The organism is Methanobrevibacter sp. (genome assembly GCF_017409525.1).
In the GTDB taxonomy this organism is placed as follows: Archaea; Methanobacteriota; Methanobacteria; order Methanobacteriales; family Methanobacteriaceae; genus Methanocatella.
Map to the genome: position 1 here is coordinate 57,672 of NZ_JAFQSO010000007.1, position 57,671 is coordinate 115,342.

Genomic DNA, 57,671 nt, shown 5'->3' on the forward strand with positions numbered 1-57,671 from the left:
AAAAAGAGCATATCAACAGGATGTTGGATTTTGGAGTTACAAGAGTAGAACTGGGCGTGCAGACTTTATCTGATGAGTTATACAAGAAAATAAAAAGAGGCCATACGATAGCTGACGTTATTGAATCCAATCAGCTTCTAAGAGATTCCGCAATAAAAGTGGCAATGCATATGATGCCTGGACTTTTTGTAGATGAAAAGCAGGACCTTAAAATGTTTAAAAGGCTATTCAGTGATGATAACTTTAAACCGGACATGCTTAAGATTTATCCATGTCTTGTTACGAAAGGCAGTGAACTGTATGATTTGTGGGCCGAAGGCAAATACAGTCCTTACACTGATGAACAGGCCGTCGATTTGATTGTAAAAATCAAAGAGATTCTTCCGAAATGGGTAAGAACCATGAGAATACAAAGGGACATTCCTTCAACCCTCATTGAAGCGGGCGTCAAGAAATCCAATTTAGGAGAACTCGTTTACAACAAACTCGATGAAAAGCATATCAGCTGCCAATGCATAAGATGCCGTGAAATAGGGCACAAGAAAACTTCAAGAGAATATGAATTGGATGAATTTGAGATGTTTAAGGAAACCTACACGGCATGTGAAGGTGAGGAAAACTTCTTATCCATTGAAGATGTAAATGAAGAGAGCATTGCAGGATTTTTAAGACTGCGTTTTCCATCTGAAAATCATTTCAGAGCGGAAATTTCAGACAAAACCTCACTTATCAGAGAACTGCATGTATACGGCAACATGATAAAAATTGGAGATAAAAATCCAAAAATTGGCCAGCACACCGGATTTGGCGAAAAACTCCTAAAAGAAGCTGAAAGTCTATCTATTGATAAAGGATATGAGGAAGTGGCCATCATCAGTGGAATCGGGTCCCGAAATTATTATCGTAAATTCGGATATGAAAAGGTTGGCCCTTACATGAAGAAAAGACTGATATGAAAATATTTAAATATATGTTCGTATAAATACTAACTAATCAAGAGAGTGGTACTATGGTAATATATAATATTAAAAACTCAAAAGAATTAGCAAGTTACATCAACTACACTAATTTAAACAACTTAATCACCGAAGCGGAAATGAGAGAATTTCTTGAAAAAGCAAAAGAGCTAAATTTTAATTCAGTGATCATATCACCGACATACGTTCCGTTAGCCAAAGAAATTTTAGCTGACACCGACATCAAAGTGGGAAGCGTTGTCGGATTTCCTTTAGGTTTTGAAAGCACTGAAAGTAAGGTGGCCGAAGCAAAATCCTTAGTCGAAAATGGAGCCGATGAAATCGAAGTAGTGGCCAATCTAAGCTATATAAAAGATGAAAAATATGACTTGCTTGAAGCTGAAATAAGCCAAATAAAGGCAGCCATAGGAGACAAGACCCTCAAAATCATTATTGAAACCAAAGCATTGGAAGACTATCAAAAGGCAAATATCGCAAAAGCCGCAGAAAAATCCGGAGCTGATTTCGTCAAAACCGCAACAGGATTTGTGAGTCCGAACCACATATTCGAAAATGTCAATGACATCAATATCTTCCAGAAGCATGCTCCAAAAATAAAAATTGAAATAAACGGAGGCATTAACGATTATAAAACTGCCAATCAAATATTAACTGGCGGTGCAGATAAAATTGGAAGTGATTTCGGTTATGAGATTGTTCAAAGATACAAGGATTTAAGAGAAAACACCCAAGTAACACCAAAACCTATCACTCTAACCAAAAAGGATTAATGTGGCAATTCCACTTAATCCAATTATTTTTTAAATAGCTAGAAAATCATCACAAAAAAATAAATTCTAGTAAAAATAGTAAAAAAGAATGCCATGTGCCGGACTTGAACCAGCGACATCTAGATCTTCAGTCTAGCGTTCTCCCATCTGAACTAACATGGCATATGGACCGAACGAGATTCGAACTCGTGATCTCCTCCACGTCAAAGAGGAATCATACCCCTAGACCACCGGTCCTTATACAACATAATATAGTTTAGAACAAGTGATATATAAAGTTTTCTTAAGAGTATGAAAATAATTAAAAATAGTTAAAAATAAAAAAAATTGACCAAAGAAATGGCCAATAGATTTTATTATAGAAAGCTTTTTTTTGAAAATAACCAATTAGTAAATCTATTTGATTGCTAATTTGATATCTTCAGCTTTTACAGTTTTTCTACCAGCGTGGCGTGCGAAATTAACAGCTTTTTGTGCGATTTCGTCACCTTTTTCTTCTAATGCTTCAGCTAATGCAATTTTTGCATCGTCACTAATTCTTTGTGCGCCAGCATTTTTTAAGATACGACCGACTGGTGCGATTGGTAATTCACTCATTATGACACCTCCAATTAAATGATAGTACACAATAGTATATAAAGGTATCGGTAAAAATGAATAAAAATCGCCTATATTATAACACATCAATTATTTCTATATGCTTTTGAAAACCAAATAAAAATAGATAAATTATATAAAATTAAAGGATAAAAATTAGGTGAAAATATGAAAATAAGTTATTACATTAACTTAAAAATTATTCTTTCAATAATTCGCTTTTAAGGTATGTGGCTGTTGCATCAGTTATTTTTACCTTAACGAATGAACCTAATTTAACATCATCAACAATTACAGGAATATACGAATCAGTTTTTGCAATAAATCCGCCTTTAGAACCTTTTTCTACAACCAATACCTTTTGAGTGGTTCCAACCAGTTCCCGGTTTTCATTTTCGGTTATTTTTGATTTAATTTCTGATAAAAATTTTGATCTTTTCTTCATCACATCAAAAGGAACCTCACGAAGTGAAGATGACAGGGCACCCTTTCTGTGCTGATACTTTGACAAATGTATCAAACTTGGCTTAACATTTTCAAGAAATTTCACAGTTTGGTCAAAATCGTCATCATTTTCTGTCGGATAACCTACAATAATATCAACTGCCAATGTCAAATCAGGAATTTCATTTCTAAATTTGGATACGATATCCAAATATTGGATTATGGTGTGACCCCTCCTCATGTCTGATAAAACCTTGTCACTACCTGATTGTACCGGCAAGTGAATGAAATCATATACCTTCGGATGTTTTATTGCATCGATTATTTCATCAGCATTGCCCAAAACATTTTTAGGATGCATCATTCCAACACGTACTCTGAAATCTCCTTTTAAATTAGCCACTTCTTTGATTAAATCAGATAGGTTTTCACCGCTGTCACGACCGAATGCAGCAGTGTCCTGAGCAGTGAGTTGAATCTCGCAGGCCCCATTTTCAATGGCCATCCTGGCCTCTTCAACAATGTCTGCAATAGGATAGCTATTCAATGGCCCGCGTGCAAAACGAGTGCAACAGAATGTGCATGCACCTAAGCATCCTTCACAGATTTGAATAATATGAATCAAACTATCGTCCGTTAATTTGGGAACGCCCACTTTAGTGTCTTTTGAAAATCCGCATTCGCGAATTACTTCCCCACAATAAGTGTCCATAACCACATCAGCAGACTTGTTTAATTGATGAGGCCCAATCCATGAACAATTTGGCCCTATCTTATCCAATTTTTCAGGATCTATTTCAACCATGCATCCGCTGACAACAATCTTCTTTTCAGGATATTTTTCCTGAAGCCGCTGGATTTTGTGTATCATCTTATTTTCGGTGGGCAATTTAACATAGCAGGTATTCACAATAATCACATCAGCCGATTCAATATCATCAACAATGACTATGTCATTTTCAACCAAAACACCAGCAATAATCTGTGCATCCGCCTTGTTGAATGTGCATCCGTAAGATTCAATATACGCTTTCATAAAAATCCACGCTTAAGAAGTTTTCTTAACAATATCCTTAGTCAAATCATAATCATAGTTGCTGAATTTAACAGGTTTTGAATAAACTCTTGTAATTACTGCGGCCTTTGCAAAACCGGAAGTCAATTTTCTCTCCTGGGTCTTTACAACATGCACCTTTACAACATGTTTATCTATCTTGACAATGTCTCCAGGGGCAATTTCGAAATCCCTTTCCAAATCCAATTTATAAGAGTCGACTTCACCATGCAAATCTACAGAAAAACCAATACGGGCCGGAATTTCAATAGAATTGGCCCAAATAGTATTTATATCTTCAAGTTTAGCTTTTTTTACTCTTTTATCTCCAACTTCAATGCTTGTGACTTCAACCTGACCCATATCTGAAAGCAATACATCACCGCTTTTCAATTCATCACTTGGAGATAATTCTATTGTTGTTTTATGAGATTTATCTTGCTCTGAAATAATTAATCTATAAGGCCTAGGCTTTTTTAAAGAGATGACATCTTTAAAAACATGACCGCAATCTTCACATTTCAATAAGTATTCTTCTGTTAGCTTTTTCTTTGATGATTTCTGTTTCGAGTTTAAAATTTCAACATCATCACTACCACAAATCGGACAATCCATTTTTAATACCTCTTAAATTATAAAAATTATTCTTTATCATTCAGATAATGGTTAACTAAACCACCATCTTCCAAAATATTTAACATGAACTCTTTAAATGGTTCGAAAGTAGTTGATTCACCGGTGGTTTCATTTATTAGTTCTCCTTTGGACAAATCAATGCTCATAATGTCCCCGTCTTTTGCTTCGATATCTGATACGATGACCGGCAAACCAATGTTAATAGCATTCCTGTAGAAAATCCTTGCAAAAGACTTGGCGATGATTGCATCAACACCAGCAGTTTTGATGGCCACTGGAGCTTGCTCTCTTGAAGACCCGCATCCGAAATTTTCATCAGCTACAATAATGTCTCCTTTTTCAACATTCTTTGTAAAGTCCGGACGTTCGCCTTCAAGAACATGATCCGCCAAATCCTGAGGATTGAATGTTCTCAAATACCTTCCAGGAATTATCACATCAGTGTCAATATTTTCTCCGAAAGTCCATGTTTTTCCTTTAATAATATCCATTTATATCACTAGGCAATAATCTATAAAAATAATCTAAAAAAATACAGAAGTATTTGGGAAAACCCAAATACTGAAATAAGTTTTAAGGTGATTTGAAAATTTTCTTTAATTTTTTGATTTCAATGGTTTTGCAAATTCCTGTTCAACATCTTGACGATACATTGAATTCATGGTACAGAACGGAATGATTCTACCGTCAGGAGTTGCATAATGAATCACGCATTTTTTAACCCTATCCTCATCGAAATTGAATGGATCCATGAAGTGCATACAGGAAATAAGCATTGCATCCTTGGAAAAGTCTCCCAGAGCATCATAAGACCTTTTGGTAAATACATTTAATAAAATTCTAGAAATATCTAAGTTTTCAGGAGATTTGCTTTTATGAACCATTCTTGGAAGTCTCTTGGTTGCGCTAGCTAAAACTCTTTTCTTTGCAGCAAACTTGCCTTCAAGAATAATATCTGCATACTCATCTATCTTTTCACATAAATCCTCAACATCAATGAAGTCAGTGATAGGAATCAGTTTATCTTTGCCCGGCCCTTCTGTTTTGTCCCTAAATACATAAGTGGCTATTCCACAATGTTGATGACAATTCAAGGTTACTTTTGGCCTGTCTTCACCATCAAGAGCGGAAATGAACCTAGCTATAGGTTCAACAAATGAAGGTGGGTAAAATGCATCGGTTGAAACCTGACCGTCACTTTCATCTTCAATAATTTTTACAAAGTCAGGGATTGTAATTCTTTGCTCTTCCACTTCATCGGCAGGGGTTCTTCCTGCAAATGAAACTGGTTGGAAATTAACGCCGTAAATAATATCATTATTGTCAAATGCGAACTTGATGATTTCTCCGACTTGGTGGTCATTCACTCCTTTGATTAAAGTAGGAACCAATACCATTCCCAATCCTGCTTTTCTACAGTTTTCAATGGCCTGCAACTTTTGAGGAAGCAAATCTTTTCCCCTGTTGTTAATGTATGGTTCCGGAGTAACACCATCAAATGCCAAGTAAATTGTATTACAGCCGGCTTCTTTCAATTCTTTTGCAAGACTTTCTTTTCTAGCTAACCTCAAACCATTTGTAGCTATTTGAACATGAGTAAACCCTTCTTCTTTTGCCATGGCAACAAGTTCCACAAGGTCCTTTCTGACTGTAGGCTCTCCACCAGCATATTGAATAGCTGGGCATGGATAAGGTTCTAGGTTTCTTAAATTCCTAAGCATCTGCCTAATTTCATCTTGAGTAGGCTCATACAGGTATCCTGCAGCAGCCGCATTAGCAAAACAAACCGGACATCTTAAATTACATCTGTTTGTTACATCGATTAATCCCAATACAGTTGAAGTTTCATGTTTTGAACATAATCCGCAATTGCTTGGACAAGGTGCAGAATCCTCAACGGAAGGATTATTGACAGCTGTAATTGACGGAGTAAATTTTTCAGCCCTTTTATATAATTCTTCATCTCCCCAGTAAGTGTTTACGAATTCCCCATGCTCATCACAAGTTTTTTTGATGAAGACTTTGCCGTCTTCACTGAAAACTTCAGCATCAAGAGGCTTGCCACATTCTGGGCATAAACTTTTCGTATCTTTAATTTTCAAATTATCACCTTCACTAACAATATTACACCATTAGCACAAACTTCATAATATTATATATTTAAATTAATTAAATATTTAAACTTATTCAATATATATACTAGTTATAATATAATATATATAAAAAATATTGGAGAAAACTCAATGAATATTGATATTCAAATGATTTTAATTGCATGTGTTACTACACTCTACTTTATCCTTCCAGCATACTTTTCAAACGGAGGGGGACTGGTCTTTGGCGGAGGCCTTCCGGTAGATTTCGGAAAAACCGACAGCAAAGGCATTCGTTGGATAGGCGATGGAGTTACCTGGAGAGGGTTAATTGGCGGGACACTAATCGGAATTTTGACAGGAGCCGTCCAAGGATATTTCGGCCCGCAAATACTTGCAGCATTTGGACAATACATCATAACTCCAATAATCACCGACATCCCTAGCGGAATAGTAATCGGATTTTTGCTTGGTTTCGGTGCTCTTTTAGGTGATGCTCTAGGCAGTTTTTTAAAAAGAAGATTGGGAATTGGTCGTGGAAAACCTGCCCCAATTTTAGATCAGCTCGATTTTTTAATAGTTGCATTGCTGCTGGTTTCAACAGTTGTTGAACTTAGTCTGCTCTTCATCATAATAGCTATCGTATTGACATTAGCAATTCATTTAATATCCAATTCTTGCGCTTATTTACTTGGCTTAAAAGACGTGTGGTACTGATATCTAACTCAGATACTTGTTCATCATGACTGCAGTTCCAACAGCCGGTGCTACAACACATTCCTCATCAGTTAGGATATCTCCCATCGACTTGACTTCCAAGCCAAGGAGTTCAGCTGCAGGCTTATCCAATATATCCTTACCAAGCCCAGTCACTACAATCAAATCTAAGTTTTGTGTTTCTTGAACCTGTTTTAGGCCTTCCGCAATCTGTTCAACTTGTTTTTGATGAATGAATTTGGACATTTCAACAACATCATCCATTGATATCATTTCCAAATCTGCACATACGACACGGGCTATTCTTTTTGCGCAGTCAACTTTAGACTTTGACTCCCCATCAAACGTATCGCAGACATAATCATCCTCATCTATCAAATCCAAAACAGTGTAAACATCAGCAGTTTGCGCAAAAAGTTCTGAAGCAACCCTATACTCTTTTCCATTGAGTTCAACTTTATCTAAAAAGCTGGCGAGATTAGTTCTCAAAGTTCCCGTATACACTAACTCCCCTGTTGCAGACCTGTCAAAATCAGATTTGCCCAATGCGCATTCCTTTCCATCTTTTATTGGTATGATATCAGTTGTAGTGCTTCCAGTATCAATGAATATGCAATTGTCAGATATTAAAGTAGCTATTTGGGCTGTTGCAATCCAATTGGCTGCTGCTGCTTTAAGCGGAGCTTTTTGAATGTCCTCTTTTGAAAGCATTCCATCAATTCCAACATAAGCTATTGGGCATGAAAATGTATCCTCACATTTTTCAACCACATCCAGAACCCCCTCTTTTTTCGTGTCATAAGCATCAACAAGTTCTGCAGTCATGGATATTCCGACAGCGTCAATCTCTTGAATTGGGCAGATTCTTTCAATTAATTCGACTAAAACCTGAGACAATTCATCATTATTACTCCACATTGGAAGGTAAGCAAAATCAACCTCTATATTTCTTATTTCATCATCTTCAAAGTCAATTATTGCCAAATCGGTGTTTGCTCCACCGATATCGAATCCCGCTACTTTCATATTATGTTCTCCTGATTACCAAATTATCTCCGGACTTCTTAAATTCCACTTGTCCGTCTAAAGAAACATCAATATCATCAATGCTTATCTTTCCGTCAACCAGATCAACTATTGTTTTTCCTATGTTGATGTTAGATATTTTACTTAAGCCAACATAAGGGGTTGTGAATCTTGAATTTATCTCCAGAAGATAAACTGAATAGACATCTTTTTCATCAGCATTGATTAATAAGTCAACACCAACAAAACCTTTTAAGCCGTCAATAGATTCTACTGCTTTTACTGCAATGTCATATGCCTCATCTTTGAATTTGCTATCATAAGGCAACTTTCCACCAAGATAAGTTCCCTTATCGTTTTCAAGCTCTACAAATTGCTGGTTTAAACTTATTGGAATGGCTTTTTTGCCATCGGATATCAAGCTTACGCTTACATCCATTCCGTAAATAAACTCCTGGACGATGACTCTGGAGCCGGGTACGAATATCTTATCCAAATCCAAAGTTAAATCCTCAATATTTTCGATGACAACAATGTCCTCACAGTCAACTCCCATCAAAGGTTTAATTATTAACTTTAGTGGAGTTAGAGGGTCTTCAGCTTGCCATTTTTCGTATAAATTATCAATTGCTCTTTTCCAGTACCCCTTAGAATCAATTTTGAATCTAAATGTTCTTGGTTGCGGAACAATGCCTGCAAGTTCTTCATAAGTTACTGATTTATCAGATGACTTGAAACAAGCCTCTGATGAAGAATTGTATGTTTTTACATTATTTTCTTCCAATATCTTTGAAATTGAGTAAAGATTGTTGTTGTTTTCTGCAGCTATGAAAATTGCTTTTCTAAAATTGGATGCATTGCCTTCAAGCCAATCCACCACATCCCCCTGGATGAAAATAGGATTTACATTCTCATAACCATTTACAGCATCTTCATAAGATTCATTTACAACCAAATCAACATTGAAATCATTTAAATCTTCTAAAAGACTGAAAAGTAAAGCTTCAGCTTCAGAAATGATGCATTTATCTTTTTCGCCTGAAGCCGTAAAATATTCGAATACCAAAATTGAGTCATTCTCTTGCATCATAAGTAATCATCATACCATTTAAGTTTAATTCATCGCTTGGAAATATCATTTTTTCTCCGGTGAAGACCAAATTGACTAATGCATTTTCTCTTTTCTCGAATTCCAACACAGTAATGTCTTCATCGATTTGAGTCATCTTTCTTTCAAATGAAGTCATGATGTCCTCTGGAGCTGCAATGTTCAGCATGCCCTCAGCAAATGCCTTTTCAATTGCATCAACCGTATTTTCTGCCGCTTTTCCATCACCATATGGATTTTCGGCATTCTTCATTTTTTCTGCGAATTCACTGTCGGTTAGGATTTTGTTTGCATTTTCCAGTATCGCATCCTTATTTGAACCGACCAAAATGTTTCCACCGGCAGCCACTGTTTCTGGCCTTTCAGTATTGTATCTTAGGGTTAATGCAGGCACATCCAGTGTTATTGCTTCTTCCTGAAGGCCTCCGGAGTCTGTCAATATTAATGTTGAGCTTGATGTTAGAAGCAAAAAGTCCAGATATCCTATCGGTTTTACGATGTGGACATGCTCCAAATCGTTAAGCTCATCGAACAGGCCGAAGTTTTGCAGCGTGTTTTTGGTTCTTGGATGAATCGGGAAGATGATGTTCATTTGATTTAGCTCTTTTAAAGCGCCGATGATGTTTACCACTCTTTCTTTTACATCAACGTTTTCTGCCCTGTGCATTGTCAATGTTAAAATGTTATCCATGTTTTCAATATCGAGATCGGCTAGGGATTGCTCTCCGAATCCTCTTTTTTTAGCTATTTCCAAGTGCCTGAAGCAAGCGTCGACAACCGTGTTTCCGGTTATGAATAGATTTTTTCTTGACAGTCCTTCAGCCAAAAGGTTTATTGCTGATTCTTCGGTTGGAATGAAATACATTGTTGAGCAAACATCAGCAACCCTCCTGTTTATCTCTTCAGGCATTGTCGTATCAAATGACCTGAGGCCCGCTTCAACATGTCCAACCGCAATATGCAATTTGGCGCAAACGAGTGCACCCGCAAGGACGGCATTAGTATCGCCCTGAACCAAAACAACATCAGGCTTTTCATCCAGAAGGATCTCCTCAATACCTTTCATCATCAAACCAGTCTGTCTGGCATGAGACCCTGACCCCACATGAATATTGTAATCGGGAGCAGGAATCTCCAAATCCCTAAAGAAATTATCAGACATTTCCTTGTCATAATGCTGACCAGTGTGCAAAACAACCTGGTCAATACCCCTCTTGTCAATTTCAGCAATAATAGGAGCCATCTTAATAATTTCCGGCCTTGTGCCTAAAATAGTTGCAATTTTCATAATTAATCCTCAATTAATATATTGATTAAAATAGGTTAAATAATTTTTACGAAAAATTGTTAAAAAAATAGCTTCAGTTAGTAATATAATTACCTATATAAAATGAACCAATAACGATTCCAAATGCTGTACAAACTGTAATCATTGCCACATTTAATAAAAATGCCTCAATAATTGCATTAATTGATGTTTTCTCACCAGATTTGTTTTTCCTAATCATAGAATCAACTATCGGCGGAATTGTCATGATAAAACCAATAATTAAAATGAATGGGATTGCATCAAACCATATGTTGGAACTGTTATGGTTAAAAGCCAAATAAATTCCTAAAGCAAAACCTATGATTATATTTAAAATGGAAAACTTATCAAAAACATCATAAACTCGAGTCATCACAACACCTTAATTTAGTATATTTACACATCTACTATATAATTGTTAATGTAATTCATTTAAGCTTTTTATGATTGACTCGCGAATGGCGTACCTTTTTTGCAAATCCGATAAGGAATCGGCCAAATCTCTTCTAAATCGTTCACATGCATAATCATCATATCTGAATTTAATTCCATCATATTGAATGTCCATTAAAATCAAATATTCCGCTTCCATTACCCTGATATATGCCCTTGGTTCGCCTTCCTTCGGATTCAATAGCCTTTCTGCATCATCCAAATCCATTTCTCCAGTAGAGACATCCACAAAAACCCTCATCATCTTCCTTACCATATTCCATAAAAATGACTCGCCATAGATGTCTACAAATATCGGGGACAATGTCTCATGCAAGTTTGGAAACTCCCTTTTGTGATAGTCATCCAGATTAACTTTCGTGATTTTAATATCATCAATAGTTCTTGTGGTTGTTTTCTGAAAGCGCTTTGTAAAATTGGTGAAGTTATGAGTGCCCTTAAACAGCTCAGCGCATTCATTCATTCTATCAATATCCAAATCTTGGAATAACAGATACCTGTAATGCCTCATTTGAGCATAGCGAGGTTTGAACGCATAACGGACAGGTGCAGATGCCAATATCTGAATATCATCAGGAAGAGAATTGTTTATTTCATTCACTCGCACTTCCTTTTCTGACTGGAAACTGATTACATTGCCTAAACTATGAACCCCCGCATCGGTTCTTCCCGCAATCCTGAATCTTGACTTTTTTAAATCATCGATATAGTCTAATTTACGAAGGTGATAAATCAATTCCTCTTCCACGGTTCTTAAATCAGGCTGCCTTTGAAAACCGTGAAAGTTGGTTCCGATGTATCCAATCTTTAGTGCCGTTCTCTTCATCACTATAATATTAAACACAATATAAAATAAGCTTTTAGGAAAAGACCCGATTTTAAAAAAAAAAAGATTATAATTTCACAGCATACTTGAAATCGTTAGAGTTGGAATTAATGTCCAATTTTTGAATCTGTTTATCCATATGGACAGTTTGTAGTTCATTATTGGTGTCCAACACCACAATAAATCCCATTTTTAACCAAAATTCCATTGCTCCATCCAATGTTTTATGAGTATGTAAATAGATATTCGCATATCCCGCATTATTTGCAAAATTTTCAGCTATGCAGAACATTTTAGATGCCAGGCCGCAACGCCTATACCTTCTATCAACGAAAAGTCTCCAGATACTTGAAGTAGTTTGCCTTGAGTAGGAATGTTCGAATTCTGGAAAATCCTTATCATAAGCTCTTATTCCAATAGTCGCTATGATTTCACCAGTTTCAGAATAAGCAACAAAGAAATTATTTCTTTCAGGTTTGATATAATACTCATCCATTTTCATGATGTCCTGATGCCATTCAGGAACATAACCGTGCCCGAATTCATCCTTAATCATTGAAAATATGAATTCCTGAATTCGTGAAATTTCTCCAGAATCGTTTCTCAACTCTTTTATAATGACATCCATACCAACACATCTAAGAGGTTATTACTTTTGGCCTTGAAATTATTCAATTAGTAATACTTTTTTAAATATTCTGAATAACTTCAATATTGATGTAGTTGTGCAAAGTATATAAAATTTTTTATTCGAATGTCTAAAGGCAATATTAATTAATTAAAAGTATTAATTAATCTCTTAATTTGTAAGTCTGCCCAAATCATTGTTATATTATTTGATACAATTTCACCTAAAACGATTCCCATCCAAGCTCCCCAAACACCCCAATTAAGTACAACACCCATTAAAACTGCGAAAAATAGTGTAAATCCAGTTTCCCTCAAGATTGTCTGAAACATTGCAGTAATACCTTTGCCTATTCCCTGGAAGACATAAGTCGAAGCGACACCAACTGCCATTGTAGGATAATAGATTACAATCCACTGCAAAAAGCTTGTCAACTCACTCGCAATCCTAACGCTGCTTCCGCTAGAAGCAAATACATATGCAATATCACCAGCAAATACGTTTGTCAATATTGCAACAGCGAATGCGAACACAATGGATATTTTCATTGCATACCTGTGGGCTATCTTAATGTTCTCATAATTTCGGGCCCCATAATTGGCCGCAACAACACTTATCAAAGCTGTTCCAATGGCCAAAATCGGAGTTGTTCCGATGGTCACTATTCTCCAACCTGTAGAATAGACAGCAACCGAATCCGTTGAGCTTAAAAATGCAAGAAGAGCCGAAAAGACAGCTGCAAAAAAAGCATTGTTTAAAAGTTGAATGCTTGCAGGGATTCCGACTTTTATAATATCCCATCCAATGGAAGCCTTAAATTCAAAATTAGACAAAATAGGAGCCAGATAAGTATCCTTTTTAATATAAAACCAATAGATTAAAATTAAGATAACGAAAACGGCGGATATCAATGTTGCAATTGCCGCACCCCTAACGCCTAAATTTAAAGAATAGATAAAGATTGGATCCAGAATCATGTTTAGGATAGCTGATGCAATCATGGCATACATCGGCCTGGTCGAGTCCCCTTCGCCCCTGTAAATTCCATATAATGCATTTGAAAGTATTATGAAAACGGAACCCAAAACAATGACATTTCCATAATCGGTTGCATAACCAATTGTCTGGCCGACACCCATCGCATTTAAAATTGGAACAAGCAAAACAAAAAGGATAACCGTTATTATGATTGACACCAACATATCTATTAGAATTGAGTGAACTGAAGCATTATCCGCTTTGGATTTATTTTCTTCACCGATGTATTTTGAAATGGCAAAAGCTGAACCCGCTCCAAGCCCATTTCCAAAGCCAACCAAAATCATGAATATTGGCGTGAAAAATCCAACTCCTGCAAGAGCATCAGCTCCCAAACCGGACACCCAAGCAGCATCAATAAGACTATAAAAACTAGAAATAAGCAATGAAATAATCAACGGTATAGACATGCTTACTAATGCTTTTTTAGGATTTCCAAGCATTACATCTACACTCTTCGAATTTTCACTGCTTTTCATAAGTAAATATTAAAACTTATACAAATATAAATCTTTCAAGAAAACAAATTTAAAAAAAATAAAATTAGAATAGTGGATCTTTCACCATTCCGATTCTAAATGAGTTCAAGATTACCAAAAGGGTCAATCCCAAATCTCCAAAACCAACAGACATCATTAAAGTAATAATGCTCAAAATAGCAAGAACTACACATAGCAATTTTACTGCAATCGCAACAGTGATATTCTCTTTAATGATTCTCATTGTTTTGCGGCTTAATGAGAACAGATAAGGCAGTTTTGAAATATCATCCTGCATCAGGGCAACATCTGCAGTTTCAATAGCCACATCAGAACCTGCCGCACCCATTGCAATACCAATGTTTGCACGTGCAAGGGCCGGCGCATCGTTGATGCCGTCCCCAACCATGGCCACATCACCGAATTTGTTTCTTATTGTATCCAGGAGGTTGAGCTTATCTTCAGGCATCAAATTAGAATAAACATAGTCAATTCCAATTTCATCCGCAACGCTTTTAGCGGCAAGTTTATTGTCACCAGTAAGCATTACTGTCTCTACACCCTGATCTTTCAAGTCCCTGATAACTTCCACTGCCTTAGGCCTAATCACATCAGACACAGTAATGATGGCCAAGACCTTTTCGGCATTGCCGACAAATATCAAGGTTTTACCGTTGGAATACCTGTCAATGTCCTCTTTAGACATGTCAAAGCTGGATTCTTCAATCAACGGTTCATTTGCTGCATAATATTTCTCTCCATTAATGTCTCCTAGAATACCCTTTCCAGGAACATTCTTGAAGTCACTGATTTCATCAAAACTTATGCCGTTTTTGGATGCATAGTTTACAACAGCCTGTGCAATCGGGTGGGAAGACTGGTTTTCTAGAGATGCAGCAATTTCTACAATATCCTCTTTAGAATATGAGTCATCCAATACAACAACTTCGCTTAATTTGAGTTTTCCTTCAGTTAATGTACCTGTTTTATCAAAGATTACAGCTCTAATATCCCTCATTTCCTCAACATAGGTACTTCCTTTAATTATAACCCCATTTCTGGTAGCTGAAGTAATGGCAGATACCATTCCAACCGGTGTTGAAATTAAAAATGCACATGGGCATGAAATCACTAAAAGTGAAAGGGCCTTATAAACCCAATCAGTTAGATTTTGACCGAACAACAATGGCGGAACGAAAGCTACAATAGCTGCACCAACCATCATTATTGGAGTGTAGTATTTAGCTACTTTCTCGACCAGGGATTCTGTTTCTGACCTGTTCAACTGTGACCTTTTTACCAATGTCACTATCTTGGATATTACTGAATCTTTTGACTTTTTGGTTACAATGATTTCCAGATATCCATCTTCACTGACGGTTCCTGAAAATACCTCATCACCGACATGTTTAAGTACAGGAACGCTCTCTCCAGTAATTGAAGCCTGATTAACAGATGAAGAACCTGAAACAACATTACCGTCAAGCGGAATCTTATCTCCAGGCTTTACAATAACAATGTCTCCAATATTTACATCATCGACATTCCTGATTTCATGGCCACCATCCACCTTTACCTTTGCGGTTTCAGGAGCGATTTCCACTAATGATTTAATGGACCTTTTTGCCCTTAGCTCTGCATAGTCCTCCAGGAATTCTGCAATATAATACAGGAATGTTACAGCAGCACCCTCTTCAGGATGACCTATGATAAAGGAGGCAACACAAGCAATACACATCAACATTGCAGGGCCGACAGTATGTTTTTTAACTAATGAATTATAAGCCATGACAGCTATTTCATAACCTGCAATTACAGCTCCTGCCATGTAAACGACAGTGATAGCTGTTGGTGAAACAGACAAGAATTCAAGAACATGCCCCAATATGAACAGAAGACCGCTTGCAACAATAATCTGGATTGGCCTGTTATATATTAAAGGCTTTCCTTCAGCCAGCAATTCTTCATCCCCATGGCCATGTTCATGTCCATTGTCATCGTCATCGTCACAATCTGGACAGCCACAAAGACTAATTTCAACATCATCATCGTGATGAATGTGCTCATGCTCATCAGAACAACAATCATCATCCCCATGACCATGACTATGATCATGATGGTGCTCATGCTCATCAGAACAACAATCATCATCCCCATGGCCATGACTATGGTCATGATGGTCATCATCTGCACAATCAGAGCAACCACAAAGACTTATATCAACATCTTCATCATAATCTATCTCTTGCCTATGGTCGTAAACACTTAAATCAGTATTTTTTTGGAAATCTTCAAGTAACTGTTTATTATAATGATTAGAATTTTCACAATGAATATCATCACATTTTGGGTCAAAACAGATGTAATTATAATGTTTAGGATTGAAGCAAATCTCATCACTGCAATCAGAATCATAACATCTATTTACTACCATCGTATCACCAATTAAAAATTATTCTAATATATGCTCTAGACCTACTTTGTAAATCATTTCAATGTGAAGATCTGTAAGGGAATATCTTGCCATTTTTCCCTCTTTTTGGTATTTGACAATATTGTTTGCACGCAATATCCTCAACTGATTTGAAACGGTTGTCTGGTTTAAATCAAGTGCTTCGCAAATATCACATACGCATAAATCTTCAACACAAAGCAGTGAAATAATTTTTAATCTTGTTGGATTTCCAAATATTTTAAAAAATTCTGATAAATCTGAGTATTCATCTTCTGAAGGCATGCGCTCTTTTACACGTGCAACAGCATCTTCGTGAGAGTTGAATACCTCACACACATCATCATTTTTATTTTCAAGATTATCATTTTTCATTGTCATCACATATATTATATATTTACATATTATGATATGTTTATGTATTTAAATGTTGTCATATCATGATATTGTGATATGTTAATGAAAAAAAATAAAAAAATGGTTAAACATCATAATAGCTAACATTTTCGCCTAGATAATTAACATTATCAACCAACAAAACCTCTTTAGGAAACTTAATATCCCCTAAAGAACGATTTTCCAGGATGTTGCATCCCATATACTGCTCAATATAAGCATCACAGACAAATTCTGAGTGAAGCTTACTTGCATCCCAATAGCTCATTATTACAATGGTTCCATTGCCAAAAAAGACTTGTTTGCTTCCTAAAGATTCCATCCATTCAATCGTTTCATTGTCATAGCCTTCATACGGATCACTTGTTTTAATCTCTTCAATAACTTTAGATAACTCCACAGGACCTTCTGAAGACACGGTTAAGTTTGCTTTAATTACAGACTCATTAGTATTCACTGTAGAAAAAACAATAGTCACTGACAAAATGGCTAAAAGTATGATTACAATAAATGTAACGCTTTTGTTCATTTAAGAACCTCCGGATATTATTTTTTAACAACACCCGTTAATGTTCCATCAATGATGCAATCAAAATCAAACTTGCCTAACCAATCGGCTTTTGTGAACATGTCCATGAAGCAAACGCCGATGATTCTGCCATCCTCTTTTAGAATTTCATCAACTAAATCATTTAGCTCATCCGTATCAACATCATATTTTGGCATCGATAGACCGCCCAACAATACAACTACATCAGAGCCATGAGGATCTGAGACTTCATCCTTAAGCACCATAGCATATGATTTTGACTCAAATTCATGGCAATCGCCAATATCCAATAACGGAATGAAATGAGTCTCTTTGTCCCTAACAACATAGGACAAAAACTCTGCAAATGGTGTGCACACGCTAGGAGACCCAACAAAAGTAATCTTTTCTGCATCCCCCACTTCCTTTTTGAATGTTACAAGTTGCCCATTCAATCCTTTCCATTCATAAACATCTTCCATGGAAATCACCTTAATTGAATGTTTATATCCTATTAACTTTATAATTTTTGATTAAATTCTTAACTGCCTCTCTTGCAAATAACCTCAATTGATTTTCGGCAGAAACCTATTTGATTTTTTAACATAATCCTCATAATCCTTTCCAAAATCTTTTTTAAGGCGCTGCTCCTCTTTTCTAACTTGAACATTCATTATCAAAACTTCTATTATGAAAACAATTACGGCCCCTATGGACATGAGAGCTATTAAGACTCCAACATGATATATGAAAACGCCAAGCAGCATCGGATTTCTGCAAATCCCATAAGGCCCATCCGTCATCAATGAATTGGTTCTGGGCGCAACTTCATGGTTGAATGCGTCGAACGGGTTTCCTCCACCGACATTTTTCATGTAGACTATTGACCAAATGCTCAATCCAATACCAATTATGGCCATTATAATCAATATGGACATCTGGATTAAACTCAATACTGCAGGATTGGGGCTTCCAGATGCTAAAAACATTACATAGGGTATTGCGATTATGAAAATGATTAAGCCTAACAGATACCCTATGAAGTCACGATTCATAATATCACTACAAACATGATGAAAACCTTATTTTTTAACGATTGCAGTTCTCTTAACAGTGTCTTTACCATAAGTTGCAGTATATGTTATCTTTTTGCCAACTTTAAGTTTCTTAAGCACAGACTTTGGAATTGTGACTTTTACTATTCCTTTTGAATTGGTTTTTGCTTTATAAGTTTTGCCATTGAACGTGAATGTTACCTGCTTGTATTTTATAGGATTCTTGTTTTTTAGCGTTGCCTGTAGAGTCAGACTTTTAGCCGATTTCTTAACTGTGGCCGCATTGAGTGTTACTAAATGCTTGATGGTTATTGTGCTTTGAGCATAAGCCTGATTTCCACTTGCCTCCAGAGTATACTTTCCTGGCTTGATGTTGGTTGGAATTTTAAAAGTGATTTTGCCATTGACTGGCTTGTAGGTAGTTGTGACTGAGTTGAATGTAATGGCTACACTTGAAAGCTCATAAACTGTTAATGTGATGCTTCTAGAATCCTTATAGAACGTATAAACGGCATTTTGGACGATAATTTTAGGCTCGCTTCTGACCTCAACGACAAGATTAACTGTCTTTTTAGGGTATTTGGAATCTCCAGGATAAGTTACTTCAACATCGTGCTTTCCAATGCCTACAATTTCAACCCCGCCAACCTTGTAGGTGGATTTTTTGCCGTCAATGTAAAAATCTATCTCTTTTTCTACATCATATGGTACTGTAACCACTACAACTGCATTGCCCACTACCATAACCTCAAGGATATATGTAACGTTAACTGTTTTCTTTTGCTTGATTGAACCAACGGTTACTTCAATGTCATGCTCGCCAAATGGAAGCGAATCTATTGGGTAATTGTAATACCTTCTATTGTCATTAAGTTCTATTGAATAAAATTTAGAGCCGTCGGCATATATCTCAAAGTTTCCCTTGACATTATCCGCTACGCGGACCACAACGTTTCTTGAGGCATAGATTCCCTGCACAACAGGGTTAGGGATATCAATTATTACTGGAGTTGCCGTGAAGCTTATCAATCTGGAATAGGGTTGATAGTATTTATTTCCGACAAACTCGAATTTCAGAGTGTGGTTTCCCTCTGTAAAGTTATAATCGTAATACCCCCCAATGTATCTAAATTGTGTGCCTCTTTCAAAATCCTCACCATGGTAATCTATTGATTTATTGTCAATGTACAAGTTGAATTCATTTGCTTCGCATTCTTCAGGCACATGGTAGATGTAAACATCATGCCTTTCGTTTGTAAGCACCTGATTGTCAATTTCACCATATGAAACGACAACATCATCAATAGGGCTTGTGGCATTATCATCAGCAGCGCTGACTGCCCCAATTGTCATAAAAGCTATTAGAATAATCAGTAATATTTTTTTCATTTTAAATCCTCAAGAACAATTCTTGTTAATATATTTCAAGGAAAGATTATTTAAAATTTAATACGAAAACTGTTTATAGAAAAGTGAATCATATCTCATTTTACAGAGCGAAATTGTTCAATCAACATCCTTAAGGGCTTCAACCATATTCAAATCATTGATTTTACCTGAAAACATTAAATTAACAACAATAGATATGGTAAATGTTATTGCTGCAGACAGCAGCATATTTCCCCAAGTTAGGGACGGCACATAATAAAGGGAATCCCCAGCGGCATTCATCATCAATGTCATGAAGTAGAAACCCAACGGAATTCCCAAAACGAATCCGATAGCTGTAAATATGATGTTCTGAGTCAACAATAATTTCCTTAAGATGTTTGTTTTAAAACCCAACACCTTTAAGGTTGCTATTTCCCTTTCCATTTCTGTGAATGATAAAATGCCCAGATTATACAATACCAAAATAGCCAATGCGACCGCTACAAATGTAACTACATAAACCATCATCATTACTGCAGTGGTCATTTGATCCCAGCTTTCCTTCATCTCCCCAATAGTTGAAACCGATTTGATTGAGTCATAATCATTATCGAATTCCTCTTGAGTTAAGATGTTTGTCGGTGTGAAATTCAAACCTTGATCTTCTAACGTGTCAGGAGACATTATTAAACCCTGTGAAATAGGTTCTGCATGAATTTGCCCTATTTCAGAGCTGACCCACTCATCACTACCGACAATATGCCATTTAATAGTATCCCCAACGGTTAAATTAAACCTTTCAGCGAGCTTGACTGAAATTGAAACATCACCCTCATCAATTTCAATCGGGTTTCGGGCACTGTCCGTGTAGGATATCAAATCCGTGTTGTTTGAAACCAGCAGCATTACTGTGTCTTCCATATCGTTGGCTTTTATTTCAATCGACTGCTGCATTATGAAACTGCCGTCGGTCTCATTTAAGATATCATTTAATTCAACAGGATTGGCATTATTGGAAATCAACAGCTTTGACTCAAAATGACTGATGTCATCATATTCCCATTCCTTCAGTTCCTTCATGCTGTCATTCATACCGAATGCCGCAATCAATAATGCAACACATCCCATTACTCCCACTATTGTCATTAATGCTCTAAAATTATTTCTTCTGGCATCACGCCAATTCCAACGAAGATTGAAATTCAAATGATTCCAGATCCCTGATCTTTCAACCCGACTTTTTGAAGAAATGTTCGGAGCTTTTGACCTTAATGTATTTGCAGGATTCTCATTTGAGATTCTCCTGCATGACAGATATGTAACAAAAATAGATAATAACACCATCAATACTGAAATGTAGATAAAGCTCATATCAAAACCAGGATTCCACCTAGGCATGCTGTAACTTGATGTCAATGTTGGATAAAACATTCTAGGAATTACCGCAGGCCCTATCATTAAACCTAAAATGGCTCCTGCCAAAACGGGCCAAAATCCATAAGAAATGTAATGCAGGATTATTATTTTATCTTTGAATCCAACAGCTTTTAGAATTCCAATTTGAGTGCGCTGATGTGTGACTATCCGAGTCATTGTCGTCAAGAGAGTTAGAAATGTGACTAAAATAAATACAATAGGGAATACATCCCCAATCATCTTATGCTGTGCCATTTCATCGGCGAATTTGGAAACGCTGATTTGGTCTTCCTGTTTGGTGAATGACAAGTAATCTATTGAATCATCCAATTTGTCTTTAAACTCACTATCCGAGCAATTATACTTAACAAGAGCAGTATTATAAACTATATCTCCAGGAAATGCCTCACTAGACAAATATGCAAATCCAATCTGTGAAAAGTCAGGAGTAAATGATGAGGGGGAGGATTCATATATGTATTCCGGAGAATAACCCAAACCTTTTATCTCCTTTGTAATCTCAAGGCCATTAATTTCAAAGGTGATGTTGTCTCCAACCTTCAAGTCCCTCTCATGGGCAAAACGCTTATCCAGCCAGACCCCAGAATCATCAGATGCATTGAAATCTTCACCTTCGGTAGAATAGAACTTGGATATCGTTCCGTTTTCCGTGAAGTGCAGCGTGATGTCAGGATTGTTTTCCATGTCTGCCTGCGATTGAATGACAAATTGCCTATCGATTTCGTTTGAAAATTCCCTTATTTCATCTATTGAAGAGTCATCAAAGTTAGTGTTGTAAATCCAGCCATCAGCCAGGTTTGTCTGGGCATAATAATCATTGGAAGTCTGCACAAGCCCATAGTATTCCCCATATATTCCACAGTAAGCAAAAATGCCTAAAAATGCCATGAGAAAAATTGCAATAAACTGCGTTTTATTGATCTTAATATCTCTCAACATTTTTTTGGATAGTGACATGATATACTATTTGAAAAACTGAATATAAAAAACCTCTTTTTAATTGAATATATGAACCATTAAAAAACACGAATTGACATCAATATTGCAAAATATCATGGCACCAATACATTAACATTAAGTGCAATGCAACAGCACCATTACTAAAAATTGAGATATATATCAAAAAAGTAAAAATGATAAAAATTAGAAAAAACAGCTAAACGTGACCGAACAGCATCAAGTCACCATTCCAAATCTGTGACCTTTTTCGGACTTTCATTAATGACAACACTTTCGATTTGGCCGTTTTTGATTCGGATGACCTTATCGGCCGCCTCAGCAAGTATTGCATTGTGGGTCACGATGACGACAGTGGTATCCTGATTATTGCTCATATCCTGAAGCAAATTCAAAATGAGAACTCCTGTCTTGGAGTCAAGGGCTCCTGTCGGCTCATCACATAAAAGCATTGTCGGCCTTTTAGCGACAGCCCTGGCTATTGATACCCTCTGCTGTTCACCACCAGACAATTGCGCTGGAAATTGATTTGCATGATTTTTAAGTCCAACAGAATCAAGAACCTTTAAGCCATCTATATCCACATCAACAATGTCTTTCATTAGCTCAACGTTTTCAAGAGCTGTCAGGTTTGGAATCAGGTTATAGAACTGGAAAATGAAACCTACATTCTTGGCCCTGTAACTTGTAAGCTGGTTGTCATCGAATTTCTCCACATGATTGCCTTTTACAATAATCTCTCCAGAAGTGACTGTATCAAGCCCTCCTAAAAGATTCAGGAGTGTCGATTTGCCCGCTCCAGACGGCCCTAGAATCACGACGAATTCACCTTCATCAATCGTGAAATTTACCTTATCCATGGCCTTTAAGGTGTGGTCACCAGATTTATAAAACTTATCCACATCTCTAAATTCAATAATTGTAGTCATTAATATTTTTTCTTGAATTAGTTATACTTATATTTTTATTTTTTTTTAAAAAATCAAATTTAGTTTTCATCAACACCCCCATTAAAGAAACATATAAAACATTTCAAAACTAAAAATTATATTATAATAAAATAGTACAGGAAAAATGCAAATGTCATTTAAAAAAGATGAAATGTTGATAATGCCTGCTGTCGACATTAAAAACGGGAAATGCGTGCAACTTGTTCAAGGCGAACCGGGCAGTGAAATGGTTGAAATAGACAATCCTGAAAAAGTTGCAAGACACTGGGAGGATTTAGGAGCTCAAAACATCCATGTCATCGATTTGGATGGAACAATAAATGGGGTTGCCAGCTTTGATGTAATCAAAAAAATCCTAAAGGAAGTGTCAGTTCCGATTCAACTTGGCGGCGGGATAAGGAGCGTTGAATATGCTCGTCAACTCTTGGATTTGGATATCGAAAGAATAATCATTGGAACAATGGGAATCAAACAGCCGGAAACAATTACTCAACTTTCAGACGAATACGGTTCTGATAGAATCATGATTTCCCTTGACAGCAAGGACAATAAAGTCGTGATTAAGGGATGGCAGGAAAAAATCGACAAGTCCCCAAGTGAAATCTCACAAGATTTCAAAGACCACGGGGCGGGCAGCATCCTGTTTACAAATGTTGACGTTGAAGGCCTTTTAGGCGGTTTTTACACACAACCTGTAGAAGAGCTGAAAAAATCTGTAGATTTGCCTATTGTTTATTCCGGAGGAATCACAACAATAGATGACATTAAGAAATTAAATGAAAGCGGTGTCGAGGGAGTTGTAATTGGCTCTGCACTTTACACAGATAAAATTGATTTGACTGAAGCTTTAAAATACCAAAAGAGGTAATCAGATGAAAAAAGTAATGGCAAGTGGAACATTCGATTTATTGCATCCGGGTCATGGCGTTTACCTTCAAGAAGCAAAGAACCTTGGAGGATACAAATCCAAACTTTACGTTGTTGTGGCAAGAGATTCAACAGTTGAAAAAAGAAAAAGAGTGCCGATTGTTGGCGAGAATCAGCGTTTGGAATTGATTAAAATGTTGAAACCTGTGGATGAAGCTTATTTAGGTAACGAAGAAGGGGACATATTTAAAATTGTAAAAGAAATCGACCCGGACATTATAGCTATTGGACCTGATCAGACACACAATGTTGAAAAACTGCAAAAGGCGGTTGATGAGAGAGGCCTGAAGGCACGCGTGCAACGTGTCAAAGTCTATCACAAAGATGAACTCGACAGTAGCTGTAAAATTATTAAAAAGATTAAGAACACTGACTTTGAAGGAAAAATATTGGATAACTGTGAAGATTAGAGGAGATTATTAAAATGTTTAAAGTAGCTATTATAGGAGCAAGCGGATATACTGGTGGAGAGCTTTTAAGAATGCTTTTGAACCATCCTGAAGTAGAGATAACAGACATCACTTCAAGACAATACGATGGAACTCCAGCACATAAAATCCACCCACACATACGAGATTCAGGACTAGTGTTTAAGAACAAAAGCCCTGCAGATTTGGATGCCGATGTCGTATTCACTGCAACACCTCATGGAGCATCCATGAAAATTGTCCCGGAAATCCTGGAAACCGGCGCAAAGGTCGTTGACTTAAGCGGAGATTACAGATACAGGGACACAGCAGTATATGAAAAATGGTATGGAATGGAACACACTGACAGTGAAAATAAGGGCGCATTCGGACTTCCCGAACTATACAGGGATGAAATCAAAAAAGCAGACCTTGTTGCAAATCCTGGATGTTTCCCAACAGGCGCGATTTTATCTTCATATCCGCTAGTCAAAAACGATATCGTCGATAGAATAATTATCGATTCAAAAACTGGAGTCAGCGGAGCTGGAATCAATCCGTCAGCAACTACACATTATCCAAACATTGCAGATAACGTGAATCCATATAAGATATCTTCACACAGACACATGTCTGAAATACAACAGGAACTAAAAGGCTTTGAAGGCGTTAAAGTATCGTTTACTCCTCATTTGGTGCCTGTAATAAGGGGAATACAAACTACAAGCCATAGCTTTTTAAACGAGGAGAATATGGATATCACACCAGATGAAATCAGAAAACTTTACCAAAAGGAATATGGAGGAGAATTCTTTATCAAACTTATGGATGAAGGGGAAATTCCACACCTGAGTGCCGTGAGAGGATCCAATTTCGTTCATGTTGGAGGCTTTGAAATAGATGAGACCGGAAGACTTGTCATGCTTTCAGCCATCGACAACCTTGTCAAAGGCGCATCCGGTCAAGCCATACAGAACATGAACATCATTCTAGGCATAGACGAAACTGCAGGTTTAACACACTTCGGCCTTCATCCTTAATAAAAATTAAATAGAAAGGGGATTGAAATGAGTACAATATTCATATATTACTCGCAAGGAGGAAGAACAGATTTAGTGGCTAGAATATTGGCCAAACATTTAGATGGGGATTTAGTGAGAATTAAAGATTTGAAAAAACGTAAAGGATTTGGAAACAAATTAATATCTTCAATAAACGCATTCAGGGAAACAAAAACAGATATCTCTCCTGAAAAAGTCGATGTAAGCAATTATGATACAATCTATTTCGGAACACCGACCTGGGCCGGAAATCCAACACCTGCAATCCTGACAATAATTGACAGATGCAATCTAACCGGGAAGGATGTGATTCTATTTGCCACCATGGACGGCACCAATGCGGATTCGAACATTAAAAGACTTGAAGAAAAAATTAAAATGCGAGGCGGAAGAGTTATTGAAACCTTCACACTTGCAACAAAAGACAAAACCCCCGAACAGTTAGTTAAGGATACTGAAGCAATAATCGAAATTAAAGATTTGAAAATCTATAAAAGGTAGTTAATATGGCTCAAAAAGATAAATCTGAATTGAAAATTAAAGCAATTGAAAACGGTACAGTGATAGACCACATTACAGCGAATAAATCCCTGCATATTCTCAAGATTTTAGGTCTTCCGGATAATGAAACAAAAAACGTCACAATAGCTATGAACGTGTCATCATCTGAAATTGGAAGAAAGGATATCCTGAAAATTGAAAACAGAGAATTGGATCATAATGAACTAAATCAAATTGCTTTGGTTGCTCCTAAGGCCACAATTAACATTATTAGAAACTTTGAACCTGTTAAAAAAGATAAAATTGGGCTTCCTGAAAAAATCACATCAATCTTAAAGTGTACAAACCCCAAATGCATCACCAACTATTCCAATGAGCCTATAACCCCTAAGTTTAATGTTATTGAGGAATATCCTCCTGTCGTCAGGTGCCATTATTGTGAAAAACTAATAAAAACAGAAGAAATCGAAAAACAATTCGAATAACATTATTTATTTAATAAATAATCAGCCAATCTTTTTGCAAGTGCGAGTATTGTTAAAATAGGCGGTTTTCCAGGGGAAATTGGCAATACGCTTGCATCACATACATACAGATTCGGTATTTCAGTTTCCAGATTGCTGTCAACCACTTTTCCTATAGGCACTGTTCCGCCAGGATGCGCTCCCCTATAGACAGTCGAACCGATTGTGGTCGGGTCAACCCCTGCCTTTTCCAAGATCATGCCCGCAACAGCAACCCCTTCAGCGAGATATCGGATATCATTAATGGTGTTTACCTTATTAATAAAGCCATCACTGTGAACATATCCCTTGGCCTCATCAGGTGTCTTCACCATAATAGATAATATGTCCTCATCCCTTACGTCATCGCGATTGATGTTATCTTTAATGAATGATGAAAAATGAGGGGACAAAACAAAGTTTTTGCCTATCACCAAACCTGCCATCTGCACTTCAGAGTTGAATTTGATGTCCTTAAGATAGCCTCCAACGGTTACAAAAGGATCGAAGAACAGCTCACGGCCGATGCCTGTCAAGCCAGAACTTCTCAATATTACCGCTGATTCGACAGCCCCTGCACATAAAATAATCTTATCGGATTTAAGCAGGTATTCCTCGCCATCTTTTATATATTTAACGCCGCAAGCTTCAAGGTTGCATAGAATAATGTCTTTCACGTTTGCTCCGCTTATCAATTCTGCGCCGGCTTCGACTGCCTTATCTACGAAATCCTTTGCAGTCCATTTTGCATTGGCCGGACATCCAAATGCACATCTGCCGCATTGAACACATTCCTCTTCCCGAATGGCTTTTGGCATTTTTTGAGTATTTAATCCCAATTCATTAGCGGCATCTAAAAATAGCTGTGTTCCTCTACCAATATGGGAATCATCAAGTTCATGAACACCAACCAATTTTTCCAAATATTCGTATTCATCTGTCAAATCAATTCCATATTGATGAAGTTCACTGTCTAGGGCCCTTACCATATTGGCCATGGACACGATTGTTGAACCTCCAACACATGTCGTTGCAAGCAAATCGACATCGGGAACATATTCATTATAATAATTAAATCCATCTTTAGGATTGATATATTGTCCTTTTTCCAAGATGATGACTTCCTGGCCATTTCTTGCAAGCTCATAAGCCAAAATTCCACCACCCGCACCGGTACCGACAATTATATACATTGAATCACCAAATTTTTAAAGAGCATTTCCTAAATGTATATTAAACTTTATAATATAAAAACATTAGTATTCTCTAAAATATAAAATTTAATAAAGAAAATATAAACAAACTTTAAAAATACTGAATTTTAATGAACATTATTAAAATGTTGCCTCCCAATATCATTATTGCTTTAAATTTAAAAAATATTTATTAGATACGTAATACTAAATTAAATATTAGATTAATATAATGTGTGATAAAATGGAAGAACATCTAGATTTATTTGAAAAAGTTATTGAACAAACTTCCAAAAAAGTAGATTACATTGATATTCGCTCAGGAATTGGTGTGAACACATCACTATTAATGAAAGATGGGGATGTGGATGAAATCAACACCGGGATGAGCTTAGGCGCAAGAATCAGAGTGCTAAATAATGGCGCATGGGGTTTTGCATATACCACAGACTTGTCAAAAATCAATGAAATAACCCAAACCGCTATAAAATTATCCGGTTCACTTAAAGGGGATGTCAGATTAAGTGAAAGCGAAGTTGTTAAAGATAAGATCAAAGTAGATGTCAAAATACCTTTCAAAGACGTGTCCGTTGAAGAGAAAAAGGAAATCATGAAAACAGCCTGCGATGCTGCAGCAATCGATAAGGTAAACAGCACAACAGCAAGCTATGTGGACAGCGAAGTGAATGAGCTATTCATGAACAGTGAAGGCAGCGAAATTCAAATCTCCACATCCCGAGTCAGGATGGCCTTGAATGCCTCTGCAACAGATGGTGAAATAATTCAATTCGGTCACGGCAGCATGGGCGGAGTCAAAGGCTTTGAAGCAATAGCCGACAGAGACATTGAAGAGTTCGGAAGAGAAATCGGCGAAAAGGCAGTTAGATTGCTTGATGCCAAACCTGCACCTTCCGGGAAATTTCCAGTAATAGCCGACCCCGAACTAACTGGAGTTTTAATACATGAGGCATTGGGCCATGCTGTAGAAGGCGATTTAATCCTTCAAAATGATTCAATACTCAAAGATAAACTAGGCGAGATGATTGCATCAGATATCGTGAATATTTTTGATGATGCAAGCCTAAAAGAAGGCTTTGGATACTACCCTTATGATGTTGAAGGCATAAAAACAAAACCGAACCAATTAGTTAAGGACGGAAAATTGATTTCACTTTTAAACTCAAGGGAAACCGCATCACAGCTGGGCATGAAATCATCCGGGAATGCAAGATCCATAATTTCCGAAAAACCAATTGTAAGAATGAGCAATACCTACCTGCAACCAGGAGACAACACATTTGAAGAATTAATCGAAGACATTCCCGATGGAATCTATCTTAAAGGTTCAAGAGGAGGGCAAGTGGACACTGGAAAAGGCATTTTCCAGTTCAATGCCGCTGAAGGATATTTGATTGAAAACGGCGAGTTGAAAACACCTCTTAGAGACGTTTCACTATCCGGAAATATCCTGGAAACATTGAAAAACATTGACGCCATTGGAAATGACTTTAAATTAAGCGTCGGATTTTGCGGAAAGGACGGGCAAACTGCCCCTGTAGGCGATGGAGGACCTCACACAAGAATATTGAATGCATTAGTAGGAGGAATGGGATAATGATTAGTGATAGAGCAGGACAATATTTAGTTGAAATAGCAAAAAAAACAATCGAACATTACATTGAAACAAAAGAGACCTTGGAAATACCTGAAGACCATCCTATTGAACTGGATGAAAAATTAGGTGTCTTCGTTACATTAAACAAAAACAATGCGTTAAGAGGCTGCATCGGCTATGCCGAACCAATCGAACCTGCCATAAAAGCGACTATAGAAGTGGCTATTGCCGCTGCTTTTAACGATCCGAGATTCAGTGCGGTAACTAAAGATGAATTTCCAATACTCGATTTGGAAGTCACAGTCTTGACAAAACCTGAAATGATTATAGTGGCCCATCCTGACCAATACTTTGAGGAAATTGAAATTGGTGAAGATGGCTTAATTATCCAAAAGGGATATTCAAGAGGCCTTTTACTCCCACAAGTAGCAACAGAAAACGCATTCACAATCGAGGAGTTCTTAGAACATACCTGCATGAAGGCGGGAATAAGTGCAGACAGCTGGATGGATGAAAGCTGCGATGTTTATAAATTCCAGGGCCAAATTTTCAAATAGTGATAAAAATGATGGCACCATAGAAATTATCAGTTGCTTATGAAATTACTTGTCAAAAGGCTATTTCAAAAAATACCCCATCTAATTGGCCGGTTCATAATCAATACTATCATCCGAAAGCCAAAGCCCAACATTCCCACCTAATTTTCTACTATCAATTCCTGCTCCTTTTTAAACATGTCAATTGCATATCTCATTGACCATGCCATTACGCTTTCTTTTGAATCCAAATCCTCATCGGCATCAGCGTCTTTATCTATTATATCCAATAAATTTTTATTCAATTCATCAGAGCATCCATTAACATCAAGATAAGACAATATAAAATTACATAAATTTGAAATCATGAACTGGAGATTGTACAATTCCCTGTTATCATCATTCACCTGAATGTTTTCACGGACAATGCTTTCAGAGACAAACAGGGTTGTCTTGTTTCCCGCATTCTCTCCAAGACATTTCTGGCGGATTAGATCAATTGACTTTTCATTGATGCGCCAGCAGATTTCCAGATTGTTTCTTGTTTCTTTTTCAATAGAATATGGTAAAAACTTAAAGTTAAAGAGTGAAACCGCACCTACACCGACAATCACCCACAGTATTTTTAATGTGATGGCATCCGGAGCATTAATATAGGACAGGGAAGTCATGACAGACATCAGTGTTGTTGCAGTATTTCTGATTAACCTGTCCTTAATTTTCCAAACGAAGATAAAAAGACATGTTACAACAACGATAAAAATCATAGTTCCCTTGGATACTGGAATGAAAGGCAGGGCAATAAGGAGAATTGCAAAAATAAAAATCCCTAAAAACGTTGCCTGAATACGTTTTTTGGCAGTGTATGCCATATCATCAATATATGGCACCATCATTGAAACGGTTACAAAAAAGAGCCATTTGGTAAAAGGCAAATTGAAAAGCAATGTTAACACTTCCCACAAAAGCATTATGACTGCCATTTTAAATGCAAATACGAATTTGACGGAACGAAAAGTGAACTGGCTTCTGTTGAATGGCTTGAATATTTGAATCAGTATCTTTTTGTTTGGGATTGCAGATTCATCGCTTAAATCCTTATTCAGTTCATTGACAATGATTTCAAGATTCAATAGGACATGCTTCATTTTCATTGACTTGATTTCAATTCCCTCAAAGACTTCCTCGATTTTAATCACACGGATTTCAGAGAGGACTTTTTTAATGTATCTTAGTTCCTCCCCAGATAAATCGCTTAGAGAAAGAGATATCCCACGGACTGGAACGCTTTTATAATGTTGAGAACAGATTGCTGTTTTGGACTTGGGAAGTATTTGTATTCAAAACGGTGATACAGGGATAAATAAAAGCCTTTTGCTGTTTTAAAACTGTCGGTAGAAACCTCCTTGCCTTCCAGTTTCAAATCAATTGCCCTCCTCAGCTCTTCAACAAGATTATCCAGTGTTTCCTTAGATAAATTATAGTGCTTATCCCTGTTAATGACAATATTTAAGCCAACGATGAATACGGCTCCGAAAGCCAGTGCCATGAGCCTCAAAGGCAGATTTTCAAGGGACACGGGATTTGCCGACATGATGAAATAACACAGAAGATAAGGCATGTAAACGTCACTTCTAAAGAGGCGATATGAGGAGAGTGTAGTTCCAAAAACAACCAGAAACGTCAGAATGCAGCTTAAAATCGTTATCGGACTATTAAGATAAGAAACGATTCCCATAACCAGCAGCAAACCTAAAATCTTAACAAAAGATAAGCCCGGTTTATATGACAAATCCTCATTGAGATTCATGAATGCGGCTATGATGATCATTATCCCTACTGCAGTATTTTTCCTTCCAAAAAAAATCATGTAAAAAAGCATTGCCCCAATCAATGCTGAAAACATGAATATTTTTCGTTTTATAGCCTTATCCATTTACTGCACCACATCCATTCAATAATCAAATCAGGAAAAAAATCATCATTAAAAAAAAGAAGAAAGTGAGAGATGAACTCTCATGGTTTTTTGAATTTTTTATCAGGTTTTTTAATCTCTTTATCCGTCAGCCGGAGTGTCAGCACGAAAATGATTGCCATCAGGGCCGCCGTCACATACATTACGAACTGCATGGAATCCTTAATGATGACATTTACAACATTCTGAACAGTACTGTTTTCTGAATTAACCTCGTTTATACTGCCTATTGACTGGAAGTAATTATATACGTTTTTCTCAAATGCCTGGTCACCGGAATGCTCCGGAGCATATGTATTGACTCCATCAGTAATACCTCCGATAACTCCAAGAATTAAAATTACTCCGATAATTGCTGTACCCATTGACTGACCTAATGTCTGACCGGTTGTAACAATACCTGATGCATTGTTCTGACTTTCTTCAGGAATATTGCTTAATGCAATGTCCACACCTAAAGCCATTACAAAACCAAGCCCTGCCCCCAATACGAAGAGTCCAGGCATTAATTCAAGCATTGTAGTGGCCATTGTAAACTGCTGGCTTAAAATCAGACATCCGACGATTGATATTATACAACCTACAGACATGAGTATCTTGTGATTCAGTTTTGCAGACAGTTTCGGGGCCGCCAGTGCAAAAAGAAGCAAACCTAAAGTCATAGGAAGCAAAGTCAAACCTGTGTTGAATGCAGATAAAGCCAATACGCTTTGCAGATAAACGGAAACTGCAAACAATGTTCCTCCCATAGCAAGATTAACCATTAACCTGAGGAGAGTACCGACCCGCAGATTTCTGTCTTTAAACAATTCAACATCTAGCAACGGTACGTTGCCTTTTCTTTTTCTTTTGATTTCAAACAATGCAAAGACCGCAAGGACAACCAGACCTGCAACCATTGCGGCTATACTGAAAGTGGTATCATCAGTCAGCATCAAAATACCAATAACAAAGAGAACAAGGCCTGCAAAGGAAACGATAGATCCTGTGATATCCAATTCGCTTTTGGATCCGGTCGCTTCGAAATAAGGTATTCTGCCGGAGAGTCCTAAAACGACTAAAACGATTATAAATTCAACTGCAAATCCTAGTCTCCAGGTGAAGTATGATGTCACAACCCCACCGAAAAGCGGACCGATAGCAGCGGCAATTGCAACCAGTGCGCTTTCAATTGCAAGGGCAAATGTACGTTTGTCACCATGATAGGTTCCGCTTATTATGGAAACGGCTGTAGGTGTCATTAATGCACCGCCAATACCTTCCAGTAATGCCCATCCGACAAATAACATTAAAACGCTGGAGCTTAATGCTGCAGTCAATGTACCAACACCATAAATCACGGCACCAATTAAAAACAGTTTCTTTTTACCGACTATATCCTGAAGCTTGGTACTTAACAGCATGAGTGAAGCAGTAATGAGAGTATAAAATGATGAAATGGATTGAATGGTACTCACATCAGTATTCAAATCAGCAACTACTGAAGAAATACTAACATTCATGAATGTAGTATCCAAAGCTATGATAAAGGTAGCAAAACAAACAAGGATTAAAGGAATCCAAGAGTGTTCCTTAATAGTTTCATTCATATTTGATTAATCCTCCTTTATATATTACAAATTTTATTATGTAATATATATGATATATAAGTTATGAAAAAATGATGGGAAAAGGAAAAGTAGATGCTATTCTTTTTAAAAAATTTTAAAAAAAATAATTAATGTTTAACCAACTTTTAATTAAATGAATTCCAAACATTATCCACAAATTTAATTAATCATCCCAGTCAAAAGAATATTATTGAAAAGTTAAGAGAGAACTGATATTTAAAGTGATATAAATGATGATACCAACAATACCTACTCCTGAAGAGATTTTGGATAAAGGATTCAGCAGAGGTAAAAAGCAAGCAGACCTAATGAGGTCTCAAAAGATACCTAAACATCTAAAAGGAAAAAGAATTGAAGAGAGGAGAGTTGTAACCTCCTGTCAAGTCATTAAAGATAAACTAAAATCAATAATTGATTCCGTTCCGGAAATTGAAAGCCTGCACCCATTTTACCAGGACTACATTGACATTACTGTTGGTGTGGATGATATGAAACAAGCTTTGGGAGCTTTAAATTGGGCTTATGGAATTATTACCCAACTTGAAAAGGAATATGGTGCAAAAATTAGGAAAAACCCTTCTGAAAGGGCGACTGCTATTCAAAAACAAGCCTACGGAAGAATTTCCTCTGTCATAAATAAAATTAAAAAGGATCTTGACTTTTTGGACTTTGCAAAACAGAACCTTAGAAACATGCCGACAATTGATTTTGACGCAACCACAATCGTCATTGCGGGCTTTCCAAACGTGGGAAAATCAACGCTTCTAAGGCAAATTACCGGAGCTGACCCTCAAGTCGCTAACTATCCGTTTACTACAAAGGGAATACAAATAGGACACACAGAAAGGCACTGGAAGAGCATTCAAATCATTGACACACCAGGATTGCTGGACAGGCCCGTATTGGAGATGAATGACATTGAAATGAATGCGATTGTAGCGCTTGAACATCTTGCCGATGCAATACTGTTTATTTTTGATGCCTCCGAAACCTGCGGATTCCACCTAGACAACCAATACAATCTCCTAAAGCAGATTGAAAAGATCTTCTCTGAGGTTCCAGTATTCTACTTGTTTAACAAGATGGACCTTGTTGAAGACAGGCAATACCTTAACCAATACATTGATGATGAAGACAAGTCAATTTTCATATCAGCCATCGAAGGAGAAGGCATTGACCTAATAAATAAAAAAATAGACACCATCAAAAAGATAGACCGCACAATTGAAAATGAAGATGATGAGTACTACTAATTCTCATCCCATCTTTCAACATTGAACGAATCCTTAGAGCGTATTCCAACCAGAGAAGCGAAGATTGCAATGATACATATGATTGTGCAGATTATGCAAACCAATTGCGAACTTTGGACTATCATTACTGCATATTCACCAGAAAGCTTTAAACCACCCATTATCCAAGCGAATATCAATGTCAAAATGCCCAAACTCATGGTCTGGCCAATAGTTCTCATTGCAGATTGCGCTGCAGATGCATTTGGAGTTTCATTGGCTGGAACGGAACTCATGATTGCATTGGTGTTCGGAGTCGTGAACAATCCCATTCCAACACCCTGCAGAACCATGGCAATGACTATTAGATAAAGAGGAACGTTTGCATCTAAAAACACCAATATCAAAAGGGCGATTGTTGTAATGCCCATCCCAATTGCAGCCAGTTTTTGAGGATGAATTTTATCAGACAGCTTTCCGGCATTTGGAGCCATTATCGCCATGATGATTGGGGTTACAATCAGCATCAGCCCTGACAGTTGAGCATTCCATCCCCTCACATATTGAAAGTGGTAATTAAGGATTGTTGTTATTGAAGCTATCGCAAGATAACTGCACAATGCCGCAACATTTGATGATGTGAACTTCATGTTCCTAAACAGGTTCATGTTGAAGGCCGGGCTTTCGACTTTAAGCTCATAATATCCGAAAATAATCAATAGAACCAATCCTATTACAATGGCAATTGCTCCAAAGCCATTCATCATGTTAGTGAAGCCATAGATGAACAATGAAATGCCGATTCCATATAATATATAACCTAATGTGTCGATCCTGCTTTCCTCATAGGTTTTCCACTCCTTAGGTATTTTTAGAATCATGAGCACTACACAAAGCATCAAGAATGGCAAGACAAAGTAAAACATTGCTCTCCAGCCGAAGTTGTGCACCAGAAATCCGCAAAATACAGGCGATAGGGATCCCGCCAAATAGATTCCAGTTACGGTGAATCCTAATGCCTTTCCCCTGTTCTGCGGTTTGACTGCCTGAACAACCATTGCAATTGCAGACACGTTTGAAAATGCAATTCCGATGCCCTGGAATATCCTGCATACTAAAAACGATTCTGTTGAAAATGACAGGCATGCCCCAACGGATGCAACCAGAAATATTGAAACACCAATGATCAATGACTTTTTAACGCCGTACTTTCCTGAAATTTGACCGGCGGGAAGCGTGAACACTGCAATGACAAGTGCAGTCAATGTGGTAATCCAATTTTGGAAGACATTGTTCATTCCAAACTCTGATGCGATAGCCGGAACTCCCAAGACTATGCCTACCGATAAGAACACCGCAAAAAATGAGGTGATGAACGCTACAAATACAACATATGTCTCCGATTCAAATTTCATGATTGATTGCCCCCGCATAACTTGTTAGATGCTCTTCTTTAGTTTAGTTATAGCTATTAACATATTACTTTAAAAAAACATATAAACATTTTGACAAATTTGAATGATATTCATCCAATTTCAAGAAAAGATGAAGCATTATTAAAATTTAATATAAATTCGCATGGAACATATAAATAATTAAAATTACATACCATAATATATGATTGGAACTATTTTAGCAGTGATATTTTTTGTGATTATCATCATATCCTGTTGTGCAAGTGACAGCAAGTCTTCCAACAGCAACACCACCACAATAAAAACCGTGTCCCATTCCAATAGGGGAAACACTTATTATCCACGCGATTCATATTCCGAATGCCCTGCCTGTGGTGCACCATACTATGATGGCTATTGCGAAGAATGCGGATATCCGGACATCAATCAGGGATGGCTAGGAGAAGATTAGGGTTAAACATTACCGTTTTGATTGGGAAGTGATTGAATATGGCATCAAGCAAAGATTATCTGGAATACATACTGGAGCAACTGTCCGACATTGAAGACATAACCTATAGGGCGATGATGGGAGAATACATCATATACTATCGAGGAAAGATCATCGGAGGCATTTACGACGACCGTTTTCTCGTCAAGCCTGTCAAATCAGCCATGGCAATGATGCCAGATGCAGATATGGAATTGCCCTATGAAGGCGCAAAGGAAATGCTGCTTGTCGATGATGTTGAAAACAGAGAGTTTCTTGGAGAGCTATTGGAAGCTATGTATGAAGAACTTCCGGCTCCACGCAAAAAGCGCAAATAACAATAAAAGTAGCATTGGCTATTTGAAGCCTGCTTTTTTAAAAAAATAAATATAAAAACACTTTAGAAATTAAAATTAAAAAAAAAGGTTTTGAGTTTGTAACTCAAAACATAAACTATATTCTGATTACAATTAAACTAGTTAACTGTAATTTTAACGGATTTTGAAGATGCCTTGTAATAACCGTTTCCTGCAAATTTAACTGTTGCAGAATATTTGCCTTTTTTAGTTAATTTGGTTATTTTAAATGTAGCTTTACCGTTGGAATTGGTAGTGGCAGTATAAGTTTTGCCTTTAATATTCAAGGTAACTTTAGCGTTTTTAATAGCCTTATTTTTATTATTTTTCAAAATAACTGTATATGCTTTGGTTTTTACCTTGGCTTTAAAGGTTTTTGCACTAGCGGTTATTTTGGAAGCTGCTTTTTCAATGACAATTTGATTTTTAGCTAAAATCTCATTATTATATTCAGTGTAAACATAATATGAGCCTGCCGCTAAATTTATTTTTAAGGTTGCAGTACCATTTGCATCCGTTCGCTCAATATAGTCCTTATTGTTGATTGTAAATATGACATTCTTTCCCGCTTCTACGGTTTTATTTGATTCGAGAATGGTTGCTTTAAAGACAGTTGTGCCGGAATAGACTTTTTCAATGTCAGCAGTATTGGCAGTCAATTTTGATCCTCCAAATATGTCCATGAAACTGGAAATATCGAAAGTTGTTCCATTGCCTGTTCCGTTTAAAAAGCTTGAGATATTGAAAGATGTTCCATTACCAAAACTGAAGGTACCGTTAGCGAAGCTTGAGATATTGAAGGTTGTTCCATTACCCAAACTGAAAGTACCGTTTGTTAAATCACCAATATTGAAAGTTGTTCCATTTATATTGAAAGTCATATTTGAAAAATCAAACTTGGTGCCGTTACCTGAACCGAAACTAACCTTTTCAGATTTATCAGCAACTCCAAGCTTGGCAGAATCGGCAGCGCTTGGCTCTTCTTTAATTGCGTCTTCTTTTTCAACAACAACGCTTACTTGATTGTTATCATCTGCATCAGATACTGCAGCAACATCTGCATTATCATCCGCAGCGCTTACTGCACCAATGGCCAGTAAAGAAATAAAGACCATTGCAATAAGCAATAAGCACTTATTTGCTTTAAAAATAAAAATTCCTCCTTTTAATTTTTTAAAATAAACTTTTATTAAACGTCAGGTTTTTGAAGATTTTTCAATCTTTTAATCGAAAAACCATATCCAACAATTAATTGACCGATATATTATACACATAATATACAATATTATAAAATAAATATTATATATACATTATTGATTTTTTAGTTAAAATCAAAATTTTGAATGTATTCGTGAATTTTGTCTGCAATTTCAAATCAATTGATTTTAAGAAACCCCATCCAAATGGGGTTAAAAATGATGCAATCACAAAGTTTTTTAAAGAAGAAATACTAAACAATTTAATATTATAAAAAAATGTATAAAATAAGAGGCAATTTAATATGAAAATTACAGTTGCAGGCGTAGGATATGTAGGGCTTTCACTTGCTGTTCTACTCGCTCAAAAACATGATGTTACAGCTATTACAACTACAGAATCAAAAGCAGAAAAGCTAAATCAATTTATCAGTCCTATCCAGGACGATGAAATAGAAAGATTTTTTAAGGAGACCCGTGATGGAGAAAGGAAACTTAATCTCCATACAACCACCGACAAGGAAGCGGCCTATAAGAATGCTGAGCTTGTCATCATAGCTACACCAACAAATTATGATGACGTCAACCATTTCTTCGACACATCCGCCGTTGAGGATGCCATAGAATGGACCCTCAAGGTCAATCCGGATGTCCTTATGGTAATAAAGTCAACAATACCTGTTGGTTATACTGAATCAGTGCGTGAGAAGTATGGGGTCAAGAACATAATATTCTCTCCAGAATTCCTGCGCGAGTCCAAGGCGCTTTATGACAATCTCCATCCAAGCCGCATAGTTGTTGGATGCGATGATGACCAGAAAGAAGAAGGGCAGATGTTTGCAGAACTTCTATTAGAAGGTGCTAGGGAAGAGGAAAAAAGAGCCGGTTCTCCTAAACAGGACATTCCAATGCTTTTGGCCCATTTAACTGAGGCTGAAGCCATCAAGCTTTTCGCCAACACTTACCTTGCCGTAAGGGTGAGCTACTTCAATGAACTTGACACCTATGCCCAGACCAAAGGCCTTGACACACAGATGATTATAGACGGCGTATGTATGGACCCACGTATAGGCGGACATTACAACAACCCATCATTCGGATATGGAGGATACTGCCTGCCTAAAGACACAAAACAGCTCTTGGCAAACTATAAAGATGTTCCTCAGACCATGATCGAGGCGGTTGTCCATTCCAATTCCGTGCGTAAGGAGTTCATTGCAGACCAGATTATTTCAAGAAACCCTAAAACCGTTGGGGTTTACAGACTTACCATGAAGAGCAACAGTGACAATTTCCGCGCATCTGCAATACAAGGCGTTATGAAGCGCATAAAGGCAGAGGGAATTCCAATAATCATTTATGAGCCAACATTGGAGAATGGAAGCGAATTCTTCAAATCCGAAGTGGTAAATGACATTGACCGCTTCAAGAGTGAAAGTGACGTTATCCTCGCAAACCGCTTTGACTCACATATCCTTGGCGATGTCATGGATAAGGTATACACAAGAGACCTCTTCAGAAGAGACTGATACTAATTTGAACCTCCTCGGCTTAAAGAAGCGGAGAATTCTTGCAAAAATATGTTAAATTTTCATGAAATAGTGTTTAAGAATTAACTTAAACACGCATATTCATGTTAATTCTTTTTTTATTTTAAATTTTAAAAATGCATTTTATGAAAAAAATTATCAACTTATTGAATCGGATGTTTCCAGCCCAAATATTCAATTAGTTATGTTAAATAACAATAATAACCTTACTCATCATTAACTGATTTAAATATAATAACCTACAAATATTTATATATAAAGGTGTTGTGATGAGAGTAGAAAAAGAATACAGGCATTTAGAGGAAGTTGATGAAATCCGCATTTTTAATGCAAGCAAAAAAGACTTTTATAGACCTACTCCCAAGGAGTTTGATATTGAAGACATTCCCCTCCAGGAACTAATAAATAATATTCCAGTTGAAATTCATTCACTGATTCCTTATGATGAAGGCAGGGACTTTATTGTTCAAAATATTGGTAAATTTACCCTCAACAGATACCATTGCACTCCAGATGATGTGAAAGGAAGATTATTAAGCAAACTATCTCCACTATTTTATGAAATACTACATGATGATTTAATTGATGTTTACAAAAACAATAATGTGAAGAAAATAAGATTCGCATACTATAATAAAAATAAATTATCAAAACTAAGCAATGCAAAAATACTTTTTGACAATGAAAGAATATATGTAACAAGCCATAATATCGATACAGAAATTAGCAGCCGCATTGATCTAGAATATAGGGATTTTGATGAAGATAAAACTGACATAATGGAAAATTTTTCACAAACAGGCAGCTATTATAATATTAATGGAAAGTATACCTGGTCACAAGGAGTATTCAACATTATAAATCGTGCAAAAGAAGAAGCTGATGATTATTACAACATAGTTTTTGATTTGGTAATACCTGAAGATCAGCACATTGTAAATAAAATTTTTGAGAGCACCAACAATAAAACAACACAATGTGAGGAAATCATTCGCATCAAAACCAAAGACGGCACTTTAAAAATTATAGAACTTAATATCTATTCTTATTTTGATGAAAGCGGAATTATCATCCGCCAGGGACTGATAAATGACATAACAAAATACTCTGAGGACGAACTAACAAAACCCGTTGATTTTTTACTGAATGGTTTTAAAAACAGCGAAAAATTGGCTTTGTTAATCGAACCATTAAATCCCAAACAATTTAACTTCTCCAAAGGTTATTATAACATACTTGAAAAAGACCATAAGAAATATTATCATTCCAAGGATATCTTAAAGAACATCGCTGAAAAAGACAGCATTAATAGGATAAATAAGCTGATTAATGGCAAATTGAATAAAATCGACGAAAGTTTTACTTATTATGTTGATGGAAATCCTGACAATAAAAAGGTTGTTGAGCTATACATTGAACGATTTGAATATGGAAATTCCACACACAGCATAGGTTTTCTAACAGACATCACTGAAGGTCAAGAGAATTATGAGCAACTAATCAAATCCAATGAACAGAGGCTGATTTTAATTAAAGAAATCCACCATCGGGTCAAAAATAACCTGCAGATTTTAAACAGTTTTTTAAATCTTGAAAAAAGAGCATATGCCAATACTCCTGATTTGATAATTGAACATATGCAGGCACGCCTAACTTCACTGGCATTGCTGCATCAAAAGACCTATAACTCAAAGGATTTCAAAAATATTAACCTAAAAGATTATTTGGAGGATCATGATAGACAAACAATGAATGTGATAGATTCACCAACCCCTATTGAGTTTGAAACCCATGTAGATGAGAATTTAAACTTAACAATCGAAGTCATCACCCCTTTACTTCTAATAATCGATGAAATTACCATGAATGCCCTCAAGCATGCATTTCCAGATAGCTCAAAAAATAATAAGATAACAAAGACAATAAAAAGTTTAGGAAATAATACTGCCGAATTAATCATAAAAGACAACGGTGTTGGCTTAAACGATTTAGATAACATTAGCAAAAATTTAGGCTGTGAAATAATTAAAAGCTTGACTAAACAGTTAGGCGGGACTATCAGTCTAATTAAACAAGAAAAAGGAACTGCATATAAACTAATTTTCCCAACTGAAATGGAACATACTATCGAATAGTGCCATTGACATGTTTCAAGTGTTAGATAACAGATTTTCGCCTTGTGAAGTGAATCCTTTCAGATAAATATAAAAATTATATTACATGACAGATATCTTTCTTAAAATTTTAAAAAATGTCAGAAAAAACCTATTTTTTCAAATTCTGTTAAATATCATGTTTCATAATCCTTGCAAAACCTTCCAAAGGATATAGAATGCCCTAAATTGCAAAAATAATCAATGATTTCTTCGCCAGTGAAATCGAAATCTACCTCTCCGCCACTATGTATATACTGTTCATAGCAATGCCTGCAACCCTGATTGCAATAACTTCCATAAGCTTTATTCTCTTGTGTTTTTTTACTGCCAATTTCTTTTTCTTTTGCGATTCTGGATTTTTCCTCTCTTTCCCTTGCTTTTCTTAATTCGCTTTTTATGAAATGTTTGATTTCATCATCACTCATATTTTCTCTTTGATTAATAATCTTGATTTTTAAATCGCTTTTAATGTTAATTGCATCAATTGCTTTGCCTTTTCTTATTTCCGATTTGATTTCTTCAGATTCAAATATTCTATCAATCCTTTCCTTTTTTCTATTCCTTTCTTCTGCATCTTTCATTTCTTTTTCCAGTTTGGTTTTGCATTTGCCCATTAATTGGTTCATCCCGGATTCCACTCCGCCAACCACTCTTTTAATTTCTTTTTTAGTTTTATCTTTTTCCATATTGTTCGGCATTGGTTTTGATGAGGGATTATTGTATTTTATAGTGGATTTTTTTATTTTAGTCCCGCATTTGATGCAGAAATTATCACCCATTCGTAATCTAGCTCCGCAATTAGTGCAAAAATTGGCCATGTCATACCCCCTCAAATAGTATTGTTAAACAAATTTCAGTCCCCAAACTTATATATATCTTTTTAATTTCTGCTGTGTTCGTTGAGGTTGAAGAAAAAAAATTTAAAAACAAAGCAATTAGGAAAAACATAGTTACAAAAGGGAAGCGAATATGGAAGAACTTGTTATTTCCTTAAAGGCCATCCATAGTGGTCAGCAGGGTAATTGATGACATGATTGTTCAAATTATCAATATTGATGATGAGATAGTGGATTTGATTGGCATAATCATTAAGGACAATGTAGATTACATTCTTATTTCACTTAAATATTCTGGAATCTGCATAAATATAACAGAATATGAGGACATTGAGTCAAATATTGGGTTTAAACAATATTACAATTACAATCAAATGATGTTTTCTAATGTAGATTATTAGATTGCTTCATTTTAAATATTCTATAAACAGAACCTATACCCCAATATTGTGTAGTGAACAATAATAAACCTAAAAATACTTTAAAAATTAAATCAAAAACAAAAATTGGAAGGTCCATATCTATCAGTAATGAGAAAAAGGCCAATAAAAGTATAATTACGGTATAATGTTTTGCATATAGCCTCCACCCAATCACATCAATGGTTTTTTTAATGTTGATTAAATTAAAAGCATCCAGAATACTGCCGGTATCTGCTAGTTTAGCCAATGCAATTTCCATGAAGAACATGGTGAAATAAAATACTACAAAATCAATAACAATAAACATAAGCATATCTACAGGATTATGATGAAATAATAAAGGCGCCGTTTCGAAAAAATCAAACAGCAAATCTTCAACATCAACAAATGGAAAAGCAAATAGATAAGATACGAACTCAAAAAGTAACCCTTGAACAAAAATATAAACACCATAAACAACAGTTGATTTTATTCCCAAAACAATGACATCTTTGATTAATATTTTAGGCAATCGTTTACCATTATTTATTACATCTTTAGTGATGGCCATCCCGTAACCTGAAATAATAATATATGGTATAAATGACAAGAAAAGCACAGATTCTATCCTCATTTCATCAAAAATTCCCATTAGCATGGAAAATACGAAAAATAAAACTAGAATAAGTAAAAGAAACGGTTTATTATATGTTGTATACTCCAATATCCCTTTAACTATATCTAATAGCATGATTGCCTCCAAAATTCATAATCCCTAAAGAAATGAAAAAATTTTTCAAATGATATAAAGTATTATAATTATCATTAGAATTTACCTTAAAATAAAGTTTTATATTAAGATTAACAAAATGAATATATTTTTTTAAAAATATTCAATAGGAGCCATTTTGCAAAGTGGTGAAATTCCTGCATTTCCAAAATATATCATTTAAAATGAAAAAAAACATATATATTTTCAATAAAATAATTATTAATAGACGACATGGGAGGAAAGATTTTGAATAAAAAACTATTGCTAATAACCGCATTATTATTTTTAATAAGCATTAGTGCAGTTAGTGCACAAGACATTAATCAGACTGACGATAACCTAGACAGTTCTGATTCCGATATTCTCTCCACAGGTGAACCCAAATCATACAGTAATTTGCTAAATGACATTACCACAGGTTCCCCAAGCGGATTGAATATCCAATCTGACTATAAATTCAACAACCAAACCGATGGAAATTTTAAAAAAGGAATCGATTTGACTGTCGCAGACGACAGCACATACACTATTGAAGGAAATAATCATGTAATTGATGCAAATAAACAGGCAGGTATTTTTAAATTTACAAATGGTACTGTATATATAAATAACCTTAAATTAATTAACAGTGATATGTCCGCAATTGTATTGAACAACTGCGCATTGCATACAACCAATGTAACCTTTGAAAATAATTACGATTCTAGCGAAGGCAGTGCAATATATGCATCCGGCAGCGATTACTATAGTGCCAATGATAAATTTGTAAACAATTATGCTAAAAACGGTGCTTCAATATTTGGATTTCGCAGCATAATTGATATCGACAAATCCACATTTATAAACAATAAAGAAATTGACTGGGGTTTAATTTATGCATATAACTCCATCACAACTGTAAAAAATGTGGTTTTTGCAAATATGACTTCAAAATATGCTACAGCAATATTCTGTGAAAATAACAAACTCACTGTTTACAATACAGCATTCATTAATCTATTTGCAAAAAATACCGCCGGAGCAATTGGACTTAAAAATACATCTTCCGTAATCATTGACCACTGCAGTTTTATCAATTCATCCTCAAGCAAAAACGGCGGAGCAGTTTATGCAGACCTTAATGGAGGCCAATATGCCCCAATGAATGAAGTAACCGTGACATATTCATTATTTGAAAACTGCTCTTCGCAATTCGGTGGCGCTTATCTGCAATTAGGAGGGAAAACAACCATTGTTGATTCTGGATTAATAAGTAATGTGGCTGAATACAACGGAGGAGCCATATACCTCTCAAATACAACCGCATTAATAGGCAACTCAAAAATCAACAACAACAAAGCAAATCTTTTCTATGGCGGAGCAGTATTCATTGATGACAGTGAAAGCACAGTGGCTTCATGCGATATTGTAAATAATGCTGCAGGAATTTCAGGCAGCGGAATTTACCTATATTCCAGTGGATATGAAATCAAAAACACTTACTTTGCAAAAAATAACGGCAATGTCATTGCAAGTTATTTCGACAGAAAAGGATCCTATTTAAAAAATAATGACTTGGGCGGTGGAAAAGCATTATTAAATCAGACCGAATACACTTCAGTAATTGACTATGCCGGCAAAAAAATCATCTTAAATCCAACTACTGTTAACGAAACTGCAAAAAGTTCCAGATTTGATTTACGTGATTATAACCTAACCGGTGTTGTAAAAGACCAAGGGTCCACAGGTTCATGCTGGGCATTTGCCGCAACTGGCGCACTTGAATCTGCATTTTTAAAAGCAACCGGGATCCTATTGGATCTATCTGAAAACAATGTTAAAAATTCTGCATTGCATTATGGAACTTATGGTACCGACGATAATTATGAAGGAGGATACTCAACTTCTGGAATGGGTCTTTTCTTAGCATGGTTAGGAACCCTGTCCGTTGATTACGATAGCTATGATGAACTTGGAAAAATAACTTTAACTGCAATCGCTGAAGATTCATACCACATCCAGGATGCAATCATAATACCTAAACGTGCAAATTCTCTTGACAATGACAATTTAAAAGAAGCATTAATAAAATATGGTGGATTGACCGTTCATGTCTATGGCGCAATAGCGAATAATGACTACTACAATAAAGTAACCCATGCCCAATATTATAATGGCAAACAACCCGGAAATCACTTCATCACATTGGTCGGTTGGGATGATAATTATTCTAAAGATAATTTCATCATAAAACCCAAAGGAAATGGCGCTTGGATTTGCAAAAACAGCTGGGGAAGTGATTGGGGTGAAAACGGATACTACTATATATCATATTATGACACCGCCTTTGCAATGACCTCTCCCTCTGTCGGTTATATCATAAACAACACAGAATCCTATGAAAGGTCATACCAATATGACATTGGCGATTTAGGCAGATACCATCAGGATAAAAATGGAGAAGAGATATATATAAATAATACATACACTGCATTCAATGACGAATTAATATCCTCAATTGGAACATACTTCAATACAGCTAATGAAAACTACACCATAACCATTTATGTCGACGGCAAAGCGGTTTACAGTCAAAGTGGAGCATCCACTCATGGCGGATTTGAAACAATCAAACTAGATAAAAAAATAGCAGTTAATTATGGCCATGAATTTTCAGCTGAAATAAAGGAAAGGTCAGTGCCTCTGCTTGAAGACACTAGACTCCATTTCGAAAATGGAAGAAGTTTTGTTTACCATTCTGACAACACCATAGAAGATTTGGCATCATTGGGCATGACAGCATGTATTAAGGTATATACTTTCACAAACGAAAATCCTGAAAAAACCAAAAATCAATATTATGCAAAAAACAATAAGGTGAAAGTAAAATCAAATGCAAACGGTAAAAAGATCAGCATTGTAAAAAACAATAAGGTTTTAGGCACTGCAACTGTAAAGGATGGTGAAGCAGAATTTGATTTAACTTTGGATTCAGGAGCTTATAGCCTCATTACATATTATGATGAGGATGATGAACTCGTGGAACTCTTTGAAATAATAAGCACCATTGAAGTTGACGATTCAATAACCGTGGGCTATAATGCAAAAACCACAATAGAAGTCGAATTTGTAGACGAGAATGGTGTTGAACTATTTGACACAAATATAACCTACAAATTAGATGGCAAAAACTACACCGGAACTATTGAAGGCAACGATGGAATTCTATACATAGATTTAGTTAATTTATCCATTGGAAACCATGTTTTAGTTTTAGAAAATCCGGAAAGCCTGGAAGAAACCACTACAACAATCAATGTTGTTTCAAGGTTCAGCGGAAATTCCAATGTAGACATGTATTATGGTGATGGATCAAGCTTTAAAGTTCGCGTATATGGAGATGATGGAAATCCTGTAGGCGCTAATGAAATTGTAACTATTAAACTCAATAAAGTAACATATAAAGTTAAAACAAATGCCAACGGTTATGCAACATTAACCATACCTGACACTGTCAAACCAGGCAATTATGCATTAACTGCAACTTATGCCGGCCAGACCATCAAAAACACAGTTAAGGTAAAGCAAAACTTAAATCTCGCAAAAGTTACAGTCAAAAAATCCGCTGAAAAATTAGTTATCAAGGCCACTTTGAAAAACGGAAAGACCCCTATCAAATACAAAAAGCTAACATTTAAATTCAATGGCAAAACATACACCGCAAAGACCGACAAAACAGGTATTGCAAAAATAACCATTAAGAATTCCGTTCTTAAGAAACTCAAAGTGGGCAAAAACGTACAATACCAAGTAACTTACCTTAAAAACACTGTTAAGCAAAGCGTGAAAGTTAAAAAATAATTTAACTTTCATTTTTTTATTTTTTAAAATCTATTTTTTCGCTGAACTATAATACACCACAACCGATTACTATTTAGTAATCCGGACAATCTTTAAATTCCTTTTAACAATCAATAATCGATTTTGATTAAAAAAATTCATATCAAGAAAACTGAAATTAGTACATTATGCTTTAAATCAAGCATATGGGACTTAGAAAAATAGTGTAAATCATATAACCACTATCAAATTTTAAAAAGAATGGATTAGTAATTTTGTAGAAAACTCTTCAACTATCAAATAATGAGGGCTTACTGAAAGTAAATGATATCAAAAACATTTCCTAAAACAATTCAAAAAAAAAAAGTAATGAAAGTCCCGCCAGTTAAAGGCGAGAAGTTCATTTATGTGAAATATACAATTTTGCTTTCTTTTTGGTAATAGTTTAAAACGGTATTTGAAATTTTAACTGCGGCATTTAATCCTTTAGAGATTACATGATTAACGCCGGCAACCATAAATTTAGTTGCTATTTTAAATGGGATACTATATGCTGCGCCACCAAATGAGGCTACTTTCAAACCATTAGAAATACCCTTTAAAACACCGTTCCAAAAGAGACTAGGATTCTGATATTCTGAGGTATAAACAGCTCCCAGAATAGTACCTAACCCGCCACCAATTCCAACACTGGCCAATGTTGCCAATAAACCAGCAGCAGGAACACCCGCTACTGCCAAACCATATCCAACATTTGCTGTAATTATCATGGTAGCTATTAGAACACCACTTTCAATTAAATCCATTTTCCATGAAGCAAGTGGGTGTTGTTCAATATAACTATGATCCGGTCCAGAAATGATAATATCATCAACACAGCCATCTTTGTTGTAGATGTCTACATTTTTTGATGCATGGTATCCCCAGTTAGCTGAAAATGTGGACATGAGAATCACCGCATTTCCAGAAGTGTAAATTGCTCCACCATATTTTGCATAATTGTTGGTAAATGTGGAGTTGGATACTGTCAACATGCCTTTATTTACAATGGCACCACCATAATCTGCCTTAAATTTATAGTCTGCCTTATTTTTATTGAAAATGGAATTTATAACTTGCAATTTACCTGAATTCTCGATAGCAATGTTGAATCCTTCTATAGTCAATCCATTTATTCTGACATTACCCCTGGAAGCAACAGTCAAGAACTGGGTTGTGTCATCATCATGAGGATTTTGAACAAATACCTTTGAACCTTCACCGTTGATTAATAATAATCCGTAATCCGCCTTGAATAGGCTTTGGGAATTAGGAATCACACCGTATTCTCCTTTGACAAAGGTAATGTTAATGATATCATATTTGGTATTTCCGTTGACAATTTTTGAAGCTTTCATCAAGGATGCAAGATTGTCCACAACAATATTATAAACAGTATCGTTGAGGCTTTTCCTAACCACATACATTCCTCCCTTTTCAGTATTTATTGTAGATGAGGAATATCCTTTACTGTTAACCAATTTGACAACAGCCAAATTCTGAATATCCAAATCATTTCTATTATTGTTTTTCCATACCAAGTTGGATTTGATTACATTTCCTATAAACTGACAATTGGAAAATAGGGCATTGGATGATATTCCAAAACCGTAATATGCACCGCCTTGATTGGCGCCGTTGTTTTTAAATATGCAATCGGAACATAACACAGTACCATAGTTTCTTATTGCACCACCATAATCGCCGTCCTTTATTATATGATGATTTACATTGTCTGTAAATGTACAGTTTATAGCTATGAATGTCCCATAATTCTCAATAGCAGTGTTGAAGCCTGATAAGGTTAGGTTTATCAGTGTCAAAGAACCGTATTTAGGAATGTATGCGAAATGATAATCGTCGTTGACATCGTTTCCAGTCATTTTTATTGTAGCTCCGTTACCGTTAATTACTACCGGTTTGGAATTGACATCTATAAAGCTACGCGGGTGCACTACACCTACTGCGCCTTCAACGGTTCTTGAACGCCAGTCTTGTGAATCCCTATATTTTTTAAGGTCATTAGCAGTTATAACATATTCTCCTTTGTCGAGAGTTATGTTGAATGAAGTAATATTGTTAAAACTGTCAATCCATTCGGTGGCATCCTGCAATCCAGTCATATTAGTGACATATAAATTCTTAGTCATATTATGGGTTAAAGTGTACACATTCCTTATACTTAATGATGCATTGTTATCAATGTAGCCGTTGTATTTAATATGATTGTATGCCTCCCAGGAGGTATCATAGACAACAACCATACTTTTTTCCACGGCACGGACAGTATCCGTTTTTGTTTTGAAGCTACATGAGATGAAATTTGTCAAGGAATTGGAATCGGCATACAAAACTCCTCCCCTATTATGTTCAGCATTTCCACCATTTTCATTTCCATTGAAAATACAGTTCTTGAATGTGGCTTTGTTCTTGTTATAAATTACAGACCCTTTAGTTGGAGTGGCCCATTTTTGTGCATCATTTTGTGTGAAAGTCGAATTTTCACAATATACTTCACCATTGCTTGCAAATACTCTGTAGAATTTTTTAAATTCGAGATTGTTTACCATGATGTTTGTATTTGAATCCAAACTGGCGAAATTATGTTTGTAATCGTCTTCAAGTGTTGAGCCTCCACCGTTGATAATAAGAGTACCATGATTCAAATGGACAAGATACTTCCAATCTGAATCTTCCCAGAAATGATCAGATATTTTATATGTGTTCTTTTTAAGATTTATGATGGTAACGTCAACCTTATAATCTTTGCGAGCCATTTTTCTCAAGACATTTGTAAGCTCTTGTGAATTGGAAACCGTCACATTATACAATATGAATGCATCACCGCTAGTCATAATGTATCTGTAGGTATTCTCCCCAATAACACTATAACATGTAGTATTGGAAACTGCTTTAAATGTTTCATTTGAATATACTGGCAACATTGCACCATATGAAGTACCAGTCAATCCTAAATCAATGATAGCATATTTATTGGATACTGTAATATAATCCTTAATGGTCTTGCCATCGTATATTGTCTCTACAGTATGATTTCCAGCAGTCACGTTCAATAGGAAATAAGCATATCCTTCCTCTGAAGTGGTACCGGTAAATGTTTTGCTTCCAACTTTGAATGTTACAGTCTTATTTGCAGAAGCATTTAACTTGATTATGTACGGCTCATTGATGTCAAATAGAAGATTTCTTTTATTTACTGTAATCTTATTTGTGAAAGACTCTCCTGTTACATTGTTTATTGCTTTAACAGTATATTGGCCAGGATCCAGATTTGCATTCAATATTGCCGCACCATAATTGTCTGCAATTTCACGGACATAGTTGGTATTGTTGACATTAAAAGTCACTTTGGTTCCCTTAGGCAAGTATTTACCGTCTTTGTCCTTGAATACTGTGGAGTATAGTTGCTCATCGCCATAAGTCTTTGTTAAATCATAACCGTAAACGCTAATGTATGTAACGTTCATGTCACATGACAGCTTTTGTGAGTTGATTGTGAAATTGAATTTATGGATTCCGGTTTCATCCGGAACATAAATCAAGTCCAATGAGTCTGAATTGATTTTTTTGGTTATGAATGTACCATTTCTGTTTGGTGAAACTTTCAATGTGTTTAAAACATAATATGTAACTGCACCAGTGAATGAAACTTTTATTTTGGTTTCAACTCCACTGTAAACATTTTTATCGACAACTATGGAAACTACAAGAGGTTTTGAATCGTTTTTATCGTCATTGCTTCCAACAGTGTGATATTCTTTTAGCTGATTTTGGATTGAAGCTCCATTAATGCCCCACCAGTTATTTGACACGTCATCATAGTAACCGCTGTTGAATACTGAAACACCTTGTTCGCTAGCTGAATTTTCAATGAATGCGTTGTTTGTCAATTTCAAATGGGCCTTTTTGGAATCAGTATAGAGAACTCCCCCATGTGATCCTCCACCATTCCTTTCGAAGTAATTTCCAGAAAGTGTCATGGTGCATTCATTGTTGACATATATTGCTCCTCCTTGACGGGTCCCGCCATTTTTGACCTGATTTGAGATGAACACTGAATTTTTAATCTCGCTTAAAGTATTTGTATAAATTGCTCCACCATAGTTTTCAGCCCAGTTGTCGGTGAAAGTACAGTTATCTGCTTTAACACTGCCGCAAGAACGCACTGCTCCACCATAACGTTTTTCTTTCCCGCCAGTTGCATAGTTTGATGTGAAAGTACAGTTGTAGAACTCAAGATTTGTTGAACTGCTGTCGGAGTATACTGCTCCACCATCACCTGCATTCGCATGGTTGTTTGTAAATACTGATGAGTAGAATTTCACATCACCGGATTTCTTGTTGATGTAAATTGCACCCCCAAAATCACTGTCTGCATGATTTGCATTAAATATTAGATTGCTGTTAGTGGTACCAATTGTTTCAGTGTAGATTGCACCCCCATGATTATTTGCGGAGTTATTTGTGAATGTGTTTTTTCCGCTGAACTGGATGTAATCAGTTTGAATTGCTCCACCTTTCTTTTTAGCCGTGTTTAGTTCAAATATGGAATTGCCGACATGCATCCATTTGTTTGAGTATATCGCTCCACCATCCCATTCCGCAGAGTTTTGTTTGAATGTTGAATTTTCAATATATATGTGGTTGTCATTATCTACATGGATTGCTCCTCCCTCATATGCGGAATTTTTAATGAATTGTGAATTTTGAATTATTAAATCAGAAGATGAATAAAGTGCACCCCCATGATTTGCAGTATTTTCTCTGAAAGTGGAATTAGTAATGTATGAATCTTTTTTTGCCTTAATGGCACCTCCCATTGTTTGACCACGACTATCTACCTTGTTTGAATTGAATATCGAATTTGAGATGTCAACTGATTTTTCACAGTAAATAGCTCCACCCATAATGCTTCCATAATTATTTTCAAAAACAGAATTCTCAACAACAACATTTCCTTTGGAATATATTGCTCCTCCATATGCTTCTACTTTATTTCCTGTGAACCTACAACCTGTGATAGTTAATGTATCAACTACATTATTATAAATTGCACCACCAAAATTTTTTCCCTGGTTGTTTGTGAAAGTGCAGTTTATAATTGTGTATTTTGCAGAACCTGTAATATATATTGCCGCCCCATTAGCTGAATTTCCATTGGCAAACTTCAAATTCTTTAAAGTGATATCCCCGCTTGATGACTTGAAGAAAGATTTGCTGCAGTCTATTGTGTTTCCATTTCCATTAATAGTCAATGACTTATCAATGGTTATGCGATTTGCTGGAGCGTAACTTTTGTTTAGGGTTACTGTCGAACCTTCTGATGCGGAATTGACAATATTTTGAAGGTCATCGGAAGCGTCTGCCAATATTGTATCTTCGCTCACTCCCAAATTATCAAGCGCATCATTTTCCTGCATTATTTGAGTGCCATTAGTATTTTCAGCACAAACTGTTGAAATTGAACATAAAATAAATAACAACAAACAAACAATCGTTAATTTTCCTTTCATATTAATGACCTCACTTAATAGTTATTATAACATTTTTACTTACACCTTTGTAATATGAGGTAGTTTTAAAAGCAATTTTGGCTGTAAATTTACCTTTTTTATTGAGTTTGGTAATCTTAAAAGTTGCTTTTCCTTTTGAATTGGTTTTTGCAGTGTAAGTTTTTCCTTTTACTTTCAAGCTGACTTTAGCATTTTTAATTACTTTATTCTTGCTGTTTTTCAATGTGACTGTATATTTTTTGGTTTTGAGTGACTTTTTAAATGTTTTCTTTACAGCAACAACTTTTGTCTTTTCCTTATTGATGGTTACCTTAACTGATGTGGAATTTGGATTGTAATTATCTGACAAGGTAACATTCAATGTCTTTGTACCTGCTTTGAGTGATTTCAATTTACTTGCAGTGATTGTTACTGTTGCAACACCGTTTTTATTTGTAGTTACAGTATTAATTTTTTTATTGCTAATGTAAACTGTTACTTGTTCCCCTGAAATGACATTTCCTTTTTGGTCTTTAACAGTAATGCTGTACTTGCCGGCATAATTGATGACAAAGCTTTTTTTATCCGCACTGATTGTTACATTCTTTTTCAACACGACAGCATCATTTTTTGATATTGGAGTGTTGTAGTCAATGCTTTCATAACTCACTTCCACAGTATAGTTTCCGCTGTTCAAATCAGGAACAGTCACTGTTGTCTGATTGCTTGTCAGGTCAACATTATATGTTCTGCCGTTTACCTTAACTGTAACAGTGCCGTTTGTTATATTACCTGGCATTGCAATATTGATTTTCAGGGATTCACCATAGGTGATGATTGGAATATCAACTGAAATGTCAAGGTTTTTTGAAATAAGTTTGCTGTCGCTAGTCACATTTGCTGTTGTGACTTCACCGCCATCTGAGTAAATATTATTGGATCCATCACTGGCCATGTTTTTTGTAAAATCTGTTTTATTTACATTAAGTTCACCTACACCAGATATTGCTCCTCCAGATTCATTTGCAAAGTTATTTGCAAATGTTGAGTTGACGATGCCTCCATCGACCATCGCTACTGCTCCACCGTTATCTGCTTTATTGTTGGTGAATGTTGAATTGCTAAAGTAAGTTTCACTGTCTGAGTATACTGCACCGCCGATTCCTGCGGAATTGCTGTCAAAGGATGAATTGACAATTTCTGCATACTGATCAATCATTATGGCTCCACCGAACTCATTAGCTGAATTATTATTGAATTTTGAGTTAAATACGTACAAATCATCATTCACATCACTATAAATTGCTCCCGCCATGTTTGCACTGTTGTTTGTGAATATTGAATCTTTTACCGTATTATTATCTGATGCCAAATAAAGCGCACCTGCAGTGTCATCAGCAGAATTGAATGTAAAATTGCATGACTCAATCAAATTTGGGTAAGCTGTTGAATAAACCGCACCCCCGTTTAGAGCAGTATTATTTATAAAATCACATTTTGATAAAACAAAGTTCAGCCCATCTGAATAAACCGCACCTCCAATGTCGTCAGCAGAATTAATCTCAAATTTAGATCCGTCCAATTTAACGTCTTTTCCGGTGATGTATGCCGCACCACCGACTTCAGCAGTATTATTGGTAAAAATACAATTGGCTATTGTCCCTTCAAGTCCATACCAGTACAGTCCACCGCCATTTTCAGCAGCATTGTTGATAAAAGTACAATTGATTAAAAAACCATTTATTCCAGTCCAGTCAACAGCACCGCCATTAACTGCGGTGTTGTTGATAAAAGTACAATTTCTTAACTCACCATTGCCACCTATCCATTCAACAAGGTTGTATGAATCGCTCGAGTCCCAATTGACAAATACTATATTCTTTAAAACAACACCCTCGCCATGAACTCTAATAAAAAAAGGAGCACCACTTGAATTTCCATCAATCTTGTGGCCCTGACCATCTAAAATTATTCTTTCAGATACTTCAATGCCCTTACATGTGGTGTTCTGATTGACGATGAGGTCGTTTTCTAGCTTGATAGTTGAATTGGGAGCTGCATTTTGAATTTCACGGTCTAAATCATCAATCGTTTCAATACTCTTTGAAACTTCCAAATCAATTTCTTCATCAATCGCACTGACGTTTTCCATAGCTGCATTATCACTTGCCGACACGTTTGCAAGTGAAATGAAAAAACATAAAAACATCAATATGATTATCACATGTTTGAATTTCATTAAATCTTACCTCATAATTAATATATTTATAGTTATAAATTTTATTAGAATTAAGTGTTTTGTCTGGCTCTTCCAGGGACTTTGTCATTTGTTGTTGGGATTTTATGTTTTTCATCCACCATTTTTTCCGTTGCATATCTGATTAAATACTGCATTTTCAGTCCATTATCGTTTTTTCTCAGCTTTGGCGGTTTTGTGCGGCAGTACATCTCATAATCATTGTCGCTCCAAAATTTACAAAATTCATCAGCTCTTAGAAAATGGCGCCTGATTGATGAAAATACTTATTATGGCCTTAGCCTAAATATATTCTCAATGATGATTTTCCTAATCTTGATTGGTTATTGAATGGAAAGTGGTGCAGTTAGATGGATAAGGGTCTAAAACGAAAAATATTCATGTTTTCGGCATTGATTGGAGCAATGCTTTTTTACCTGATTTTTTTCGGAAGAAAAAATATTGCAGTAGGAGTAATGATTATCATAGCTGCATTCATGAATCTGAATGAGGACCTGTCATATAAGCCAGGCTTATCTTTTGTTAAGGTCTTGGGCTTATTGCTGATTCTTGGAATCGTTTCGTATCTGAACAATCCGATAACAATTGTTGGCTGCATCCTGACTTTTTTGGTAGTTTTTGGAACTACCTTTTCATCATATCACCTGTTTAGAAGCGACGTTTACATGCCGTATCTTTTGTGTTATTTCATCATGTCGGCGAACCCCGTGTCGCTTGAAAACTTGCCCGCAAGGCTCATGGCATTGGCTTGCGGAGCAGCGTTCATCGTCGGCCTAAATATCATCCTCAATAGGAATAAGCACCATAACATATCAAAGGAAACACTGAACAATCTCATCGAAGAGGTGAACAATTCAATTGATTTGAAATTGGAAGGCAAGGATGTTTCCCAAGACAGTTTTAAAATAGCAAAGGAGTTCTATTTATCATTATACCATAGGTTTGAATACAAATACTTCCCAAGTCCAAAACAGCAATCCGTTCTCAATATCGTAAAAGCGTTCCAATCCGTTGGATATATCCTTTCTCGAAGTGACTTATCCAATAAGGAATTGAGACATATCAAAAAAGTCTTCTCCAAAATTAGAGAAGTTAAAATCGAGGAGATATTTGAGGGTATCGAAATTGAGACAAAGGGAATGATGCCCATTTTGCTAAATCTTGAAATCATCGCCAATGAACTGAATAAGGATTTAAGCGATGCGTTTGCAACTCCGAATGAAAAGATAATAACCCAATTATTCAAACCATTCAACAGAAGACAGCTCAACTTCCGTTCAGTCAAATTCGTGTTCGCATTTAAAATGGCAGTGATAATGTTGCTATGGGAAGTATTAACAATGCTTTTCAATTTGCCATTTACAAAATGGCTGTTTTTTGTAACCGTTTCAATGATGGTGCCATATGTTGATGATATGGCATATACCGCTCGAAAACGTATTCAGGCAACATTTTTAGGGATTTTCATTTTTGCAATTATCCTGATTGCCATGCCTTTTATTCCAATATCCAAAAGGGCAGTGATTATTTTTGTCGTATTCATTTGCCTGTTTGTCTTTGTTTGGAAAATTAAGGATAGGCTAATCCGAAATACCACGACAACAGTAATATCCGTAACGACTTCAGTTGCCTACATCAATGCTCCGGATGCCATTCTATTAAAGATATTGTGGGTGATTGTTGGGGTGGCTGCGGTTTCATTGTTCAACTTTAAGTTCCTACCATATTCGGTTGAAAAAGAGACAAGGAACAATTTGGAAAATTGCTATCGCATCAATGAGAAATCAATTGACTTAATCCGGCAAAAATGTCATGGAGGCGATGCCGATGACAAAACAACTCTCTTTGTTTCTGAAAGCATTGTCCGTGAAAACATTCAAGTGAATGATGACAATAGGGAATTGTACAATCTGCAATTCATGATTTCAAATTTATGCAATTTTATCTTATCCTATCTCGACATCAATGGAGATTCCGATGAATTGAACAGTAATCTATTGGATATCATTGATAACGATGCCAATGTCAAT

General features: G+C 36.1%; 49 protein-coding genes and 2 tRNA genes (2 of these 51 cut by a window edge). 18 read left to right on the forward strand and 33 right to left on the reverse strand.

Annotated features, from left to right (window positions below; genetic code table 11):
- Window positions 1-956, forward strand: partial view of a tRNA uridine(34) 5-carboxymethylaminomethyl modification radical SAM/GNAT enzyme Elp3 gene (locus IJE64_RS03140; protein ID WP_292781903.1) — the 3' portion only. The gene continues 709 nt to the left of window position 1, outside the view; only the last 956 of its 1,665 coding nucleotides appear in the window; its start codon lies beyond the left edge, outside the window; it ends in the stop codon at window positions 954-956.
- 53 nt (window positions 957-1,009) lie between these two features.
- Window positions 1,010-1,747 carry a deoxyribose-phosphate aldolase gene (gene deoC / locus IJE64_RS03145; protein ID WP_292781908.1) on the forward strand — a complete coding sequence of 246 codons (738 nt, stop codon included), beginning with the start codon at window positions 1,010-1,012 and terminating at the stop codon, window positions 1,745-1,747.
- An 89-nt stretch (window positions 1,748-1,836) separates the two neighbouring features.
- Here deoC and IJE64_RS03150 read toward each other — a convergent pair.
- The 7 genes from IJE64_RS03150 to tes all read right to left on the reverse strand — a co-directional run bounded on the left by IJE64_RS03150 (window position 1,837) and on the right by tes (window position 6,580).
- Window positions 1,837-1,909 (reverse strand) — tRNA-Phe (locus IJE64_RS03150).
- Between the two features lie 3 nt (window positions 1,910-1,912).
- Window positions 1,913-1,984 (reverse strand) — tRNA-Val (locus IJE64_RS03155).
- Window positions 1,985-2,143: 159 nt separating this feature from the next.
- A complete protein-coding gene (locus IJE64_RS03160; protein ID WP_042691314.1) occupies window positions 2,144-2,344 on the reverse strand; it encodes a histone family protein in 201 nt (66 codons plus the stop codon).
- Between the two features lie 199 nt (window positions 2,345-2,543).
- Entirely contained in the window at window positions 2,544-3,824 is a 1,281-nt protein-coding gene (locus IJE64_RS03165; protein WP_292781909.1) for a tRNA (N(6)-L-threonylcarbamoyladenosine(37)-C(2))-methylthiotransferase, read from the reverse strand.
- Between the two features lie 12 nt (window positions 3,825-3,836).
- Entirely contained in the window at window positions 3,837-4,457 is a 621-nt protein-coding gene (locus tag IJE64_RS03170; protein ID WP_292781910.1) for an HVO_0476 family zinc finger protein, read from the reverse strand.
- 26 nt (window positions 4,458-4,483) lie between these two features.
- On the reverse strand, window positions 4,484-4,969 hold the full coding sequence (gene hacB / locus IJE64_RS03175) for a homoaconitase small subunit (protein ID WP_292781911.1): 486 nt from the start codon (window positions 4,967-4,969) through the stop codon (window positions 4,484-4,486).
- Between the two features lie 105 nt (window positions 4,970-5,074).
- Entirely contained in the window at window positions 5,075-6,580 is a 1,506-nt protein-coding gene (gene tes, locus IJE64_RS03180) for a tetraether lipid synthase Tes (protein ID WP_292781913.1), read from the reverse strand.
- A 141-nt stretch (window positions 6,581-6,721) separates the two neighbouring features.
- Here tes and IJE64_RS03185 point away from each other — a divergent pair, with 141 nt between their 5' ends.
- Window positions 6,722-7,288 carry a CDP-2,3-bis-(O-geranylgeranyl)-sn-glycerol synthase gene (locus IJE64_RS03185; RefSeq protein WP_292781915.1) on the forward strand — a complete coding sequence of 189 codons (567 nt, stop codon included), beginning with the start codon at window positions 6,722-6,724 and terminating at the stop codon, window positions 7,286-7,288.
- A 3-nt stretch (window positions 7,289-7,291) separates the two neighbouring features.
- On the opposite strand, the gene IJE64_RS03190 is transcribed toward IJE64_RS03185, so the two are convergent.
- From IJE64_RS03190 to IJE64_RS03260, 15 genes are all read right to left on the reverse strand, one after another.
- Window positions 7,292-8,314, reverse strand: a complete 1,023-nt coding sequence (locus IJE64_RS03190) for a hydantoinase/oxoprolinase family protein (protein ID WP_292781917.1) — start codon at window positions 8,312-8,314, stop codon at window positions 7,292-7,294.
- 1 nt (window position 8,315) lies between these two features.
- Window positions 8,316-9,404 (reverse strand): ATP-grasp domain-containing protein, encoded by a 1,089-nt coding sequence (locus IJE64_RS03195; protein ID WP_292781919.1) that lies wholly within the window; start codon window positions 9,402-9,404, stop codon window positions 8,316-8,318.
- A complete protein-coding gene (gene wecB / locus IJE64_RS03200) occupies window positions 9,388-10,710 on the reverse strand; it encodes a non-hydrolyzing UDP-N-acetylglucosamine 2-epimerase (protein WP_292781921.1) in 1,323 nt (440 codons plus the stop codon). The genes IJE64_RS03195 and wecB overlap by 17 nt, the downstream gene beginning before the upstream one ends.
- Before the next feature lie 73 nt (window positions 10,711-10,783).
- On the reverse strand, window positions 10,784-11,104 hold the full coding sequence (locus tag IJE64_RS03205; RefSeq protein ID WP_292781923.1) for a hypothetical protein: 321 nt from the start codon (window positions 11,102-11,104) through the stop codon (window positions 10,784-10,786).
- Window positions 11,105-11,149: 45 nt separating this feature from the next.
- A complete protein-coding gene (gene truA / locus IJE64_RS03210; protein ID WP_292781925.1) occupies window positions 11,150-12,010 on the reverse strand; it encodes a tRNA pseudouridine(38-40) synthase TruA in 861 nt (286 codons plus the stop codon).
- A 67-nt stretch (window positions 12,011-12,077) separates the two neighbouring features.
- The gene (locus tag IJE64_RS03215) at window positions 12,078-12,638 is read right to left on the reverse strand and encodes a GNAT family N-acetyltransferase (protein ID WP_292781927.1); all 561 of its coding nucleotides are present in this window, start codon (window positions 12,636-12,638) and stop codon (window positions 12,078-12,080) included.
- Between the two features lie 146 nt (window positions 12,639-12,784).
- Window positions 12,785-14,155: an MATE family efflux transporter gene (locus IJE64_RS03220; protein ID WP_292781930.1), complete on the reverse strand. Its 1,371-nt coding sequence runs from the start codon at window positions 14,153-14,155 to the stop codon at window positions 12,785-12,787.
- Window positions 14,156-14,219: 64 nt separating this feature from the next.
- Window positions 14,220-16,589: a cation-translocating P-type ATPase gene (locus tag IJE64_RS03225; RefSeq protein ID WP_292781932.1), complete on the reverse strand. Its 2,370-nt coding sequence runs from the start codon at window positions 16,587-16,589 to the stop codon at window positions 14,220-14,222.
- A gap of 18 nt (window positions 16,590-16,607) precedes the next feature.
- Window positions 16,608-16,982 (reverse strand): helix-turn-helix transcriptional regulator, encoded by a 375-nt coding sequence (locus IJE64_RS03230; RefSeq protein ID WP_292781934.1) that lies wholly within the window; start codon window positions 16,980-16,982, stop codon window positions 16,608-16,610.
- Window positions 16,983-17,088: 106 nt separating this feature from the next.
- Window positions 17,089-17,532, reverse strand: coding sequence for a hypothetical protein (locus IJE64_RS03235; RefSeq protein WP_292781937.1), 444 nt, complete (start codon window positions 17,530-17,532; stop codon window positions 17,089-17,091).
- A gap of 17 nt (window positions 17,533-17,549) precedes the next feature.
- Window positions 17,550-18,014, reverse strand: a complete 465-nt coding sequence (locus tag IJE64_RS03240) for a DUF2124 domain-containing protein (protein WP_292781939.1) — start codon at window positions 18,012-18,014, stop codon at window positions 17,550-17,552.
- 84 nt (window positions 18,015-18,098) lie between these two features.
- Window positions 18,099-18,587, reverse strand: coding sequence for an isoprenylcysteine carboxylmethyltransferase family protein (locus IJE64_RS03245; RefSeq protein WP_292781941.1), 489 nt, complete (start codon window positions 18,585-18,587; stop codon window positions 18,099-18,101).
- A gap of 27 nt (window positions 18,588-18,614) precedes the next feature.
- Window positions 18,615-19,976: a hypothetical protein gene (locus IJE64_RS03250; protein WP_292781944.1), complete on the reverse strand. Its 1,362-nt coding sequence runs from the start codon at window positions 19,974-19,976 to the stop codon at window positions 18,615-18,617.
- Between the two features lie 117 nt (window positions 19,977-20,093).
- Window positions 20,094-22,352, reverse strand: coding sequence for an ABC transporter permease (locus IJE64_RS03255; protein ID WP_292781947.1), 2,259 nt, complete (start codon window positions 22,350-22,352; stop codon window positions 20,094-20,096).
- Between the two features lie 224 nt (window positions 22,353-22,576).
- Window positions 22,577-23,281, reverse strand: coding sequence for an ABC transporter ATP-binding protein (locus IJE64_RS03260; protein WP_292781949.1), 705 nt, complete (start codon window positions 23,279-23,281; stop codon window positions 22,577-22,579).
- Window positions 23,282-23,432: 151 nt separating this feature from the next.
- On the opposite strand from IJE64_RS03260, the gene hisA reads away from it, so the two are divergent.
- The 5 genes from hisA to pyrI are packed head-to-tail and all read left to right on the forward strand — an operon-like array spanning window position 23,433 to window position 26,683.
- Window positions 23,433-24,170, forward strand: a complete 738-nt coding sequence (gene hisA / locus IJE64_RS03265) for a 1-(5-phosphoribosyl)-5-[(5-phosphoribosylamino)methylideneamino]imidazole-4-carboxamide isomerase (protein WP_292781952.1) — start codon at window positions 23,433-23,435, stop codon at window positions 24,168-24,170.
- 4 nt (window positions 24,171-24,174) lie between these two features.
- On the forward strand, window positions 24,175-24,639 hold the full coding sequence (locus IJE64_RS03270) for an FAD synthase (protein ID WP_292781954.1): 465 nt from the start codon (window positions 24,175-24,177) through the stop codon (window positions 24,637-24,639).
- A 14-nt stretch (window positions 24,640-24,653) separates the two neighbouring features.
- Entirely contained in the window at window positions 24,654-25,676 is a 1,023-nt protein-coding gene (argC, locus tag IJE64_RS03275) for an N-acetyl-gamma-glutamyl-phosphate reductase (RefSeq protein ID WP_292781957.1), read from the forward strand.
- A gap of 27 nt (window positions 25,677-25,703) precedes the next feature.
- Window positions 25,704-26,198: a flavodoxin gene (locus IJE64_RS03280; protein ID WP_292781959.1), complete on the forward strand. Its 495-nt coding sequence runs from the start codon at window positions 25,704-25,706 to the stop codon at window positions 26,196-26,198.
- Window positions 26,199-26,203: 5 nt separating this feature from the next.
- A complete protein-coding gene (pyrI, locus tag IJE64_RS03285; RefSeq protein WP_292781961.1) occupies window positions 26,204-26,683 on the forward strand; it encodes an aspartate carbamoyltransferase regulatory subunit in 480 nt (159 codons plus the stop codon).
- A gap of 2 nt (window positions 26,684-26,685) precedes the next feature.
- Here pyrI and IJE64_RS03290 read toward each other — a convergent pair whose 3' ends face one another.
- Window positions 26,686-27,894, reverse strand: a complete 1,209-nt coding sequence (locus IJE64_RS03290; protein WP_292781964.1) for a GMC family oxidoreductase N-terminal domain-containing protein — start codon at window positions 27,892-27,894, stop codon at window positions 26,686-26,688.
- A gap of 244 nt (window positions 27,895-28,138) precedes the next feature.
- On the opposite strand from IJE64_RS03290, the gene IJE64_RS03295 reads away from it, so the two are divergent.
- On the forward strand, window positions 28,139-29,509 hold the full coding sequence (locus IJE64_RS03295) for a TldD/PmbA family protein (RefSeq protein WP_292781967.1): 1,371 nt from the start codon (window positions 28,139-28,141) through the stop codon (window positions 29,507-29,509).
- Complete coding sequence (locus IJE64_RS03300) at window positions 29,509-30,066, forward strand: TIGR00296 family protein (RefSeq protein ID WP_292781969.1); 558 nt, start codon at window positions 29,509-29,511, stop codon at window positions 30,064-30,066. Before IJE64_RS03295 ends, IJE64_RS03300 begins: the two co-directional genes overlap by 1 nt.
- Window positions 30,067-30,206: 140 nt before the next feature.
- Here the strand turns inward: IJE64_RS03300 and IJE64_RS03305 are convergent, their stop codons facing one another.
- The 3 genes from IJE64_RS03305 to IJE64_RS03315 all read right to left on the reverse strand — a co-directional run bounded on the left by IJE64_RS03305 (window position 30,207) and on the right by IJE64_RS03315 (window position 33,609).
- On the reverse strand, window positions 30,207-31,244 hold the full coding sequence (locus IJE64_RS03305) for an FUSC family protein (protein ID WP_292781972.1): 1,038 nt from the start codon (window positions 31,242-31,244) through the stop codon (window positions 30,207-30,209).
- Window positions 31,245-31,300: 56 nt separating this feature from the next.
- Entirely contained in the window at window positions 31,301-31,981 is a 681-nt protein-coding gene (locus IJE64_RS03310) for a hypothetical protein (protein WP_292781974.1), read from the reverse strand.
- A gap of 80 nt (window positions 31,982-32,061) precedes the next feature.
- Window positions 32,062-33,609, reverse strand: coding sequence for an MFS transporter (locus tag IJE64_RS03315; protein ID WP_292781977.1), 1,548 nt, complete (start codon window positions 33,607-33,609; stop codon window positions 32,062-32,064).
- 251 nt (window positions 33,610-33,860) lie between these two features.
- Between IJE64_RS03315 and IJE64_RS03320 the strand changes: the two genes are divergently transcribed.
- The gene (locus IJE64_RS03320) at window positions 33,861-34,883 is read left to right on the forward strand and encodes an NOG1 family protein (RefSeq protein ID WP_292781981.1); all 1,023 of its coding nucleotides are present in this window, start codon (window positions 33,861-33,863) and stop codon (window positions 34,881-34,883) included.
- Here the strand turns inward: IJE64_RS03320 and IJE64_RS03325 are convergent.
- Complete coding sequence (locus IJE64_RS03325) at window positions 34,880-36,277, reverse strand: MFS transporter (protein ID WP_292781984.1); 1,398 nt, start codon at window positions 36,275-36,277, stop codon at window positions 34,880-34,882. The two genes, IJE64_RS03320 and IJE64_RS03325, sit on opposite strands and share 4 nt — an antisense overlap.
- Before the next feature lie 202 nt (window positions 36,278-36,479).
- Between IJE64_RS03325 and IJE64_RS03330 the strand changes: the two genes are divergently transcribed.
- Together IJE64_RS03330 and IJE64_RS03335 are read left to right on the forward strand one after the other, a co-directional pair.
- Complete coding sequence (locus IJE64_RS03330; RefSeq protein WP_292781987.1) at window positions 36,480-36,728, forward strand: hypothetical protein; 249 nt, start codon at window positions 36,480-36,482, stop codon at window positions 36,726-36,728.
- A gap of 38 nt (window positions 36,729-36,766) precedes the next feature.
- Entirely contained in the window at window positions 36,767-37,084 is a 318-nt protein-coding gene (locus IJE64_RS03335) for a TfoX/Sxy family protein (protein WP_292781990.1), read from the forward strand.
- Between the two features lie 137 nt (window positions 37,085-37,221).
- Here the strand turns inward: IJE64_RS03335 and IJE64_RS03340 are convergent, their stop codons facing one another.
- Window positions 37,222-38,217, reverse strand: coding sequence for an Ig-like domain repeat protein (locus IJE64_RS03340; RefSeq protein ID WP_292781993.1), 996 nt, complete (start codon window positions 38,215-38,217; stop codon window positions 37,222-37,224).
- Between the two features lie 386 nt (window positions 38,218-38,603).
- On the opposite strand from IJE64_RS03340, the gene IJE64_RS03345 reads away from it, so the two are divergent.
- Complete coding sequence (locus IJE64_RS03345) at window positions 38,604-39,827, forward strand: nucleotide sugar dehydrogenase (RefSeq protein ID WP_292781995.1); 1,224 nt, start codon at window positions 38,604-38,606, stop codon at window positions 39,825-39,827.
- Window positions 39,828-40,117: 290 nt separating this feature from the next.
- Window positions 40,118-41,983 (forward strand): histidine kinase dimerization/phosphoacceptor domain -containing protein, encoded by a 1,866-nt coding sequence (locus IJE64_RS03350; RefSeq protein WP_292781997.1) that lies wholly within the window; start codon window positions 40,118-40,120, stop codon window positions 41,981-41,983.
- Between the two features lie 155 nt (window positions 41,984-42,138).
- Here the strand turns inward: IJE64_RS03350 and IJE64_RS03355 are convergent, their stop codons facing one another.
- Window positions 42,139-42,822 (reverse strand): zinc ribbon domain-containing protein, encoded by a 684-nt coding sequence (locus tag IJE64_RS03355; RefSeq protein ID WP_292782000.1) that lies wholly within the window; start codon window positions 42,820-42,822, stop codon window positions 42,139-42,141.
- A gap of 212 nt (window positions 42,823-43,034) precedes the next feature.
- Between IJE64_RS03355 and IJE64_RS03360 the strand changes: the two genes are divergently transcribed.
- A complete protein-coding gene (locus tag IJE64_RS03360) occupies window positions 43,035-43,241 on the forward strand; it encodes a hypothetical protein (protein ID WP_292782003.1) in 207 nt (68 codons plus the stop codon).
- Here the strand turns inward: IJE64_RS03360 and IJE64_RS03365 are convergent.
- Window positions 43,225-43,992 (reverse strand): DUF4013 domain-containing protein, encoded by a 768-nt coding sequence (locus IJE64_RS03365; protein WP_292782006.1) that lies wholly within the window; start codon window positions 43,990-43,992, stop codon window positions 43,225-43,227. The genes IJE64_RS03360 and IJE64_RS03365 overlap by 17 nt on opposite strands.
- Window positions 43,993-44,259: 267 nt before the next feature.
- On the opposite strand from IJE64_RS03365, the gene IJE64_RS03370 reads away from it, so the two are divergent.
- On the forward strand, window positions 44,260-47,853 hold the full coding sequence (locus IJE64_RS03370) for a C1 family peptidase (protein ID WP_292782009.1): 3,594 nt from the start codon (window positions 44,260-44,262) through the stop codon (window positions 47,851-47,853).
- A gap of 383 nt (window positions 47,854-48,236) precedes the next feature.
- On the opposite strand, the gene IJE64_RS03375 is transcribed toward IJE64_RS03370, so the two are convergent.
- The 3 genes from IJE64_RS03375 to IJE64_RS03385 are packed head-to-tail and all read right to left on the reverse strand — an operon-like array spanning window position 48,237 to window position 55,832.
- A complete protein-coding gene (locus tag IJE64_RS03375) occupies window positions 48,237-53,405 on the reverse strand; it encodes a right-handed parallel beta-helix repeat-containing protein (protein ID WP_292782011.1) in 5,169 nt (1,722 codons plus the stop codon).
- Window positions 53,406-53,415: 10 nt separating this feature from the next.
- Window positions 53,416-55,623, reverse strand: coding sequence for a hypothetical protein (locus IJE64_RS03380; RefSeq protein ID WP_292782013.1), 2,208 nt, complete (start codon window positions 55,621-55,623; stop codon window positions 53,416-53,418).
- A 50-nt stretch (window positions 55,624-55,673) separates the two neighbouring features.
- Window positions 55,674-55,832 (reverse strand): hypothetical protein, encoded by a 159-nt coding sequence (locus IJE64_RS03385; RefSeq protein WP_292782016.1) that lies wholly within the window; start codon window positions 55,830-55,832, stop codon window positions 55,674-55,676.
- A gap of 159 nt (window positions 55,833-55,991) precedes the next feature.
- Between IJE64_RS03385 and IJE64_RS03390 the strand changes: the two genes are divergently transcribed.
- Window positions 55,992-57,671 carry the 5' portion of an FUSC family protein gene (locus IJE64_RS03390; RefSeq protein WP_292782019.1) on the forward strand. It continues 87 nt past the right edge of the window, so the window shows 1,680 of its 1,767 coding nt (coding positions 1-1,680); its start codon is at window positions 55,992-55,994; its stop codon lies off the right edge, out of view.

What these genes read in the sequence shown, in the direction of transcription:
- deoC (WP_292781908.1), top strand. Translation starts at nt 1,010, where the DNA reads ATGGTAATATATAATATTAAAAACTCAAAAGAATTAGCAAGTTACATC.
- IJE64_RS03160 (WP_042691314.1), bottom strand. Translation starts at nt 2,344, where the DNA reads ATGAGTGAATTACCAATCGCACCAGTCGGTCGTATCTTAAAAAATGCT.
- IJE64_RS03165 (WP_292781909.1), bottom strand. Translation starts at nt 3,824, where the DNA reads ATGAAAGCGTATATTGAATCTTACGGATGCACATTCAACAAGGCGGAT.
- IJE64_RS03170 (WP_292781910.1), bottom strand. Translation starts at nt 4,457, where the DNA reads ATGGATTGTCCGATTTGTGGTAGTGATGATGTTGAAATTTTAAACTCG.
- hacB (WP_292781911.1), bottom strand. Translation starts at nt 4,969, where the DNA reads ATGGATATTATTAAAGGAAAAACATGGACTTTCGGAGAAAATATTGAC.
- IJE64_RS03185 (WP_292781915.1), top strand. Translation starts at nt 6,722, where the DNA reads ATGAATATTGATATTCAAATGATTTTAATTGCATGTGTTACTACACTC.
- IJE64_RS03190 (WP_292781917.1), bottom strand. Translation starts at nt 8,314, where the DNA reads ATGAAAGTAGCGGGATTCGATATCGGTGGAGCAAACACCGATTTGGCA.
- IJE64_RS03195 (WP_292781919.1), bottom strand. Translation starts at nt 9,404, where the DNA reads ATGATGCAAGAGAATGACTCAATTTTGGTATTCGAATATTTTACGGCT.
- wecB (WP_292781921.1), bottom strand. Translation starts at nt 10,710, where the DNA reads ATGAAAATTGCAACTATTTTAGGCACAAGGCCGGAAATTATTAAGATG.
- IJE64_RS03205 (WP_292781923.1), bottom strand. Translation starts at nt 11,104, where the DNA reads ATGACTCGAGTTTATGATGTTTTTGATAAGTTTTCCATTTTAAATATA.
- truA (WP_292781925.1), bottom strand. Translation starts at nt 12,010, where the DNA reads ATGAAGAGAACGGCACTAAAGATTGGATACATCGGAACCAACTTTCAC.
- IJE64_RS03215 (WP_292781927.1), bottom strand. Translation starts at nt 12,638, where the DNA reads ATGGATGTCATTATAAAAGAGTTGAGAAACGATTCTGGAGAAATTTCA.
- IJE64_RS03220 (WP_292781930.1), bottom strand. Translation starts at nt 14,155, where the DNA reads ATGAAAAGCAGTGAAAATTCGAAGAGTGTAGATGTAATGCTTGGAAAT.
- IJE64_RS03225 (WP_292781932.1), bottom strand. Translation starts at nt 16,589, where the DNA reads ATGGTAGTAAATAGATGTTATGATTCTGATTGCAGTGATGAGATTTGC.
- IJE64_RS03230 (WP_292781934.1), bottom strand. Translation starts at nt 16,982, where the DNA reads ATGAAAAATGATAATCTTGAAAATAAAAATGATGATGTGTGTGAGGTA.
- IJE64_RS03235 (WP_292781937.1), bottom strand. Translation starts at nt 17,532, where the DNA reads ATGAACAAAAGCGTTACATTTATTGTAATCATACTTTTAGCCATTTTG.
- IJE64_RS03240 (WP_292781939.1), bottom strand. Translation starts at nt 18,014, where the DNA reads ATGGAAGATGTTTATGAATGGAAAGGATTGAATGGGCAACTTGTAACA.
- IJE64_RS03245 (WP_292781941.1), bottom strand. Translation starts at nt 18,587, where the DNA reads ATGAATCGTGACTTCATAGGGTATCTGTTAGGCTTAATCATTTTCATA.
- IJE64_RS03250 (WP_292781944.1), bottom strand. Translation starts at nt 19,976, where the DNA reads ATGAAAAAAATATTACTGATTATTCTAATAGCTTTTATGACAATTGGG.
- IJE64_RS03255 (WP_292781947.1), bottom strand. Translation starts at nt 22,352, where the DNA reads ATGTCACTATCCAAAAAAATGTTGAGAGATATTAAGATCAATAAAACG.
- IJE64_RS03260 (WP_292781949.1), bottom strand. Translation starts at nt 23,281, where the DNA reads ATGACTACAATTATTGAATTTAGAGATGTGGATAAGTTTTATAAATCT.
- hisA (WP_292781952.1), top strand. Translation starts at nt 23,433, where the DNA reads ATGTCATTTAAAAAAGATGAAATGTTGATAATGCCTGCTGTCGACATT.
- IJE64_RS03270 (WP_292781954.1), top strand. Translation starts at nt 24,175, where the DNA reads ATGAAAAAAGTAATGGCAAGTGGAACATTCGATTTATTGCATCCGGGT.
- argC (WP_292781957.1), top strand. Translation starts at nt 24,654, where the DNA reads ATGTTTAAAGTAGCTATTATAGGAGCAAGCGGATATACTGGTGGAGAG.
- IJE64_RS03280 (WP_292781959.1), top strand. Translation starts at nt 25,704, where the DNA reads ATGAGTACAATATTCATATATTACTCGCAAGGAGGAAGAACAGATTTA.
- pyrI (WP_292781961.1), top strand. Translation starts at nt 26,204, where the DNA reads ATGGCTCAAAAAGATAAATCTGAATTGAAAATTAAAGCAATTGAAAAC.
- IJE64_RS03290 (WP_292781964.1), bottom strand. Translation starts at nt 27,894, where the DNA reads ATGTATATAATTGTCGGTACCGGTGCGGGTGGTGGAATTTTGGCTTAT.
- IJE64_RS03295 (WP_292781967.1), top strand. Translation starts at nt 28,139, where the DNA reads ATGGAAGAACATCTAGATTTATTTGAAAAAGTTATTGAACAAACTTCC.
- IJE64_RS03300 (WP_292781969.1), top strand. Translation starts at nt 29,509, where the DNA reads ATGATTAGTGATAGAGCAGGACAATATTTAGTTGAAATAGCAAAAAAA.
- IJE64_RS03310 (WP_292781974.1), bottom strand. Translation starts at nt 31,981, where the DNA reads ATGGATAAGGCTATAAAACGAAAAATATTCATGTTTTCAGCATTGATT.
- IJE64_RS03315 (WP_292781977.1), bottom strand. Translation starts at nt 33,609, where the DNA reads ATGAATGAAACTATTAAGGAACACTCTTGGATTCCTTTAATCCTTGTT.
- IJE64_RS03320 (WP_292781981.1), top strand. Translation starts at nt 33,861, where the DNA reads ATGATGATACCAACAATACCTACTCCTGAAGAGATTTTGGATAAAGGA.
- IJE64_RS03325 (WP_292781984.1), bottom strand. Translation starts at nt 36,277, where the DNA reads ATGAAATTTGAATCGGAGACATATGTTGTATTTGTAGCGTTCATCACC.
- IJE64_RS03330 (WP_292781987.1), top strand. Translation starts at nt 36,480, where the DNA reads ATGATTGGAACTATTTTAGCAGTGATATTTTTTGTGATTATCATCATA.
- IJE64_RS03335 (WP_292781990.1), top strand. Translation starts at nt 36,767, where the DNA reads ATGGCATCAAGCAAAGATTATCTGGAATACATACTGGAGCAACTGTCC.
- IJE64_RS03340 (WP_292781993.1), bottom strand. Translation starts at nt 38,217, where the DNA reads ATGGTCTTTATTTCTTTACTGGCCATTGGTGCAGTAAGCGCTGCGGAT.
- IJE64_RS03345 (WP_292781995.1), top strand. Translation starts at nt 38,604, where the DNA reads ATGAAAATTACAGTTGCAGGCGTAGGATATGTAGGGCTTTCACTTGCT.
- IJE64_RS03350 (WP_292781997.1), top strand. Translation starts at nt 40,118, where the DNA reads ATGAGAGTAGAAAAAGAATACAGGCATTTAGAGGAAGTTGATGAAATC.
- IJE64_RS03355 (WP_292782000.1), bottom strand. Translation starts at nt 42,822, where the DNA reads ATGGCCAATTTTTGCACTAATTGCGGAGCTAGATTACGAATGGGTGAT.
- IJE64_RS03360 (WP_292782003.1), top strand. Translation starts at nt 43,035, where the DNA reads ATGATTGTTCAAATTATCAATATTGATGATGAGATAGTGGATTTGATT.
- IJE64_RS03365 (WP_292782006.1), bottom strand. Translation starts at nt 43,992, where the DNA reads ATGCTATTAGATATAGTTAAAGGGATATTGGAGTATACAACATATAAT.
- IJE64_RS03375 (WP_292782011.1), bottom strand. Translation starts at nt 53,405, where the DNA reads ATGAAAGGAAAATTAACGATTGTTTGTTTGTTGTTATTTATTTTATGT.
- IJE64_RS03380 (WP_292782013.1), bottom strand. Translation starts at nt 55,623, where the DNA reads ATGAAATTCAAACATGTGATAATCATATTGATGTTTTTATGTTTTTTC.
- IJE64_RS03385 (WP_292782016.1), bottom strand. Translation starts at nt 55,832, where the DNA reads ATGTACTGCCGCACAAAACCGCCAAAGCTGAGAAAAAACGATAATGGA.